Source organism: Pedobacter arcticus A12, assembly GCF_000302595.1.
GTDB lineage: Bacteria > Bacteroidota > Bacteroidia > Sphingobacteriales > Sphingobacteriaceae > Pseudopedobacter > Pseudopedobacter arcticus.
In genome coordinates, this window is sequence record NZ_JH947125.1 from 461,373 (window position 1) to 513,674 (window position 52,302).

The following is a 52,302-nucleotide window of genomic DNA, read 5'->3' on the forward strand; positions in this document are numbered from 1 at the left end:
GTCTTTTCAACTTAACTTTTCTCTTGCATTTTCTTTAACCTCGATAATGCTTCGATGTAGTAATAGTCTGCGTAAATTAATGCTACATCTATTTCTTTACCTAAAGATTTTGCCCCGGTTGAATGCAATAGAAAAGAATCGGCTTTGCCAACACCAGAATATTGCTCAGATCCTAAAGATTTTAACATTTTTATAGCGGCGTTATAATATCTTTTTTGGTCTTCTTTGTTTTCAACCATTGTACTTAAATCTAACAATGCGGATGCAACTATAGCTGCAGCGGACGCGTCCTTTTCTTCTTTAGGATTATCAGCAACATCAAAATCCCAACAAGGCACCATATCTTCTGGTAATAACGAAAGATATTTATCGGTGATTTTTTGAGCAAAGTCTAAAAACTTTTTGTCTTTAGTTTCTTTGTAAACCATGGTGTAGCCATAAACGCCCCACGCTTGCCCTCTTGACCATCTACTGTCGTCAGCATAGCCTTGTTTGGTATGTCTGTTCAAAATTGCTCCCGAGAGGGTGTCGTACTCTAAAACATGCCAAGAGGTTAAATCGTCCCTGAAATGGTTTTTCATTGTAGTTTCAGCATGTGTAACAGCGATATCGTAGAATCTTTTATCGCCACCATGTTTTGCTGCCCAGAACAATAGTTCTAAGTTGAGCATATTATCTATAATCGTAATGTGCTGTTGCCAGCGTGGATGCATTTGATTTGACCAAGAACGTATAGTGCCCACTTTTGGGTTAAATCTGGATGCTAGCGAATTTGCTGAGGTTAAAAGGATATCCTTATATTCTTTTTTGCCACCAATTTCATAACCGAGGCCATAAGCTGGGAACATCATAAAGCCGATGTCATGATGCTCTGTAATGTTTTTAAAATCCTCAAAAACCTCGGTACGTTTGATGGCTTCCTGCTTCCATTTGTTTTTCCCCGTAACATCATAAGCGTACCATAATATTCCAGGATAAAAACCAGATGTCCATACTAGTTTTCCGTTGTTCACTTCTACCCATTCTGTGCCGTTAGTTTCTATTAAACGGGGGTGTTTAGTTAAATCAGTTAATTTTGGTACAGCAATTTCTAGTTGTTGATCAGTGTCATCAATTTGTTTTTGCAAGTCGATAGTAGGCGTGTTTGCTGACTCAGCAACTTTCTTGGTGTTTTCGCAACCGGCTGTAAAAGCAAGAAGACCTGCGAATAAAAAACTTTTTGCAACCGTATACAGGCCGCGAGATTGGTTAAAACAAGTTGTCATTTTGTGATAATTATAGAATTAATATTTAAATAATCTTGAAAAGGCAATCATCTATCTCACTCCAGAGTTTGCTGTCTAAATAGTAGCTTTATTTAGCTCAATCTATTTGATTTTTAATGATGTTTATATAATCTGGTACGTTTTAATTGGTTGCCAAACTTAACCACAAAAATGTGGTATTGCAACTTTTTAAAGCAATGTGTTCGTTAACATTGTTGTTTGTAAGTAAAAATTGCGGTAGAAGATAGCTGACAACAGCAACGCAATGTAGCTTGGTAAACTATAGTAAGGTTATAAGATTTGCTTTTTTATAACTAATGCTTTTAACGATTTTTTATCACTAAAAAAAATCCCCACAATTAAAAACGCGGGGATTCAAAGATTGTAGATTATGAATTTAATACTTATAGATTATCGTTTCCTAGCCAATGCTTGATGATCTTGTATGTTTTTTCATCTTCTGCTAATTCTAAAAGCTTGATGTTTACGGCATGAGAAAGCTTAGTGTCTAGTGGGAAAGCGAATCCGTAACCTTGTTTATAGTACTCGGCTTTAGATACAAATAATTTGCTGTCCTTATTGTTCTTCAAATAGTACAGCAATTGGGGCCTATCGTAAATTACCGCATCAACTTCTTTGTTTTTTAGCTTATCAAAAGCTTCTTTTAGGTTGTCGGATGAGGTTTCTTTTACATTATGTTCTTCTAAGAACTCTTCGGTAGGAGAGCCACTAATAGTTGTTGCAGATTTTCCTTCCAGTTGTTCAACGTTGTTGATGGTGTCGTCTCCAAACCCAGATAGGGTAAGTGTACTGGCAATACCAGCAACCATCGAAGTGGCAAAAATAATAGAAACTACCATCCATGTTCCTGCAATAATGCGTCCCCATACTGTAATTGGTGCTTTGTCTCCGTAACCTGTGGTTGACATGGTTACTATTGCTAACCACATTCCGTTTGCAATTCCACTTGTTGGCTCACTCGGAAACTGATCTGGTGATTCTTTACGTTCAGCAAGCCACAACAGCGTACCCACCAAGCTTAGTATAAAAAGAAAAATTACTACGGCTATTAATAGTTTGAAGCTAAAAAATGGTTTTACCCTATCCCAAAGGGATGGCTTATCAACTCTGGATACCAGTCCTAAACTGGATTGATAATAAGGTTGAGAAAACCGAATATGCGAAACCCTCTCTGCGGTGATACTTAGCGGACCTACGACCATATCAATTTGGTGGTTATCTAATGCGGCAATTGCGTCTCTTACAGATTGGAATTCTGTGTATTTATACTTCCATTTATTCTTATTTGCGATATCCTCCCAAATTTCGACAGCAATTCCAGCAGTTTTCTTTCCTTGTTCTACCACTACAAATGGTGCTCCGCCCGCTAAACCAACACTAATCTCTTTACCCTTAGTTATAGAGTCCGTCTGTGCCTTCGCCTTAAGCGAAAGAAGATTAACAATAAAAAGGATCAGTAAAGTAAAGGAAATGGGACTTATGCGTTTGTTCATAAATTTATTTTTTGGCAGAAGATAGCAGCTAATAGCGATATCCTGTTTTTTGGAGTTTATTGCTACGCTAATTTAAGAATAGCGAGAAAGAATCTTTTCTTCAATTAAAAGCAAGTAAAATGCCAATTATATTGAAGATGGGTGAAAAGTTTGATAAATGGGGAGCAATATAAGCCCTGTTATCCGAATAAGGTTGTTACAATTACGATTGAACCTATAAGCTAAGACTATGAATTTTTAAGTCCCAATATTCTGCAATAAGTGGAGCCATTTGGCGAAAACCTAGGTAACCACCTTTTAATAGGCTACCAAATTTTTGTCCATCGTCTGCATAAGTCAAAACCAGCAAATCGTTAATATAAAAAGTGATTGTAGCTTTAGATTTTACAATTTTCATTTCCATCGGATATAAGATATCGGAAACAGAAGGAATTGGATCGGCGCCTTGCGCTACTATATTTGCTCCGTAGCTTTTTCGCAGATTGCAAAGATGGAACGCTCGTTCTGTGTCGTAGCGTCGTCTAAAATAGGCTAAGTGAAACGCATTCATATCACCGTGGTGGTATTGATTGTATTCACCTTTACGGATAGCTAAGCGTTTATCAAAAAGATCTTGACCGTCTTTTCCGTTTGCTGCGAAAAACATCATAGCTAAACCGGGCTCGCTCAACGGACGAAATTTCCATCGGATAACTATATCAGCAGGAAACTTTTTTGGACACCAAAGCACAAAATTACTTTTCTGCCCTAAGGCTGGGTCTAGCTTGTTTTGCATTCTTAATTTCCCGTTTTCAAAACTAAGTGCTGCTTCGCCCTCTAAATGAAAATTCTTTAGATCTTCGGTTGAAGCCAAAGGGTTTTCATAGATTAAGGTCTCTTTTAAAGGTATATGGTTATGTAGGCTAGATTTAGCTTGCCAATTGGGTGTCTGCAACAGTAAAGCTCCTGCCGGAAACAGTTTTAAAAATGCTAATCTATCTAACATACCAATTTGTTATCTGCTTGCCAAGCGTTTGTTCTCCTCTATTATTTGTTTGATAACTGTTTTTTGTGCCCAAAGCTTTTTAAATAACTGAAACTGTGAGCGGGTTCTTACCAAGTTATGGGTTGGGTATGCAATTTTGTAATAAGTATCTCCCTGTATATAATCCGTTAGAAAACGGATAGCCTGCATATAAGGGAAAAGAAAAACTGCGAGGTACAAAGATTCTACTTCGGCTGGGGTTAAAAAGTTCATTGCTTCTTTTAAATAGCCTTTTGTATAAGAGTTGAACAAAGGCATATTTACGTCAATCTTACTAATGTCTGGTTCATCTTCTTCGCCTGTATTTACCAAAGAACGTATAGCATCACCAAAATCGTAAGCAATATAACCGGGCATTACAGTGTCTAAATCAATGATACAGATTACGTTGTCATCTTTGTCGAATAAAATATTGTTAAATTTGGTGTCGTTATGTGTGATACGTTTAGGCAATAAACCATCTTCACCCATTTGGTAAAGACTGCACATAAAATCTTCATGTTCTCTAATTAGTGCAATTTCTTCTTCAACTTCTTTTGCTCTTCCCAATTTATCTTCAGCAAGCGCAGTGTTAAATTGAGTAAGTCTGAACTTAATATTATGGAAATCAACCAAAGTTTCTGTTAATAAACTTGGATCCATATCTGCCAGCATCAGTTGGAAGCGACCAAATGCCTCGCCACCTTCGTAAGCCTGTTTTGTTGAGGATACCAAATCATAACTGACGGAGTCTTTTATAAACTGGTACATCCGCCAGAAGTTGCCGTTTTCATCTTTCAAAAATAAACTGCCTTCTATAGTTGGAATCAAGGTAAGGACTTGTTCAACCGATTTTTCTGATTTGAACTCGCTTTGAAGCTTTGTGCTCAAATGGTTCGAAACTCGAGCAATATTTACAACAACACCTTCCACATCTTTAAAAATATGATGATTAATACGCTGTAACAGATAATCTGGACAAGTAACGTCAGTATTACTGATTAAAAAAGTGTCGTTTATGTGCCCCGAACCGAATGGTTTTGTTGCTTTAATAGCTCCTTCAATTGCAAAATTAGCTACAATATGTTTGATGGTTTCGGTTGATAAATTAGAAGTGCTCATGGCTAAAAAATAACTATTGTTATAAAAATGATTTTATATCGGCAATAATCTGCTTAGCCAATTTGTTTGCTTTTTGTTCGTTTTCTGACTCAGAATAAATTCTGATGATTGGTTCTGTATTTGACTTTCTTAGGTGCACCCATTCTTTTCCAAATTCTATTTTTAAACCATCAATAGTACTCAAGGGCTGTAGTCTGTATTTAGCTTCTACTTTTTTCAAAATCCCGTCAACATCCATTCCTTCTTCTAAAGTAATTTTGTTTTTTGAGATATGATAAGTAGGATAACTTGCTTTTAGCTGAGAAATTGTTTTTCCGCTTTTTGCTAAATGAGTCAAAAACAGCGCAACGCCAACTAGAGCATCACGCCCGTAGTGCAGTTCTGGATAAATAATTCCTCCATTACCTTCACCGCCAATTACGGCATCGCAAGATTTCATCAAGTTTACCACATTTACTTCGCCAACGGCAGATGCTTGGTATTTTTGTCCTGCATTTTCGGTAACATCTCTTAATGCTCTGGTTGAAGAAAGATTGGATACCGTACTGCCAGGAGTATGTTGCAAAACATAATCGGCTACAGCTACCAAAGTGTACTCTTCGCCAAACATGCTTCCGTCTTCATTTACAAAACAAAGTCTGTCAACATCTGGGTCAACCACAATACCTAAATCGGCTTTATTTTTAACAACCATTGCAGAAATTTCTGTTAAATGCTCGGGCAAAGGTTCGGGGTTGTGCGGGAAATGGCCGTTTGGCTCGCAAAATAATTCGTAAATTGTTTCTACACCTAAAGCTCTTAGCAGGGCAGGAATAAAAATTCCTCCAGAAGAGTTTACACAATCAATTGCAATTTTAAAATTGGCGTTTTTGATTGCTTCAACATCTACCAAAGGAAGTGCTAAAACCTGATCTATATGCTTTTGAAGATATGTATCATCATAAGTTACTTTTCCTAAGTCATCAACTCCAGAAAATGAAATCTCAAAGTTATCTGCTATTTCTAACAGCTCTTTACCATCAGAATCGCTAATAAATTCGCCTTTCTCATTTAGAAGCTTTAGGGCGTTCCACTCTTTAGGGTTATGGCTTGCAGTTAAAATAATACCACCACCAGCTTTTTCTTGGGGAACGGCAATTTCTACGGTCGGTGTGGTTGATAAACCTAAATCAATAACATTTAAACCAATACTTTGCAAAGTGCCAACTACTAAATTACGTACCATTTCGCCCGAAATTCTGGCATCTCTACCTAAAACAATTTTATTGTTCCCAGTTTTTGCGAAAATCCATTTGCCGTAGGCTGCTGTGAATTTCACAATATCTGCAGGGGTTAAGCCATAGCCAGCTTTTCCACCAATAGTTCCTCTTATTCCAGAGATTGATTTAATAAGTGTCATTTTTATAGGGTTATAAAATGCCGATTCTTTTTTAGTAATTGGTGCGTTGATATGCTTTTTGTTGGTACGGTACCTGGCGATGTCGAAAATCCGGTGTCCGCTTATCCAAAGAATGCTTTTGGAATAATCGTTAACGCAAAATAAAAAGCAATTTTGCGTTAACGATCTAATATGGGTTGTTAACTAAGCAACTAAAATTTCCATCTAACAAAAGCTTCGATAGCTTCGTACTCTGCCAAACCTAAATCATTGTAGGCTTTTGCTGTTTCTGTAGTACGGTCTTCTGCTCGTACCCAAAATTCGCGGGCGTCGTCTCCAGGGAAAACTGGGATATCTTTTTGTGATTGGTGTTTGAAAATTGCCTGTCTTTTACGCAATACTTCTTGTGGGGATAGCGGAACAGCCATTTCAATTTCGTCAATTTCAAATTCATGCCATGCGCCACGGTATAACCACAACCAGCAATCTTCTGTCCATGATTCTGTTTTTCTTAAGCGGGTTAATGCATCTAAAATAATATTGAAACATACTTTATGTGTTCCGTGTGGATCTGCAAAATCTCCCGCTGCAAAAATTTGCTGTGGTTTTATTTTTTGCAAAAGCGCCATAGTTTGTTGAATATCATCTTCATAGTCAACTTTTTTGGAAACTTTTCCTCTATCATAGAAAGGTAAATCCATAAAGTGGATGTTCGCATCTGGTAAGCCAGCAAATCTTGCGCCTGCAATAGCTTCTCCTTTTCTTATCAGACCTTTTACTGTTCGCAATTCTAAAGTATCTGGTTGATTAGGTAGTTTTTCTCCTAAAAAGGTTCTGGTATTGTTATAAACCTCTTCAAGTTTTTCAGCCGGTTGGTTTTGTGATTTGGCAAAATCAATGTTGAATTCCATAAAACGCAATGCGTCCTCGTCCCAAACTGCAGTGTTTCCAGAAGTTTGGTAAGCTACATGCACTTCATGTCCTTGGTCTGCCAAACGGATGAAAGTACCTCCCATAGATATTACATCATCATCTGGGTGCGGAGAAAACACGATTGAACGTTTTTTAGCTGGTTCTGCTCGCTCCGGACGTTGAGAATCGTCTGAGTTTGGCTTGCCACCTGGCCAACCTGTAATGGTGTGCTGTATTTTATTGAAAATATCGATGTTGATATTGTAAACTGGCCCTTTTTCGGTAGCCAATTGTGCCATACCGTTATTGTTGTAATCTTCTTCAGTAAGCTTCAACACAGGTTTTTTAAGTGTTTTAGCTAACCAAATTACTGCTTTTTTAATTTGTTGTGGTGTCCAATCACAATCTTGTACTAACCAAGGGGTAGCAAAACGAGTAAGATCTGATGCTGCATCTTGGTCTAATATAAACTCAACATTATCAGAAAGTTGTAGGTAAGTAGCTGGTACATCTGAAGAGATTTCTCCTTCAACTGCTCTTTTTATAATGGAAGCTTTCTTTTGGTTCCAAGCCATCAAAATAATTTGATCAGCTTTAAAAATTGTACCAACACCCATTGTTATTGCTTTGGTAGGTACGTTCTCTTTCCCTCCAAAATCGCGAGAAGCATCTCGACGTGTAAGGTCATCAAGCGTTACCAAGCGTGTACCAGAGTTTGGTGCAGAACCGGGTTCGTTAAAACCGATGTGTCCTGTACGTCCAATACCTAAAATCTGAATATCTAAACCTCCGTAAGCAGTGATTTTCTTTTCGTATTCTGTACAATAAGCAACAATCTCGTTTTCTGCTAAAGTACCGTCTGGAATATGCACATTGTTCATGTTGATATCCACATGGTCAAAAAGTTTAGCTTTCATAAAGCCAACATAGCTTTGTTCTGCGGTAGGTTTCATTGGATAATACTCATCCAAGTTAAAAGTTACAACGTTTTTAAAGCTTAATCCTTCTTCTTTATGTAAACGGATTAGTTCAGCATAAACCTTTACTGGAGTAGCACCTGTGGCTAAGCCCAATACTGTTTTTTCTCCTGCGGCGTCTTTTTTAATAATTAAATCTGCTATTCTTTTAGCAACATTTTTTGATGCTATGGTGTCATCTGCATAAATACTTACAGGTAACTTCTCAAATCGGGTTTCTTCTAGAAGATTTAGTCTTGTGGTTGTCATAATCTGTTTTAAGCTTTGTTGGTTTATAACTCTGAGATTGAACTATAAGCAAATGTATAAAAAAATATTGTGTGCGAACACATTTTTGCAAAATAGTTGTAATAAATTGATTGTTAAGTTATTAAATTTTATCAAATAGTAGGGTATTGTTATCTAGTAATTTATAGTAAAAATGTTAATAGCTAATAAATCTTAAAAATAGTTCAAATACCCCACAATAGCAATATTTCTTTGGTAAACTGTAATAGTCGTAGTATTAAGCAAGTTTGGAAAGCAGTTTTTTAAAACGAGTGCCTTTTGCTTTTAATCATCAAGAGTTGATTGCATTTGGACCTTGTGATTTTAGACTGAGTTCCACACGCTTTTAGCACATGTTTTAAAGGGAGAAAGCAAAATAAATGTCACCGTTTAATGTAAGTGCAAAATAATAGGATGTTATTTTGCACTTAGCGTTAGGGCTTACATCTATGCTGTTTGTTTTATCGTAAGTTAGGCTGTTAAGTTTAATTTGAGATTTTTAGCTCATCACAGAATCAATAAATATTATATTTGCTCAATTATTGCAACACTTGTTGTGTGGTGATCTAATCAATTACATTAAATAAAAATGAAAAGTAAATCTGTGATTCCTGTTTTTTTCTGTATTCCAGATATTACCGGCTTTACAAAATTTATTACCTCCACAGATGATACCGAATTTGCACACCGTGTAATTAGCAAGGCTCTTAACAAGGTGGCAAGTGCAAATATTTTGGAAATGAGCATTGCAGAGATTGAAGGCGATGCCGTTTTCTTTTATAAAACAGGAAGGTTGCCCGCTGTAAAAAAAGTAGCTAAACAATGCCAATTAATTTATAGCACATTTCAAGAGGCAATAAGTAGTTTCGAACAGTCAGACCCTGAGCTCTACGCAAAATATCTTTCAAAAAATCAATTAGGGATTAAACTCATTGTTCACCACGGACATGTTAGTCTGATGAAAATTAACGGTAGAACCAAGTTAATGGGCGAGGATGTAATATTGGTTCATAAATTACTGAAGAACTCTATTTTGGATCCCTGTTATATTTTGCTAACTAACCAATACTTAGCTAAATTAAAGGATAAAAAGGTTGTTAAAAGTTGGTTTCACTGGGAAAGTCTTAAAAAAGGAAAAGATAGATACGAGCATTTTGGTATTACAAACTACTCGTATATTTCTTTAATTGATTGCAAAACAATTAGTAAGAGTAAATAATTATACCTACAAAGCCTACCGCACAAAGAATTAATCCAACCATAAAAATATTGTACGACCAAGTTAAAAGTTTGTATTTCTTTAACAGCACACCACCTAAGTGGTAAATATCTACCGACATACTATCGTACAATTCATTTTTTTCTCCTTTTAAAGATTTAATCTGTTCCACAAAATCTTGCAATTTCAATTGGGTAAAATTTCCAAAGAACAAAATACTGCTTCCCTTATTTTCTAGCTGGTACTTTTCTTTAGAGGTTACGTTGGGCCTTGCCGATAAAATGGCAAACGTAACTGAAACTAAACTGCTGATAACCAATAAAAGCATCGGGAAAACAAAACGCATATGTTTAAAATCTTCCGAATCTGCAAAGGTATATCCCGAACCAAAAAGCGTTATAATTACCGAAACCACAATGGTGTTTATACTGATCATAATATTAGCTTTTTGATCGGCCATTGAACTCAGATTCATGTGGTAGCCATAAACAGAACGGAATAGCGTTTCAATTCCCCGCCCTTCTTTACTCACTTTTGCATCTGTGCTATCTTTTTTTAGTTGTACTTTATATTGGTCGCTTTTATGTTTTTCAATAGCCTTACGTTGTTTTTCGATGTTTTTTTCACGTTCTTCTCCAAATTTATGTGTGGCAACGCTGGTTTTAAACTTTTTGGATATCAAAAACTCTAGTTGTAACTCCGCCCACTCTAAATCATCGTAGGTTTTATTATTCAGCTTTTCCCACTCGCAACGTAATAGCTCTGCTCGTTTGCTGAAAGATTTTTTTCCGATACTTACATAGTCGGCATCGTGAATGATTTCTTCATTTAAGTTAGCGGGTTCATGACCAAATTTGGTGCTTAAAATAAGTTCTTCAATTTCTTTAAATCTCGGTTCACTAAGTCGTTTGCCAAAATATTCTTTCATTATTTTAACACTTTCTTCTTCGTGGTTCTCATAATCACGAGCATAACCTGTGTCGTGAAACCAGGAAGCGATAGCAAGATTTTCGATTTCTTTTTCGGGCAATTTATAGTCTACAGCAATCTCTTCTGCCGTTTTAACAACCTTGTTGGTATGGGCAAAATTGTGATATAAAAAGTGGTTGGAAAGCTCTTTTTTAAAAAGCTCAAAAATAAACTGTTCTATTTCTTTTTCAACGTATAGCTTACTCATTGGTTCTTTGATCATTTGTGAAAATATTTAATGGTATAGGATTTGATTAAATATCCGTCTAACAATCTTTATCAAATTTAAATCCAAAATGAATAAAACTTTACTAGCCTTGCTTGTAGTTTCATTGATGTCGTGTGGCAATAATAAAAAAAAACCGCACAATAAGCCTGCGCTTGATTCTACCGTCAATATAATTGAGGTTCCTAAAAAACTAAAAGAAATATCTGCGATATCTTTTATTAACGACAGCTTAGTAGCTATTGTGGAGGATGAAAAAGGTGTATTGTATTTTTTTGATTTGAATAAACAGAAAATAGTTAGGGAATTCCCGTTCGCAGAAGACGGCGATTATGAGGATTTAGCCCGAAATGGCGATGATATATATGTAGTAAGAGCGGACGGTGTTATTTACGAAATAGCAAATTTTGTAAGCGAAAACCCGCAGGTAACTTATTATAAAACTGCACTAAAATCTAAGCATGATATCGAAGGTTTAGCTTACGATGTGGTAAATAATAGACTGTTATTATCTGTAAAAGAAAAAAACCTTAACAAAGCGGAGAATGAAAATGAGGTTAAAAATATTTATCAGTTTACACTGAAGGATAAAAAATTTCATAATGAACCTGCGATGCGTATTTTTCTAAAAGACATTGGGGAACAATTTAAAGGCGATGAATTAATGGAAGCATCTAAGCATTTTTTAAAGGCGGCAGGCAATAAAAACTTAAATGATGTGATGAAACCTTCTGCAATGACTTATCACCCTACAAACGGGAAGCTTTATGTGCTTTCTGCGATTAATAACTTTGTTTTAGAGCTTAACGCTGATGGTAGTTTTTCAAAAATCATCCGCTTTAGTGGAAAAGAATTTATACAACCAGAAGGGCTTGATTTTAACTCTAAAGGGGAGATGTTTATATCAAACGAAGGAAAAAACAAAAAAGGAAACATCGTAAAACTTAAGCCATAAATGAGAAATACCTACCTCCCAATTCTAACATGCCTAATTGCCTGTTTGGGTTATACATCTTGCACAACTTATAAACCGTTTTATGCAAAAAGTCAGAAAGACTGGCAAAAAGCAAATAATCCGGATTCCTTAACTTTAGATTATACTGTTTTTCTAATCGGAGATGTAGGGAAACCATCTTTAGATGTGCAGGAACCTACGTTAAAGCTGATGGAAAGTCAGATGTATAAGATAGACACCATTATTAAAAACTTACAGGACACGGTGATCAATAAAACATCGAGCAATAAGGACGCAGTGATTTTTATGGGTGATAATATTTACGAACACGGCATGCCAGAAGCGGACGCTGTTGACCGTAAAGAAAAGGAGCAACTTATTACAGAGCAGTTAAAAGTAGTAAAGGATTTTAAAGGTAAACGGATTTTTATACCTGGTAATCATGACTGGAATAGAAGCGCTTATGGAGGCTTAGAAGCTGTAAAAAGGCAAGAAGCATTTGTAGAAAATTACCTAGATAGCACAGATGTCTTTTTACCTAGTAACGGATGTGCTGGGCCAGTAGAGGTGCAGATGAATGGTAACCTGGTTATTATTGCTATTGATAGCGAATGGTGGTTAACTACAAATGCCCGATCGGATCGGTACCAACAAGGATGTACGGTTACAACCGAAGACCAGTTGATTGTTCAAATCAAAGATATTATTTTAAGAAATAAGGGTAAAAACATTGTTTTTACAATGCATCATCCGTTATTTTCAAACGGAAAGCATGGTGGCTATTTTACTTTATTAGATTATATTTTTCCACTAACCCTAGTTCGACCTAATGCTTACATTCCTTTACCCGTAATTGGTTCAATTTATCCGTTAATGAGGCAGTACGGTCTTTCTCGTCAAGATATATCGAACAAGAAATACCAAGATTTACGTAACAAGTTATTGGCACTTATTGAGGATAAACCGAATATCGTTATGGCATCTGGGCATGAGCATGCTTTAATGCTCACCAAATACAAAAGCCAGAATTTTGTAACCAGCGGTGCAGGAAGTAAAAATAGTGCACTTTTTAAAGGCAACGGTGCGCTTTTCGGTCATGGTACTAAAGGTTTTGCAAGGCTAAACTATTATAAAAACGGACAATGTTGGATAGAATTTTGGGAACCAATAGACGATGGAAGCAAGGGTAAGTTGGTTTACCGTTCACCGCTGTATGCGTTACCTTCAACCAAACAAAAAGTAAAAATTGAAGCCCTTACCAATTACAGCGATTCAACAAAAACAATGGCTGTAGGGGAGCAGTACAAAGCTTCCAAATTTAAACAATGGCTTTTTGGAGAACATTACCGCTCTGTTTGGGCAACCCCGATAGAGATACCTTACCTTGATTTAACAAAATTTGCTGGTGGTTTAACGCCTTTGCAATTAGGTGGTGGAAAACAGACTACATCTTTAAGATTAGAAGGAAAAGACAAAATTCAATATCAGTTTAGAACGATAGATAAAAATCCAGCAGAATTGTTGCCAGAAGGATTTAGACCAACCTTCGCGGGTGATTTTGTTCAGGATCAGATATCTTCAGCTCATCCGTATGGCGCTTTAGTAGTGCCTGGCTTAGCGGATGCCATTGGTGTTTTTCATGCAAATCCAAAAGTGGTTTACATGCCATATTCAAATCTTTTAGGTCCGTACATTCAGGAAGTTGGCGGTAGAGTAGGTATTATTGAGGTTCGCCCAGATGAAGATTTGTCGAAATTTAAAGACTTTGGCTATACCAAAAATGCAGTAAGTACCCGTACAATGTACGAGAAGATTAGAGAGGATAATGACAATGAGGTTGATCAACAAGGATTTTTAAAAGCTCGCTTATTTGATATCTTAATTGGCGATTGGGACCGACATGAGGATCAATGGCGTTGGGCAGAATTTAAAAAGAAAGGTAAAGGCGATATTTACAAACCAATACCACGGGATAGAGATCAGGTTTTTACCAAGTTTGATGGTGTTCTACCTCGGATAGCCAGTAAAGCAATTCCAGATGTACAGTCTTTTGAAATGAAAATTGAAGACCCTGCGAAATTATCTATTGCGGCCCGGAATTTAGACAGAAATCTGCTTACCAAATTAACGTATTCAGATTGGATGGAAACTGCCACGTTTATGAAGAATAGACTTACCGATGCAGTGATAGAAAAATCAGTGCGCCAGATGCCGGCGCCCGCATTTGCACTAACCGGAGAAGAGCTGATTGCCAAGTTGAAATCTCGTAGAAATCAATTGGAAGAAGTAGCTGCAAAATATTATAAAATATTAAATGAAGAAGTAACCATTACAGGTTCAGAAAAGTACGAATACGTGGTGATTAACCGCGAAAAAGATAGTACTGGAGTTACCATGTACAAAACAAAAAAAGACGGTAAAATCGATAAAACAATTTACGCTCGCGTTTTTGATAATAACCTAACCCGCCAAATAAATTTTTACCTGTTAGATGAAAAAGACAGCCTAGTTGTTAAAGGAAAATCAGACCGACCAATAAAATTGAAAGTGGTTGGTGGCTCACAAAACGATTTTTTGGCTGACAGTGCCGAGAATGGTAGAACGGTTTTTTACGACACGCAAAAAAATAAATTTGTAAAGGGAAACAACACAAGAGTTTATAAGTCTGATGGTGCTTGGGTTAACGAATTTTTGCCAGATAATTTTAGTTATGACAAAGGATCGTTTTTGCCCAATGCCGATTATAAAAATGCAAAAGACGGTATTTTCTTAGGTATTGTTTACCAAACAAAACATTATGGTTTCAGAAAATCGCCATACAGTTTTGAACAGAAAATATCTTTACTACATTCTATTCAAACCAAAGCGCTTGTAGGGAAATATAGGTCTACTTTCTATTCATTATTTGCACATAAGTATGATTTGGTTGCCAATGCAAATTACGCAGGACCAGCTTATTCATTTAATTTTTATGGCATAGGAAATGGCACAGTAAATTTGGATGACAAGTCAGATTATTACAGAGTACGTTCTGAATCTTATGACGTACAATTTTATTTACAACGCAGAATGTCTGAAAAGGTGAAGTTTGGAGTTGGACCGGGTTTCCAATTTGTAAAAATCAACCAACCAAGCGGAATAAATTTTTTAGCAACACAACCTAATGCTTATAAAAACCCAGGGAGATTTCTAACGCTTAAATCCTACTTTGACATTTCTTTGGTGGATACCAAATTAAAACCACAGACAGGTTTAAAATGGCATAACGCTATCGACTACTTTAACGAAGTTGGAGGTGATAAAGATAAGTTTGTAAGGTTAAGTACAGATTTGTCTGCTTTCGGCACACCAAATATTGGCTTACCTTTAACTTTGGCCTTGCGTTTAGGCGCCCAAACCAATATTGGAGATTATAAGTTTTATCAGGCAAACTCCATCGGTAACAACGAAAATCTAAGAGGATTCAGAAACGAAAGATTCTCCGGAAAGTCTGCTTATTATGCCAATTCCGAAGTTAGATTTCCGGTTACTTCTTTTAGAAACTACATTTTAACCGGAGATTTTGGGGTTTATGGTTTTTATGATGTGGCCAAGGTGGGCAATAGCTTTGCCGACTCTAAGAAATGGCATCAAGGTTACGGGCCAGGTGTTTGGATAAACCTATATAACAAGTTTTTAGTTACAGCAGGTTATGGTTTCTCTAAAGAAAGTAGGTTAATTTCTTTCGACGTTGGTTATAGATTTTAATTGATTAAACCAAAAAAGCATTTTTAATTTATGTTGAAGACTTTTGAACAAGACGTAATAGTAGGATTAACATCGGCAGAGAAATTTTTACCTTCCAAATATTTTTATAATGATGAAGGTAGTCGGATTTTTAAGGAGATTATGGAGATGCCATCCTATTACCTGAGCAATTGCGAATATGAGATTTTAGCTTTACAGGCTGCCGGTATTCATGATAAACTGGGCTTTGATGAGCCATTTAACATTATTGAGCTGGGTGCTGGCGACGGAACAAAAACGTTTAAACTGTTGCAATATCTGTTAACACAAAAAGTGAGTTTTGATTATATCCCGATAGATATCTCGCAAGAAGCGATGAATATGTTGAGCGAAACCTTACATTTAAAATTGCCAGAGCTAAGCATTAAACCCGCAATTGGTGATTATTTTGAAGTTTTGGATCAGCTTAAGCATACCAATAAACAACAAAGTCTACTTTTGTTTTTGGGCAGTAACATTGGTAATTATCCTAATAAGGAAGCTATTGAGCTCATGCAACTGTTAAACAAGTGCATGAAAAAGGGAGATAAATTATTGATGGGGATTGATTTACAGAAAAACCCAAAGGTTATTTATGATGCTTATTCTGATAGTGGAGGAATTACCAAGCGCTTTAACCTCAATTTGCTGAAAAGAATAAATAGGGAATTGGGTGCTAACTTTGATATTGACCAGTTTGATTTTTACTGCTATTATAATCCCAGAAATGGCGAATTATTTAGTTATTTGGTAAGTTTAGCAGAACAGGAAGTATTTTTGCCCAATACAAACACAAAACTTTTTTTTAGAAAAGATGAAATCATTTGGACAGAGCAATCGAAGAAATATAATTTTAAAGAAATTGAATTATTAGCCGAACAATCTGGTTTTTCGGTTGTAAATTGTTTTATAGATAGTAAGCGATATTTTACAGATAGCTTACTTAGCAAATAGGAAGTATTGAGATGGAAAATAATTTAGAAGTTGTAACATTAGGTGGTGGCTGTTTTTGGTGTACAGAAGCGGTACTGCAAAGATTAAAGGGAGTAGTGAAAATTGAATCGGGGTATGCAAACGGCTTAACGCCAAACCCAAGCTATGAAATGGTTTGTAGTGGAATTTCTGGCTATGTTGAAGTTGTACAAGTTACTTTTGATAGTTCTATTTTAAGTTATAAAGATTTGTTGAATGTTTTTATGACCAGCCATGATCCAACAAGTTTGAACCGCCAAGGTGCAGATGCGGGAACACAATACCGTTCAGGGATTTATTACCACAATCTAGAGCAAAAGCATGCTACAGAAGAGGTTCTGGCAGCATTAGCTTCGGTTTATAGTAAGCCTATTGTAACGGAACTTAAACCTTTAAGTAATTATTTCCCGGCAGAAGTTTCTCATCAGAATTACTATAATCAGAATCAGTATGCTGGTTATTGCATGGCAGTTATTGAGCCTAAAGTATCTAAATTGAGAGCTCAGTACGCAACTATGCTTAGTAAGGAAGCTTTGGAGGAGTGAGCAAGTCCGCTGTTTTAAAGTCCGCAGTCGGCAATCAGAAATTGCTGTTTATGTCTCCTGCTGATGGCGATATAATCCGAAATTAATAAGCGCAATTGTGGTTAAAACCCGCGTAAAGCCAAATACTCGTTTTCTTTGGCAGTCATAGTGGTTTTATCTTTGGTGGTTTTGTCTTTATAACCTAGCAAATGCAAAGTGCTGTGTATCATTACACGGTGCAGTTCGTCTTTTACGGAAGTTTTAAAAGTTTTTGCATTTTCGCGAATCCGATCTATACTGATAAAGATGTCTCCTAAAATATCGTTTTCAGTTTCCGAATTATCAAAAGTTACTGTATCGGTATAAGTGTCGTGGTTTAAATATTCTCTGTTGATGTTCAGCAGGTAATCATCAGAACAAAAAATAAAATTAAGTTCCAACAGTTCGTAGCCTTCGGTTTTAATATTAATTAAAAGCCAATTACGTAATAACGTAACCTGTGTAGGCTTAAAAGTAGTTTCTTCAGAAAAAAAGTTGATCGCAATTGTGCTCATTAATACCTAAAGTGCAGTTCTACCTCGTTACCTCTGCTGTTAAAAATGCACTGATCTGCCAAGCGTTTCATGATAAATACACCACGGCCAGTCAATTTTTCCAAATTATCTAAGTCGGTAGGGTCTGGTATGTTGTTGAAATCAAAACCTTCGCCTTCATCTGCAACGGTAAAAACCAAGCGCTTGTTTAAAATAACATCAAGGTTAACATAAACTTTTTTGTCAGGGTTCTGCTTATTACCATGATAAATTGCGTTTGTAATAGCTTCGTTTAAACAAGTCATTAGATTAGCATAAACATCTTCGCCAATTTCTAATTTTTGTACAAGGTCATCAATAAAGTTTTCCAGTACTGCAACGCTCTCGCTATTTGATGGTAATTGAAGAGAATATAACTCGTTTTCCATAATAGTGTCTGTGAAGTTGTCCATATTTACTCTCCCAAATTTAATATTTTAAAGTATTCTGTTATTTTATTCTTGTAAAAATAGTTTAAAGATGGAGGCACAGTTTTAATTTGCTGCGTCTCTTTAAGTTTTAGCTTTTGGTATTCTTCCAAAATTAGGTTATAATTCGGGTAAAATTCCTTTGGTGCTTTACTTTCTCTTTTATTATCCTGCTCCCGCTCGCGGTCTGCTTTTTCGGCTTCCAGCAATCTTGTTTGTATTTCCTGCTGTCTGGTTAGCGCTTCTTGTGTAATACGTCTGTTTACGAGATCGGCTTCGGTTTGTTCCATTTGTTTTATAATTTTTTCCAAATTGCCCAGTTTTCCCTGTCCGTCTTTGTTTAAGCTATTGTTGACTTCTTGTAGCGCTTGCCTTATCATTTGCTGTTGTTGCGCCATTTTAGCCAGACTTTCCGAAATTTCTTTACCACCTTTTTGTCCTGGCATAATGCCCTGTTGTTGCATGGCATCTTTTGCTTTCTGCATGTTTTTGTTCAGTTGTTGCTGCATTTTGCTTAGTTCAGATAAGCCTGGCTTATGCTTTCCACCTTTGCCACCCGATTTTGCGTTTTTCATGGCATTCTGCAATTGTTGCAACGCTTCACTCAACATTAAAGCCAAATTATTAATACCGGTTAAAGCAAACTGCTGATTTCTGTTGGCTTCGCTTATTTTTTGCTCGGTAATTTGTTCTATGGCAAGGTTTATCTGTTGGTTAATATTTGTAATTTCTTTATTTACAGTAGATTGTATTTGCGGAACCAATTTGCTGAGGCTGTACAGACTGTCGGCAACTGTTTTTAGGTTTTCTTTAATTTCCAGTTGTTTTTGCCCGAGTTTTACAAAGTTTGGATCATCTTGGTTACTATTTTTGAAATCAAGCATCAGCTTTTCCTGGTCAAATGACGTTTTAAGGAGGTTCTTCAAAATCATTCGCAGTTGCTGTTCATTAACCTTGTTTTCCGCTTCTTGTCCGCCCTGCATGCTGTCTTTTAGCTTCTGTGCTAAATCCTGCATTTTTCCAGAAGCACCTTTTTGTGCTTCTGTCGCATCCTGTTTTTTGTTATTCTCTAAATTTTTGTCTGCGTTGTCCAAATCCTTGTCAATGTTCTGTTGGTCTTGCTTTTCGATATTGAAATCCTCAGGTTTTTCTAGCAGTTCATTTTTTTCCTGTACATCTTTTAAGTCTTTTTTAATCCCATCAAAATCCTTTTTTAGTTGTTCTTGTTGCTTTTTAATTTCCGTTGTAGGTTTTGATTTAACATCGTTACTTAGCTGTTCTTGTTTTTTTGCGAGCTCTTCTAATTTGTCAATGGTATTATTTAGTTTTTGTTCAACAGCCAGTTTTTTATAGAGCTCTAAAATTCTGTCGAGTTCTTTTTGTAAAGATTTATTGTCTAATTGCATCTTCTGCAATTCGTCCTGACTCCTATCTTTCTGGTTTTTGTCGATCAGCTTTTGTAAATTTTCTAACAAATCCTTCGTTTTTTTATCAAGTACATTTTCAAACAAATCCTGGATCTGCTTTTGTTTTTCTAACAGATCTTTATTTTGCTTTTCTAAATCTTTGGATTGCTCTAAATTTTGTTTTCCATCTTTTTGTATGTCGTCAATTAGTTTTTCAAGGCTTTTTTTCTCTGCCACTAAATTCTCAATCCGTTTTTTCTGTTCGTAATCAAGATTTTTTTGGTCCATTAGATCTTGCGTTAGCTTTTTGGTTTCCTGCTGTATTTTATCGGCCTTTTTAATAGCCTGTTGCATTTTTTGCTGAATACTTTCAGTGCTTTCTGCTAATTTTTCAACCTGTTCTATAGTGCTCGCTAATTTATAAATCCGTTTAATAGATTGCGTATGTTTTGATCCGTTTACGCCATCGTTATCTGCAACATCAAAATAGTAAGAAATTTCTTCGCCGGGTTTAATTCCCAGTTGCTTTAACGGCCATACATAAAAGAAATTACTTTGTAAAAGCCCTTTGTTAAAGTTTACCGGTATAGTAAACAACTTTCCTTGTCTGTTTTTGTCGGTCGCTTTTAACAGCTGATAATGGAAATTTAGGGAGCTTAACCCATAATCGTCGCTGGTGTTGCCTATAAAATAAAGCACATTTACATTTGCAGAATCAATACGCTCTTGCACTTCAATTTTGGGGTATTCGTCGGTAATCACTGTTAAACTGTAAGCTACAGAATCACTAACTACAGATTCGTTATTTTTAAAATTGATACTGTATTTTCCACTTTTTAATAGCCGGATTTGGGTGTTGAACTGAACGTTATTGTTCTTTTTTGTGGCTGTTGTTTGGTTATTGATTGATAGCGAAACATCATCAACATATTCGGTGCTAAAATTCCATTTAGCTATTGTCCCCGCCGGAATAGTTAGGTCTCCGGGATTGCTGAGCGTTTCATTTTTCTTTTTAAGATAAGCTGGATAAGTAAGTTCAACCTGAGAGCTCAAAAGTGAAGGTTTCTTTTTAACCTTAATCTCAATCTCATCAGAGAAAAATTCGCCTGCCTGAAATCTTATTTTTTTATCTTTTTGCAGGTTTTTAAAATCGTAACTAAAATTAATAATATCTTTTTTGTTGAGCTTAAAGGTGTTAAGGCCATCTACCAAATAAACTTCTTCGGGCACTTGGTTGCCAGTCATTTTTAAGTTTAATGTTAAATCATCGCCTTGGCGCACAACCAAATTTTTGTTTAAAACATTAAACTCAAAAGGTGCTTGCTTTTTATAAAAAACTTGGTGATTAATGATCCGCTCGGTACCATCTTTTAAAACAGACGGTGCTGCAAAAGCAAGTAGAACAACTATGGCAATAGGAATTAAAGCATAGCTGATGTACTTTTTATTTTCGGAAAGATTTACCGCCGCTACAAACGGAATAGGTTTAAAGTTGGCAATCCGTTGGTTAATACTGGCTTCAATCAGTTCTTTTTGCTCGGGATTTTCAATTGCAAGCTGTTTAAGGTCTAAGGTGTTAATCAGTTTGTCTTGAATATCAGGAAAATGATTTCCGATAATAACCGAAGCCTGTTGGCGGTTAATGGTTTTTCCCAACTTAAAATAAGAAACCAGGTGTTTTCCTATCAAAAACCAGAATAAAACCGCCTGTACAGTTATAAATCCATAAAAAATAATGCTTCTTACGGTAATGTTGAAATAGCCATAATACTCAGCAACAATAAAAACCAAATAGCTGATCAAAAAACCGGCAATCCACCAAATTAAACCACGTACAATTTTGTTCAGATAATATTTTCTGATAAAACCGTCTATTTTATGGATTAGCTGTTGGTAGTTTTGGCTCATTTTTATAGGCTTTAAACTTAGTAAAAGTTTGGCATTGAACAATATAAATAAGAAGATGTTTAAATAAATACCTTCTTATTAACGTAGGCTAAAAAGGACGGAATCAGTGTGTTAACAACCAATATGTTGCTTATAATGCTATTGCACAGTAATTGTAACACTAGCGAAAATAGTTTTAACATAAATAGATTATTATGAAAATTAAAGCGGTATTGGCAGTTGCAGGGGTTGCATTGATTATGGCGTCCTGTTCTGCACCAAGAAAATTAAGAGAGGCACAAGCCCAAAATAAAACACTTGATAGCCTTTACAGAGATTTACAAAATCAACTATTAGCCTGCGAGAATGCGAAAAAAAGTAGCAGTGCAGATTATCAAATGCGGATAAAAAACCTTAACGAACAGCTGTCAAATGTGAAAGGTAGCAATAGCCAAATGGTTAATCAGCTAAAAGACCTGTCTGTAATTACCGGAACACAGGCGGAAAGCATCAATAAATCTTTAGAAAATATAGGCGCAAAAGACAGTTACATTAGAGATTTACAATCAGCCATACAAAGAAAAGATTCTTTGAATATGGCTTTGGTAATGAATTTAAAAGGAGCCATTGGCAATATGGATGATAAAGACATCAATATTAAGGTAGATAAAGGTGTGGTTTATATCGATATTTCTGATAAACTTTTGTTTAAAAGCGGAAGTTACCAAGTTAACGAAGGTGCTAAAAATGTGTTAGGCAAAGTAGCGAAAGTGCTGTTGAACCAACCTGATATTGAGTTTATGGTTGAAGGACATACCGATAATGTTCCATACAAATCTACCGGGGTAATTTTAGATAATTGGGATTTAAGTGTTAAACGAGCTACTTCTGTAGTGCGGATTCTCCAAGACCAATATAACATTCCACCGGCTAAAATGACCGCCGCCGGCAGAAGTGAATATGTACCGGTTAGTACTAACGATACTGCGGATGGTAAGGCTGCAAACAGAAGAACGCGTATTGTAATTCTTCCACAGTTAGATCAATTCTTTAAATTATTGGAAACACCACAACGGAAATAATTCAGATATATTTAAATGTAAAAGACCGGTTTTTCACCGGTCTTTTTTTGTTTCTACATTATACCGTTTGTCTTTATTCCTAAGCTACTTAACCAATCTAATCCCGCTGTACATCCACCGTAAATTAGCGTGGAAGAAATTGCGATAAGTAAACCGTTGATGCCCTGGCGAAGTGGCCACAGAAGCACCACGTAAAACTTTTTGGTTTACCATAAATTTACCATTGTACTCGCCAATTGCGCCAGGAGCTTTTACAAAATTTGGATAGGGTAGGTAAGCACTTTCTGTCCATTCCCAAAGTTTTCCCCAATCCAATTCAGCCGAAGCAACTTCCCATTCAAATTCTGTAGGTAAACGCATGTTTTTAAATGCTGCAAATGCCCAAGCTTCGTAAAAACTAATATGGCAAACCGGTTCATCCATATTAATCGGGTTTAAACCTTGTAAATCATACCTAAACCATTGTTCATCAACTAGGTGCCAGTATAAAGGTGCGTTAATGTCGTTGTTACGTACCCAATCCCAAGCTTCTGAATGCCAAAACTTGAAATTCTGATAACCGCCTTGGGTTATGAATTCTAAATATTCAGCATTGCTAACCAAGCTTTTCGAAATCTCGAAACTGTTGATGTAAACTTTATGTCTTCCCAGCTCATTGTCAAAGCAGAAATCTTTCCCAGCATAACCAATTTCATAAACCCCTTCGTTTATAGCTGCAAATCCGCTTCCCCCGGCAGTCAAATTGCATTCAATATTTTCAGTTGCATAAGCCGGAAATAAAGGGTTATGCCCCAAAATATATTTGATATCGTAACATAATAGTTCCTGGTGCTGTTGCTCATGGTTTAGCCCTAACGTTATTAACGCCTTAACCTCGTCACTTACCTCACAAGCTAAAAACCGAACCATAGCTTCGTCCACATAGGCTCGGTACCGGTAAACATCCTGCACAGTTGGCCTACTCAAATTCCCACGATCGGTACGGATCACCCTTGCCCCAACAGTTTCGTAATAACTGTTAAAAACAAAGTTGTAATTTTCATCAAATACCTCATATTTAACAGCGTTTAGCTTCAAAATAAAAGTCTCAAAAAACCAAGTGGTATGTCCTAAGTGCCATTTCGGCGGACTAACATCAACCACAGGTTGCACCACATAATCTTCGGTTTGCAATGGTTCGCAAATTGTTGCTGTATGTTGTCTTATGTTAAGGTAGGTTTCTGCTAAATTCATTGGTTTGTCTTTAAGTTTTGATTTCAATTCCTATTAAAGAATCTGTTTTCCTGCAATAGGAGCCTTATGCTTTTGCCTTTAGTTTTTTTAAGGGCGTTCCCTAAAGGTCGGCGTATGTCGCACTCCGCTCCGCTACGGTTTTTTTATGATAAAAAATCATAAAAAGAACAGGCTTTTACAGCGCACATTCCCATTCCTAAAAGCCTTGCTTTATCCGCCTAACGCAACCAATATTAAGCCAAAAAAATAAAGGTTTCTAACTATCTCAGAACTTCGGTCGATAGTTTGTTTTTCCATTTCAATATAATGAGCTCATCTAAAATTGGCTATAATTGGATTTTAAACCTCTTTGAAAAAGAAAAAGCCGTGTAAAGCTATTTTAGGTTTAGCGATACACGGCCGAAATTTCGGTCTAAAAAAAGACGCTAAATGTATTTGTTCTGTTTCTTGCTCACTTTTCTAACGCCCGTATCGCCTTTAGAAGCTTCTTCAGTTTTACTGGATCTAGAAACTAAACCCATAATTTCTGATACCTCTTCACGGGTAAGATTTCTAAATGTGCCTACCGGTATATTTTTGGTTGTAATATTCATCACCCTAGTACGCTTTAAACGCGTAACATCGTAACCTAAGTATTCGCACATTTTACGGATCTGGCGGTTTAAGCCTTGGGTAAGTATAATGTTGAAAGTAGATTCTCCTTCTTTCCTTACCAAGCATTTTTGAGTTACGGTATCCATTATAGGCACACCATTTCCCATTTTTCGTAAAAAATCAATGGTTATGGGTTTGTTTACCGTAACCACATATTCTTTTTCGTGGTTATTGCCCGCTCTTAAAACTTTGTTCACAATGTCGCCATCGCTGGTCAAAAAAATCAATCCTTCAGATAGTTTATCCAACCTCCCGATAGGGAAAATACGTCTGGGATGACCTATATAATCAATAATATTTCCTTCAACGTGTCTTTCTGTAGTGCAGGTAATTCCTTTGGGTTTATTAAACGCAATATAAATCGAGTCGCTTTCATCCTTAAATCTCACCCGTCTATCGTCTACCCTAACATCGTCGCTATCACTTACTTTATCGCCTAAAATAGCTTCTCTGCCATTAATAGTTACTCGCCTTTCCAAAATTGCTTTGTCAGCATCTCTTCTGGAGCAGAAACCAGTATCACTAATGGCTTTGTTTAATCTTAAAGTTTTTTGGTTTAAAGCCATAATTTTAAATTTAAAAAGGACTGTTGATGGTAGAAAATGCCGGTAAAACCGCATCTTTTGGTGAAACCACCGTGTCCTCAAAATTAATTCCCCAATCTATACGCAAATCTTTGTCATTCCAGATTACGCCTATCTCCGCATCTTTATGGAAAAGTCCAGTGCACTTATAGTTGAAAATGGTTTTATCTTCTAAAGTTAAAAAGCCATGTAAAAATCCTGGAGGTACGTAAAACATTTTGTTGTTTTCTCCGCTGAGTTCCACACTAAAATGCTGACCATAAGTAGGAGAGTCTTTTCTGATATCTACTGCAACATCCAATACTTTTCCTTGCACTACCCGTACCAGTTTCCCTTGCGCATAAGGTGTAGCTTGTGCATGTAAACCACGTAAAGCATTTTTATGCGAGTAAGATTGATTGTCTTGAACAAATTCTGCGTTTAAACCTAATTTTTCAAAAAGAGCCTTGTTGTAACTTTCAAAAAAGTAGCCTCTATCATCTTTCCAAATTTTGGGTTCAATAATAACTAAATCTTTAATAGGGGTTTCAATAATATTCATCTATACTTTTTCTAATACGCTCCTAAAAGAAACAAACTGCTCAGGAAACTTTTTTAAAATATCTTCTTGCAACTTTGGCGAGTAATCTTTCCGATAATCTTCTAAATGCTCTGCATCATTGGTAACATATTGTGCGCAGTAGGTTATGCCTTCATTTATGGGCTCTGTTAACCTTAAAAGATGACAATCAATAAATTTACCGCTCGCCATTACCGCAGGCATATGCACATTTTGCATGTATTGGATATACTCTTCGTGGATAGTATCCTCAATAATAGTAGTTACGTTATAAATAATCATGGCGCTAAGTTAATCAACGGCTTTTTATTACAGCGCATCTCCCCTTAAATTTCTAAATCTTTTGCGGGCCTCTATCAAATATAAACTCCCAGGGTATTGATTCATCAATTGCTGGTAATACTTTTTAGCAGCATTTAAATCCTGTAAATTCTCTTCTTCTAACACCGCAAGTTTAAAAAGCGCATCGTCTGCCCAAATGCTGTTGGGATAATTTTTTACAATGGTACTAAGGTTATTTTGTGCAGTTTGATATTGTTGTTGTTTAATGTAAATGTTTGATTTTAGCATCAGCACATCATCAAACAAGCTAGATTGCGGGTATAACGCAGTTAAACTATCCAATGTTTTAATAGCTTCGCTAGGTTTGTTTTTTAGCTGTAACAAATCGGCTTTTGCATACATTTTTAAAGCATTCCCGGTACTGTCAACAGCTAAATCATCCTGAATGAGTAGGCTTAGATCAAGCGCATCGTTAGCAATCAATTGCGATGTGGAAGCTTTTAGCACATCTAACTGCGCTTTTGCCCAGCTAAAATCTCCGTTGTAAAAAGAAAGTTTAGCATTTTTAAACTTCGCTTCCTGCCCAATTGGGTGGTCTTTAAAATTTTTTTCTACCTGGCCGTATAAAAGCGCAGCATCCCAAGGTTGGTTATTTAAAATATAAATAGTTGCCAAATCTAGCTTAAGCTGCGCAGCAATATCCGGATTTATATTGGGTAGGCTTATTGCTTTTTCCAGTAATAAGGTAGCCTCTTGTGTTTTAGTGCCGTAAAAAGCTTTTAAATTAGCTAAGGCTCTAATTGCAAAAATGGTTTGTGGGTTTTCGCCGTATTCTTTCAAAAGTAGTTCGTAATCGGTACTTAACTGCTCTATTTGTTGTTGCGAATAGGTGCCGTCAATTACCTGTTGGTTTTTAAGCTGTAACATCGCCACTTTAGATGCGATATAATAAGGCGTGTTTTGGCCTTTTGTTAAAATATATTGGTAAGCTTTTTCGGCAGTAGCATAAGCGTTGTTTTCTATCAAAATATTTGCAAAGTTATAAAGGGAAGCCCCATCATCCTGCGTTCTTTTATCTAAGGCAATCAGCTGTACAAGAGCTAAATCATATTGTTTTTGCTGTAGATAAGCCCAAGCCAGCAAGTTTATAAAAGTGGTGTTCTGGGGGTCCTTTTGTATCTTTTTCAGCAATAAAGACTTTAATGTTGCGTAATCTTCATCACGTTCGTAGGTTCTGGCCAGGTTGTTTTTTGCATTCGCCAAAAAGCTTGGTTGATAAACTAAGGTGTTTAAAACCTCATCGGTAAGTTCTGCTTTTTGTTTTTTAAACCGATATAAATTAATAAGCTCGAAGCTAAAAGCATACTCATCTTTTAATAATTTTCTGCCCGTTAAAAAACATTTAATAGCATAATCGTAATTTCCGGTGCTGTAAAAGGAATTGGCAATGCCGCTTATTGCAAATTCATCTTTGGGCATTTTATTTAAAACATCATCAAAAGTTTTGTCGGCCTTGTCAACTTCGCCTTTTTCTAAATACAATTGCCCCAAATTAATGCCGTATTTGGAGTTGATTTTTAACCTTTTAGTAACTATTTTTTCGGCCTCGCTGTAGTTTTTGAGTTTTAGAAGTGTGTTAAAGTAAGCTTCAAAATAAAAGTCATTTTCGGTATTGTGCTGATAAAATTTTTGATAGATGGCTAAAGATTTATCATATTCGCCATTGTTATAAAATTGACGAGCCAACTCCATATCATTTACCGAATTTTGGCTTTTTGCATAATTAAAGCATGCAAGCAAAAGAAGTACAGTGCTTAAAATCTTAAAAGGTTTACACATCAATGCTAAAATAGAAATTTCTTGTGGCTATTGTTAAAATCAGGTTTATAAATAGTGTATTCTAAATGTTACTGCCGTTATAAACCTTACTCGTGTTTTAATACCTAATTTGGTTTTGTGTTAAACTCACGTTTGCAAACTTTTTTCTGGATGTTGTATAAATAAAGTAACAAAAAGATTTAATGCCCTATTGGATTAAAAAATATTACCTTATAACTGTTCTATTGATAGCTGGATGTTCTACACATCCAGTGGTAGAGGTGTTGCCGGTAGATGCCTTTTTTAAAAACGCCCAACAATTTAATTATCGTATTTCGCCTAACGGTAAAGCCCTTGCTTTTTTACAGACTTATAAAGGTAAAATGAATGTTTTTGTACGTTCAATTGATGATACCACTAGATTACAGTTAACAAAGTTCGAGGATTCATCTATCCGAGATTTTAGCTGGGTGGGTAATAATAGGTTGTTTTGTGAAAAAGAAAGAGACACTAACAATAGGTGTGGTGCTTTCCTGATCAATAAAGATGGAACAAATTATACTTCGATTAAGAGTAGAGCTGGTACAAAACTAAGTATCCTTGATAATAGCGTTCACGCTAGCCAGGTATTAATTACTAGTAACGAGCGGGACGAATCGTTTTTTGATGTTTACCACTTAAATATAGAAAATGGTTCGAAAAAGCTGTTCGTAGAGAATCCCGGCAATATTTTACTTTGGTTTGCAGATGAAAAGGGAGATGTTAATTTAGGTGCCGGTAGTGATGGAGTAAACGAAACGATTTATTACAGGGAAAACATCGAAGAAAAATTCAAAGCTATATTCAGTAATAATTTTAAGAGTACCTTAAAACCTTTAGGGTTTACAAAAAACAAGCGATACATTTACGCATTGTCGGATCTTAATCGCGATAAGCTTGCATTGGTTGAGTTTGACTGTTTAGAAGGTAAAGAGTCGAAGCTGATCTATCAGCATCCAGATGCGGATATCCTCGAAGTTTTGACTTCGGGGTTAAATAAAGAACCAGCTCTGGTAGCTTATGATTTAGACCGAAGACAAAGGCATTTCCTAAACCAAACGTATAAAGAAATATATGAGGATATCTCGGATAAACTCCCAAATCAAGAAATAAAAATAATAGATATTTCTGAGCGTAATCTCATTATTAAAGTCTACACGGATAGAAATCCCGGGGCTTTCTATAGCTATAACATTGAAAAACGAAGTCTTAAAAAATTATCTGAAGTTAATCCTGAAATTGAGCCTGCCAATATGTGTAGCATGCAGGCAATTAGCTATCAAACAAAAGATGGCTTAACGATTCATGGGTATTTAACTTTGCCCTTAGGTAAAAAGAAAGAAAATTTGCCTTGCGTAATATTACCGCATCAAGGTCCAAGTCAACGGAATGTCTTTGGTTTTTTACCAGAGGTGCAGTTTTTGGCCAATAGGGGTTATGCCGTTCTGCAGATGAATTATAGAGGTTCCACCGGTTATGGTAAAAAATTTGAGAATGCCGGGTTTAAGCAATGGGGTGCTAAAATGCAGGATGATATTTTTGATGGAGTTGCCTGGCTTATAAAAGAGGGTATTGCAAATCCCTCGCAAATAGGAGTTTTTGGTTATGGTTTTGGGGGTTACGCAGCATTAAACCAAGTTATTAATCATCCTGACACTTATAAGTGTGCTGCTTCTTATTCGGGCTACATTAATTTATTTACATACATTAAAGGCTATCCAGCACATTTTAAGCCTTACAAGTTAATGTTGAACGAGATGATTGGGGATCCAGAAACAGATGTTGATTATCTTAAAAGTGCGTCGCCGGTTTTTCAGATCGAAAAAATAAAAACACCCATTTTGATTGCACAAGGCGGAAAAGACGCTAAAGTAAACGTTAATGAAACAAATCAATTTGTAAAAGAACTTCGTAAAAAAAATATTCCTATTAAGTACATCTTAAATGAGAATGAGACACAGTTATTTAAAAATGTAGACAATAAAATCAGATTTTATACGGAGCTTGTAGACTTTTTAGACCAACATCTTAAACCACATTAACGTTAAATGAAAACTAGAATCTTAAGCTATCGTAAAAACTTTACGCTAATTGCTTCTTTTGTAGTTTTGATTTCTAGCCTGTTAATTATTGCATTATACGTAAGTTATAAATTAACAAAAAAGGTAGTAGAAAACGAATTCTCGGCCGCTAAGGTTGATGTGTTGGAGAAAACAGTATTGCCTTACAATGTTTTTTTTCAAAATAAGGTTTCGGAAATATCTTTTTACCAAGGTTTTTTAGATTCTACATCGGCAACACAATACGCAAATTCTGTACTTAATAAATACCCTTTTGTAGAACGGATCCTTTTTTACGATGCGCAGATTAGCAATAGAGACGTGGAAGATGGTTTGCGTACATTAAATTTTTCATTGGGTATAAAAGGGCTTTATCAGTACGGTTTAAACGTTAATAAAGACTCGACAGTTCTTTTTTCTGCAGATAAACCAGGGTCACTTTCTTTATCAAATGGCGATGAATTTAATAAGATCGGATTAAAATTAGCCAGTTACTTATCTAACGTTGACACCACTAAACTGCTTTCTAACGATCAGATATTTAATATTTTTTATAACATCTCCCACAATAAGATAACCTACATGAACGTGTTGAGAAGGGAAGACATTAAAGTGTACAAGGACCTGATGTTTAAAAAAATGCCTCCTTCTCCGTTTTATGAACAGGATATTTTTTCTTTTGAGCTCAACCCATATAAATTAGTTGTTAAAAATACTTATCCTCAGCTATATCAAAATGTAGTTATCAAGCCATTATCTTTCGAAACCATTTCAGATAAACCTAATCTAGTTACTACGGAAATAGCTTTACCATTAGCGTTTTCAAACTTCAAACTTTATTTAAGTAGCGATAGAAAATTTCTGGATAAGGAAATACGACGCAGGTTTTTGCCCGTGGGTTTAGGTATATTTGCTGTTTATGGCATTTTATTAATACTTATTTTTTTGATCAGCAGAAACTTAAAAGTTAATCAGAAGCTTTTTAGCCTACAGTATGATTTTATAAATAACTTTACTCATGAGTTTAAAACACCCGTAGCGGTTATAAAAATTGCCGGTAACAATATTTTAAATGCGAAAGATTTATCTGATCTAGAACGAAAGCGGTACGGTAAAATCTTAGATGAAGAAGCCGATAAACTGAACGATTTGATGAACAAACTTTTGTCGTTTACACAAATTGAAAACAGATCCATAAAAGTAAAAAACGAAGAAATAAACGTAGAAGTTTTTTCGCAGAATATTATCGACGCTTTTCAGTTAAAACACCCCGAGTACGATATACAATTAAACATTAAGGGATTAACTGTTTTTCAGAGTGACCCAGTTTTACTGAGTAGTATTTTTTATAATTTGATAGAGAATGCCTATAAATATGCAAATGCCGATAATAAATTTCTTAAAATATCGATAGTAAAGGATAAAAAAAATATTGTTTTTTCTTTTGAGGATAAGGGCATTGGTATTGATGCAAGCGAGTTAGTACACATCTTTAAGAAATTTTATAGGATACAAAGCCGTTACAACCAGCAAGGTAGTGTTGGATTAGGTTTGGCTTTTTGTAAGGAACTTGTTACTTTTATGAACGGAGAAATCCACGTAAAAAGCAAACCCGGTAAAGGATCAGTGTTTGTAGTCACTTTGCCCCTTGATAAATAATATATGCAAAAAGATATAAAAGTAGCAATTATAGAAGACGACGAAAATCTGCGGTTTTTGGTAAGTCACCGTTTAGAAAAAGAGGGTTACGAAGTTGTACAAACAGCAAATGGTGGCGAAGCCGTTGAACTAATACTCGCTGAACAACCAGAGATTGTGCTTTTAGACTGGATGTTGCCCGAAAAAGAAGGTTCGGAAATATGTACAAGCTTAAGGTCAAAAGGTTTTGAAAACGTAATTATTATGATGTCTGCAAAATCTCAGGATATCGATAAAATAGACGCTTTTCAATTTGGCGTTTCCGACTATGTAAGCAAGCCTTTTAATATGGATGTATTGGTTGCAATGATTGATAGCAAGGTAAAGTACGTTTTACAAGGCAAAACTGATAATAACAGGTTTGGCGATATGGAACACCACCCGAACACCCATTCCCTGTTGAAAAATCATAGAAAAATTGAATTAACCATATTAGAAAACCGGATTTTACTCTATTTCTTAAACCACAGAAACGCCGTAATTAGCAGAGATGATCTGATGATGGAAGTTTGGGGTTACAACTCAGATGTAAATACGCGTACTTTAGATATGCATATTGTAAGGTTGCGTAAAAAAATAGAAACCAACCCAGATCGTCCGGATTTTTTACAAACGGTTAGGGGAGTGGGATACCGCTTCAATGATCAGTAAAGCCTAATTTGAGTTCATCTTTTAATTAATTTACTTTTTTAAAATTATTCTCTTACATTTGCAACCCCAACAGAATTTTAAAGAGGGATAGAAAGGTGGTATTTAACAAATGATTATTATCAATGTAAAAGATGGCGAATCAATTGACAGAGCGTTAAAACGTTTCAAAAAGAAATTCGAGAAAACTGGTGTTCTAAGAGAACTTCGTAGTCGTCAAGCTTACGAGAAAAAATCCGTAGCATCTAGAATGGAGAGAAGACACGCCATTTATATTCAAGCAATGAACCAAGAAGCTTAATCTTTTTTAGGTTTAAGCCGATTATATATTAACTATTTATGCGTTCACTTTCGGGTGATTGTATAAATAGTTTTTTCTTTTTATAGCTCTTCCTGAGTAAACTCTTTCAAAATTTCGGTTATCATTTCTTCTGATAATGGTTCCGCATCCACAATCAAAATATCGCTTTCATTAGGTTTTGGTAATTCTAAGGTGTTTAACTGATTGTACGTTAGGCATAAAAGATGATGGTTATTTTGATTAGTTTTTACCTTGATTTTTACTGCGCTAGAATAGCGGCAGACCTATACGTTACAGCAGTCCGCTCTGTTTTAAAGAAGATTTAGTTAGTTTAACTTAAATCTTTTGGTATTAGTTTAAACATTGGACAAACATTTTGTATATTCACTTTTTAAGCTAGGTCTAAATTTTTCTATGGTTTTAGAGGATTTCTTAAAATATCTACAGTACGAGAAACGGTATTCTAAACATACACTAATCGCCTATGAAAATGATATTCTTCAGTTTCAAGACTTTATTCAACAAATAGATAAAACTTTCGCAACTGCAAGTCATAAAGATATCCGCTTATGGATAATAGCTTTAATGGATAAGCAGATCGAGCCTCGGTCAGTTAATCGAAAAGTTTCAAGTATTCGGTCATTTTACAAATTCGCTTTGAAAGAAGGTATTATCAACGAAAATCCTGTTGTTAAGGTGGTAAGTCCAAAAGTTGCAAAAAAGCTTCCCGTGTTTATTACTGAGCAAAAAATGGATATACTGTTAGATAGCGAGGCATTTGAGGATAGTTTTGAAGGTGTAAGAGACAGGCTGGTTATTGAATTGCTTTTTGCAACCGGTATAAGATTAAACGAATTAATTACCTTAAAGCAAACTGACTTCTTGCCGGCAGAAAAAACAATTAAGGTTTTGGGTAAGCGAAATAAAGAACGTATTATTCCGTTGAATTTATCAGTACTGAATCAGTTGATTGCATATGTAGGGATTAAAAAAGAACAAGGGTTCGGTTTAGCAGATGGTGTATTAATCGTTACCGCTAAAGGAAAGCCAGCTTACCCTAAATTAGTGTATCGCATCGTCAACAGATATTTACAATTGATATCAACACAAACTAAAAAGAGTCCGCATATTTTGCGACATTCTTTTGCAACAAGCCTGCTTAACAATGGGGCCGACATTAATGCAATTAAAGACTTATTGGGGCATGCAAGCTTGGCTGCAACGCAAGTTTATACCCATAACTCAATTGAAAGGTTAAAAACAATTTATAAACAAGCTCATCCAAAGGCTTAAAAAAGGAGGAAACATGAAAATCGGAATTCAATCTATCCATTTCAGCGCTGATCAGAAGCTATTAGCGTTCATTCAAAAAAAAGTAGACAAGCTAGATCAGTTCTACGATCAAATTATTAGCGGAGAAGTGTATCTGAAGCTCAATAATGTGGCTGAAGACACTAATAAAACGTCCGAGATTAAAATCATGATACCTGGAGTTACATTGTTTGCGAAAGAAACTTGTAAAACATTTGAGGAAGCTACGGATTTGGCTATTGAGTCTTTAAGGAAGCAACTTACCAAACAGAAAGACAAAGTTAAATCGCATGAGAGTAATCATAAAGATTTAGTAAAAGAAGTTTAAAACATAACTAGTTGGCTGTTAAGGCTATTTTACACAAAAATCAATGATCCTAAAAAATCATTGATTTTTTTTTTCAAATAAATTTTGTTCGAATATTAATTTTCGTAGTTTTGCAGTCCCTTAAGCAAACGACTTGTAAACGGGTTAAAGAAACGAGTTCTTTAAAACATTGAAAAGCCTCCTTAGCTCAGCTGGTAGAGCAACTGACTTGTAATCAGTAGGTCATTGGTTCGATCCCGATAGGAGGCTCTTTAGTTCTAGATTTTGACATACTAGGACTAAAAGATGGGGGGGTTCCAGAGCGGTCAAATGGGACGGACTGTAAATCCGTTACTTCGGTTTCGAAGGTTCGAATCCTTCTCCCCCCACTGGAATAATGATTGAAAGTTTGAATTTATTAATGTACTCATTAATAAATTCACTCCTTCAAAGTTAAAAATGCGAAAGTAGCTCAGTTGGTAGAGCGATAGCCTTCCAAGCTATAGGTCGCGAGTTCGAACCTCGTCTTTCGCTCATAAAATTCATTGGTAGAGGAGTTTATTAATGATGCAAAACAGTTCATTTAGTTCAATATTTTGTGCTATGAGCTTTTTTGTTGTTTGAGTTTAACGAACTAAAGAATAAGCCGAAGTAGCTCAGCGGTAGAGCACTTCCTTGGTAAGGAAGAGGTCGTGGGTTCAAGTCCCATCTTTGGCTCGCAAGAGGATATTTTAGAATATTTAAATAAAAATTAACCTAGTAATAAGTATAAAATCATGGCAAAAGAAAAATTTGACCGTAGTAAACCACACCTTAACATCGGTACAATCGGTCACGTTGACCACGGTAAAACTACATTAACTGCAGCAATCTCTAAAGTATTATCTGACGCTGGCTTCTCTGAAGCTCGTTCATTTGCTTCTATTGACTCTGCTCCAGAGGAAAAAGAAAGAGGTATTACAATTAACACATCTCACGTTGAGTATTCAACTGCTAACCGTCACTACGCTCACGTTGACTGTCCAGGTCACGCGGATTACGTAAAGAACATGGTTACTGGTGCGGCTCAAATGGATGGTGCTATTATCGTTGTAGCTTCTACAGACGGTCCAATGCCACAAACTCGTGAGCACATTTTATTGGCTCGTCAGGTTGGTGTTCCTTCATTAGTTGTATTCATGAATAAAGTGGATATGGTTGATGATCCAGAATTATTAGAATTAGTTGAAATGGAAATCCGCGAATTATTATCATTCTACGATTTCCCAGGTGACGATATTCCAGTTATCCAAGGATCTGCTTTAGGTGGATTGAACGGAGATCCAAAATGGGTTGGAAAAATTTTAGAATTAATGGAAGCAGTAGATAACTACATTCCAATTCCTCCACGTTTGACTGAGCTTCCTTTCTTAATGCCAGTTGAAGATGTTTTCTCAATTACAGGTCGTGGTACTGTTGCTACAGGACGTATTGAGAGAGGTATCATTAACTCAGGTGAAGGTGTTGATATCTTAGGTATGGGTGCTGAAAACTTAAAGTCTACAGTAACTGGAGTTGAGATGTTCCGTAAGATCCTTGATAGAGGTGAAGCTGGTGACAACGTAGGTTTATTATTACGTGGTATTGAGAAAACTGATATCCGTCGTGGTATGGTTATCTGTAAGCCAGGTTCAGTAACTCCTCACACAGATTTCAAAGCTGAGGTTTACGTACTTTCAAAAGCAGAAGGTGGACGTCATACTCCATTCTTTAATAAATACCGTCCACAATTCTATTTCAGAACTACAGATGTAACAGGAGAAATCTCGTTGCCAGAAGGTGTTGAAATGGTTATGCCAGGTGATAACGTTACAATTAACGTAGTGTTGATTAACGCAATTGCAATGGAAAAAGGCTTACGTTTCGCTATCCGTGAAGGTGGTAGAACAGTAGGTGCTGGTCAGGTAACTGAAATTGTAAAATAATAATCATTTTCCTTAACTAAGGATTTGAAATATAAAAAGTACTTGGGAAGTATTTCCTGAGTACTTTTTATCTAAAAGCAAATTGAAACCTGCTAGCAGGTTTCTTATACACACGGGAATAGTTCAACGGTAGAATAGAGGTCTCCAAAACCTTTGATCAGGGTTCGAATCCTTGTTCCCGTGCTAACGCAAAAAAAAAGTAAAAATGGCTGGTTTTGCAGAATACATAAAAGAATCATATATCGAGCTAAGTGAAAAAGTTACCTGGCCAACTTGGAGTGAATTACAGAATAGTGCTGTAATTACTTTAGTAGCATCACTTATTATTGCTTTAATTATTTTGGCAATGGATGAGTCAGCAGGAAACTTACTTAAGTTAATGTATAAATCATTTGCATAAAAATAAGGCATGAGCGATCAATTGAAATGGTATGTTGTTAGGGCGGTAAGCGGAAAAGAGAAGAAGGTAAAGCAATATATAGATGCAGAGATAAGCCGTTTAGGTCTTACACATTTGGTTCCACAGGTTTTAATACCGATGGAAAAATATTACCAAATGAAAGATGGTAAGAAAATAGCAAAAGAAAGAAACTACTACCCAGGATATGTTTTAGTTGAAACTGCTTTAAACGCAGAATTAGAACAAATAATCAAAGCAATCAATAGTGTAATAGGTTTTTTAGGAGATAAAGCTGGTAATGCAGTTCCTTTAAGACCCGCAGAAGTTAACCGTATTTTAGGTAAGGTTGATGAGATGGCAGAGCAGGGAGAGATGATGAGTGTGCCGTATTACGTTGGCGAAAATGTCAAAGTAATGGACGGACCTTTCAACGGTTTCTCTGGAGTTATTGAAGAGGTAAACGAAGAAAAGAAAAAACTGAAAGTTATGGTTAAGATTTTTGGACGTAAAACGCCATTGGAACTTAACTATATGCAAGTTGAAAAAGAATAAATAGAGTAGCAAGATTTATGAAGTAGCAAGATTTTAGTATCAAGTAGCAAGACATATAAGTTCTTGATACTTGGTACTTCCTACTTGATACTCCTTACTTGATACTAACAAGATCTTAAATGTTACAAATGCTTCCACATTATTAACGTTGAGAAATAAATAAATAAAAAATGGCAAAAGAAGTCAGTGCGTTAATCAAATTACAAATCAAGGGAGGGGCAGCAAATCCGTCTCCACCAGTTGGTCCTGCATTAGGAGCAAAAGGTGTGAACATTATGGAATTCTGTAAGCAATTTAATGCTCGTACCCAGGATAAAGCAGGCAAAGTACTTCCTGTTGTAATCACTGTTTATGCAGACAAGTCTTTCGAATTTATCATCAAAAATCCACCGGTTGCAATCCAGTTAATGGAAGTTGCTAATTTAAAAAGTGGATCAGCAGAGCCAAACCGTAAAAAAGTTGCCAAGGTTTCTTGGGAGCAGGTAGAAGTTATCGCTAAAGATAAAATGTCTGATTTGAACGCATTCACAATCGATTCAGCAATGAAGATGGTTGCAGGCACAGCCCGCAGTATGGGAATAAATGTTACAGGTGATGCACCCTGGACTAATTAATTAACACATTAAGTAAAAGACAAGTGGCAAGATTAACAAAAAATCAAAAGACGGCACTTTCCAAACTTGAAGACGGTAAAGCTTATTCTTTAAAAGATGCAGCTGCCTTGGTAAAAGACATTACCACTACCAAATTCGATTCATCAGTAGATATTGATGTTCGTTTAGGTGTGGATCCACGTAAAGCCAATCAAATGGTTCGTGGCATTGCAACTTTACCTCATGGTACCGGAAAAACAGTTCGCGTTTTAGCTTTAGTAACTCCTGATAAGGAAGAAGAAGCAAAAGCTGCAGGAGCTGATTTTGTAGGTTTGGATGAGTATATAGCTAAGATTGAGGGTGGTTGGACAGATGTCGACATTATTATTACTACACCTAGCTGTATGGCTAAGGTTGGTAAGTTAGGTCGTATTTTAGGTCCGCGTAACTTGATGCCAAATCCTAAATCAGGAACTGTAACCATGAATGTGGGACAAGCAGTAACTGACGTTAAGGGTGGTAAGATCGACTTTAAAGTTGATAAAACCGGTATCATACACTGTTCAATAGGTAAAGTATCTTTCCCTTCTGATAAGATTTATGAAAATGCTTTGGAGGTTCTTCAAGTAATTTCTAAGTTGAAACCATCAGCGGCAAAAGGAACATATTTTAAGAGTATTAATATCTCTTCTACCATGTCTCCTGGAATAAATATTGAAACTAAATCAGTAGCGGGAATTTAAGATTATGAGAAGAGAAGAAAAACACGAAGTTGTTTCTGCTTTAGCTGAGAGAATGAAAGAGTCTGGTAATTTTTACATTACTGACACTTCTAGTCTATCGGTGGCAAAGATCAATATTATTCGCCGTAAATGTTTCGAGAACGAAATCGGAATGCAAGTTGTTAAGAACACCTTAATCAAAAAAGCTCTAGAGCAATTAGATGGTGATGTAACTCCTTTGTTCGATGTTCTTAAAGGTTCTTCATCTGTAATGTTCTCAACGAATGCAAACGCTCCGGCTAAGCTAATTAAATCGTTAAGAAAAGGAAAAGAAGAGAAACCAGTTTTAAAAGCAGCGTATGTAGATTCGACTGTTTTCATAGGCGATTACCAATTAGATACCTTAGTTAATCTTAAATCAAGAGAAGAACTTATCGGTGAAATCATTGGATTATTACAGTCTCCAGCTAAAAATGTTATTTCAGCATTACAGTCTGGCGGAAACAAATTGGCAGGAATTGTCAAAACTTTACAAGAAAGAGAAGGTTAATTCAAACACCTTGAGTTTGATATAAATTATTAAATAGTAAAATTTTAAAATTAAATATAATGGCGGATTTAAAATCGTTTGCTGAACAATTAGTAAACTTAACTGTTAAAGAAGTTAATGAATTAGCTCAAATCTTAAAAGACGAGTATGGTATCGAGCCAGCTGCTGCTGCAGTTGCTGTTGCTGGTCCTGCCGCTGCTGGTGAAGCTGCTGCTGAAGAGAAAACATCTTTTGATGTAATCTTGAAAGAAGCTGGTGGAGCTAAATTAGCTGTAGTAAAATTAGTTAAAGACTTAACTGGTCTTGGATTAAAAGAAGCTAAAGATTTAGTTGATGGTGCACCAAAAGAATTGAAAGCTGGTGTTACTAAAGACGAAGCAGAAGCATTAAAAAAGCAGCTTGAAGAAGCTGGAGCTGTTGTTGAGATTAAGTAATTTACTTAACTCAAATAACAAAATAGCCTTAAACTCCATCTGCTAATCGGCGGACGGAGTTTACGGCTTTTGGTGTATATCACCAAATTTATACTGAACATAGGTTCAGTTTTTAATCGAATTTTCGGTTTAACTAAAATTTAAGACCCTTGGCAAACAAAAGCAATCAAAGGATAAACTTTGCTCAAAGTAAGCATGTGTTAGATTATCCTGATTTTCTGGATGTACAAATCCAATCGTTCAAGGAATTCTTTCAGCTAGAAACAACTTCAGATAACCGACACACAGAAGGCTTATTTAAAGTATTTGCTGAAAACTTTCCGATCTCTGATTCAAGAAACATCTTTGTTCTCGAATTTCTGGATTACTTTATTGATCCACCGCGTTACGACCTCACGGAGTGTATAGAGCGTGGACTAACTTACAGCGTTCCTCTTAAAGCAAAACTTCGTTTATCTTGTAACGACGAAGAGCATGAAGATTTCGAAACCATCGTACAGGATGTTTATTTGGGAACTATCCCTTATATGACACCTAAAGGTACTTTCGTGATCAACGGTGCAGAACGTGTTATTGTATCTCAATTGCACCGTTCTCCGGGAGTATTCTTCGGCGTAAGCCGCCATACAAACGGAAGTAAACTTTACTCGGCTCGTGTTATCCCTTTCAAAGGTTCATGGATTGAGTTTGCAACGGATGTGAACAACGTGATGTATGCTTACATTGATCGTAAGAAAAAATTCCCAGTAACTACGCTTTTAAGAGCAATAGGTTATGATTCTGATAAAGACATTCTAGAATTATTTGATCTTGCTGATGAGGTTAAGGTTAGTAAGTCTGGCTTGAAAAAATATGTAGGTCGTAAACTTGCTGCCAGAGTTCTAAAAAAATGGGTTGAAGATTTTGTTGATGAAGATACTGGTGAAGTAGTTTCTATCAATAGAAACGAAATTATTCTTGAAAGAGAAACCATTTTGGAAGACGACCATATAGATATGATTGTTGATGCTGGAGTTAAAACATTGATCCTTTCTAAGGAAGATGCAAACTCTGGAGATTATACAATTATCTACAATACGTTGCAAAAAGATACTTCCAATTCTGAAAAAGAAGCGGTAGAACATATATATAGACAATTACGTAACGCAGATCCACCTGATGAGGAAACTGCTCGTGGTATCATTGATCGTTTGTTCTTTTCAGACAAACGTTATGATTTAGGAGACGTAGGTCGTTACAGAATCAATCGTAAATTAAAAATGGATACACCAGTTGAAACTAAGGTTTTAACTAAGTTAGACATTATCGCGATTGTGAAATATTTGATCAAACTAATCAACTCTAAAGAAGATGTAGATGATATTGATCACTTATCAAACAGAAGGGTTAGAACTGTAGGTGAGCAACTTTATGCTCAGTTTGGTGTTGGTTTGGCTCGTATGGCTAGAACAATCCGTGAGCGTATGAACATCCGTGATAACGAGGTGTTTACTCCAACAGATTTAATTAATGCCCGTACATTATCATCTGTAATTAACTCTTTCTTCGGAACTAATCAGTTATCTCAGTTCATGGATCAAACCAATCCATTAGCAGAGATTACACACAAACGCCGTCTTTCGGCTTTAGGTCCAGGTGGTTTATCACGTGAAAGAGCTGGTTTCGAGGTTCGTGACGTTCACTATACTCACTACGGGAGGTTGTGTACGATTGAAACTCCAGAGGGACCAAACATTGGTTTGATTTCTTCACTTTGTGTGCATGCTAAAATAAATAATTTAGGATTTATCGAAACGCCTTACCGTAAAGTTAATGACGGTGTGGTGGTAATGGATAAGCCGGTTACTTATTTAAGTGCTGAGGATGAAGACGGAATGACTATTGCACAAGCGAGTGCTCAATATAGTGATGGTGGCGTTTTTGAAGAAGATAAGGTAAAAGCAAGATATGAAGGTGACTTCCCGGTAATCGACCCTGAAAAGTTAGATTACATTGATATTGCTCCAAACCAAATTACTTCAATTGCAGCTTCATTGATTCCTTTCTTAGAGCATGATGATGCGAACAGAGCCCTGATGGGATCTAACATGCAACGTCAAGCTGTGCCTTTATTACGTCCACAAGCTCCAATTGTTGGAACAGGATTAGAAGGTAGAGTTGCTCGTGATTCAAGAACATTGATCAACGCAGAAGGAAACGGTGTTGTTGAGTATGTTGATGCAAATAAAATCACCATCAAGTACGAAAGAAACGATGATGATAGGTTAGTATCATTTGATGGCGAATCAAAATCATACAACTTAATTAAATTTAAGAAAACCAACCAGAGCACTTGTATCAACTTAAAGCCAATTGTTAAAAAAGGTCAAAAAGTTGAAAGAGGACAAGTTCTTTGCGAAGGATATGCTACACAAGACGGAGAATTAGCATTAGGTATCAACTTAAAAGTAGCATTCATGCCTTGGCAAGGATACAACTTCGAGGATGCGATTGTAATCTCTGAAAGAGTAGTTTCACAAGATATATTTACTTCTCTTCATATTGAAGAATTCGAACTTGAAGTTCGTGATACCAAACGTGGAGAAGAAGAATTGACACCGGATATTCCAAACGTTTCTGAAGAGGCTACAAAAGACTTAGATGAGCATGGAATTATTAGAGTTGGTGCTGATGTACAAGAAGGCGATATTTTAATAGGTAAGATTACTCCAAAAGGAGAGTCTGACCCATCTCCAGAAGAAAAATTACTGAGAGCAATCTTTGGTGATAAAGCTGGTGACGTTAAAGATGCATCTTTGAAAACTCCACCATCTATTAAAGGTGTAGTTATCGATACTAAATTATTCTCTAGAGCTAAGAAAACTTCTAAAGCTGAAGAGAAAGCATTGATCGAAAAGTTAGATGCTAAACATGAAAAAGCTGTAAGAGAGCTTCGCGAAAGTTTAGTTGATAAATTATTTACCATTGTGAATGGTAAAACATCACAAGGAGTTTATAATGTGTACAAAGAACTGTTGATAGCAAAAGGTGTTAAATTCACTCAAAAGCTGTTAATGGAATTAGATTATAACCACATCAACCCAACAAAATGGACAACTGATGATGATAAGAATGATCTAATCAAAATCTTGCTACACAACTTCGGTATCAAAACTAACGAAGAGTTAGGTGCTTACAGAAGAGATAAATTTGCTATCAGTGTTGGAGATGAACTTCCATCAGGAATTGTACAAATGGCTAAGGTTTATGTTGCTAAAAAACGTAAACTAAAAGTTGGTGATAAAATGGCTGGTCGTCATGGTAACAAAGGTATCGTTGCTCGTATCGTAAGAGATGAGGATATGCCTTTCTTAGCAGATGGAACACCAGTTGATATTATCCTTAACCCACTGGGTGTACCTTCTCGTATGAACCTTGGACAGATTTACGAAACTGTGTTAGGTTGGGCAGGTAAAGAACTTGGTGTTAAGTTTGCAACTCCTATTTTCGATGGTGCTTCTCAAGAAGAAGTAGCAGGTTATGTAGAAAAAGCAGGAATACCAGAATCTGGAAGAACTTATCTATATAACGGCTTAACCGGAGATCGTTTTGACCAACAAACTACAGTAGGTATTATGTACATGCTGAAATTAGGTCACATGGTTGATGATAAAATGCATGCTCGTTCTATCGGACCGTACTCATTAATTACACAACAGCCACTGGGTGGTAAAGCACAATTTGGTGGTCAGCGTTTTGGTGAGATGGAGGTTTGGGCTTTAGAAGCATTTGGTGCATCAAACATTCTTCAAGAGATCTTAACCGTAAAATCTGATGATGTGGTAGGTAGAGCTAAAACTTACGAGGCTATCGTAAAAGGCGAAAACTTACCAACTCCAGGAGTTCCAGAATCATTCAACGTATTGGTTCACGAATTAAGAGGATTAGGATTAGATATTACATTAGACTAATAAGTTAAAAGTTTAGAGTTGAAAGTTTAAAGTGGCGACACTGGACTTTCAACTTTTAACTTATGACTTTCAACTTAAGAAAGAATATGTCTTACAAAAAGGATAGTAAAATAAAAAGTAATTTCACTTCAATTACCATCAGCTTATCATCTCCAGAAGCAATTTTGGAAAGGTCAAGCGGTGAAGTGTTAAAGCCGGAAACCATCAACTACAGAACTTATAAGCCTGAGCGTGATGGTTTGTTCTGTGAAAGAATTTTTGGTCCGGTTAAAGATTACGAATGCCATTGCGGTAAATACAAAAGAATCCGTTATAAAGGAATCGTTTGTGACCGTTGCGGTGTTGAGGTTACTGAGAAAAAAGTACGTCGTGAGCGTATGGGACACATCAACTTGGTGGTTCCTGTTGCGCACATTTGGTATTTTAGATCGTTACCTAACAAAATTGGTTACTTATTAGGATTGCCTACAAAACGTTTAGATTTAATTATCTATTACGAAAGGTACGCGGTAATCCAAGCAGGTATGATGGCTGACGAGGGAATCAATTACATGGATTTCTTAACGGAAGAAGAATACCTTGATATCTTAGATAAATTACCTAAAGAAAATCAATATTTGGATGATAAAGATCCTAATAAATTCATCGCCAAAATGGGTGCTGATGCATTAGAGGATTTATTGAAAAGATTAGATTTAGATCAGTTGTCTTATGATTTACGTCACCAAGCAGCAAACGAGACTTCTCAACAACGTAAAAATGAGGCTTTAAAACGTCTTCAAGTTGTAGAAGCTTTCCGTGGAGCAAGAACACGTATTGAGAATAACCCAGAGTGGATGATTGTTAAAATTGTTCCGGTTATACCTCCAGAATTACGTCCGTTAGTGCCTTTAGAAGGTGGTCGTTTTGCAACTTCAGATTTAAATGATTTGTACAGAAGAGTAATCATCCGTAACAATCGTTTAAAAAGATTGATGGAGATTAAAGCTCCAGAAGTAATCTTACGTAACGAAAAACGTATGTTACAGGAAGCTGTAGATTCATTATTTGACAACTCACGTAAAGTGAATGCTGTTAAAACTGAAGGTAACAGAGCTTTGAAATCTTTATCAGATATCTTAAAAGGTAAACAAGGTCGTTTCCGTCAAAACTTATTAGGTAAGCGTGTGGATTATTCCGGACGTTCTGTAATTGTTGTAGGACCAACTTTGAAACTACACGAATGTGGATTGCCTAAAGATATGGCTGCTGAATTATTCAAACCGTTTATCATTCGTAAAATGATTGAGCGTGGAGTAGTTAAAACGGTAAAATCTGCAAAGAAAATTGTTGACAGAAAAGATCCATTAGTTTGGGATATTTTGGAGAATGTATTAAAAGGACACCCAGTTCTTTTAAACAGAGCGCCAACGTTGCACAGGTTAGGTATCCAATCTTTCCAACCAAAATTAGTAGAAGGTAAAGCTATTCAATTACACCCATTAGTGTGTACTGCGTTTAACGCGGATTTTGACGGTGACCAGATGGCAGTTCACGTACCACTAGGTAACGCTGCAGTTTTGGAGGCCCAAATCTTGATGTTAGCTTCTCACAATATTTTAAATCCGGCTAACGGAACTCCAGTTACAGTACCATCTCAGGATATGGTTTTAGGTCTTTATTACATGACCAAAGGCCGTAAAACTGAAGAAGGACATATTGTAAAAGGAGAAGGACAAACGTTTTACTCATCAGAAGAAGTAAATATTGCTTACAATGAGGGGAAAGTTGATGTTCACGCTTTTATAAAAGTTAAAACAAACGTAAGAGAGAAATCAGGCGAACTTGTTTCTAAAATAATTGATACCACCGTTGGTAGAGTATTATTTAATGAGGTTGTGCCTAAAGAAGTTGGTTTTATCAACGAATTATTAACTAAGAAATCTTTAAGAGATATTATTGGTGAAGTAGTGAAGATAACCGGTATGGCTGGCGCAGCTGATTTCTTAGATGAGATTAAAACTTTAGGTTTCCAGTCGGCATTTAAAGGTGGTTTATCGTTTAACTTGAAGGATTTAAATATCCCTACAGAAAAACATACCTTATTAGAGCAAGCTAGAGCAGAAGTTGACGATGTTATGGGTAACTATAACATGGGTTTCATTACTAATAACGAACGTTATAATCAGATTATTGATATCTGGACTCGTATCAACAACAGGTTAACTACTCACGTAATGACCCAGTTGACTAACGATAATCAAGGATTCAACTCTGTTTACATGATGCTTGATTCTGGAGCCCGTGGTTCTAAGGAGCAGATTCGTCAGTTATGTGGTATGAGGGGATTGATGGCGAAACCACAGAAATCAGGTTCTGGAGGTGAGATTATCGAAAACCCAATTCTTTCAAACTTTAAAGAAGGTTTATCTGTATTAGAGTACTTTATTTCTACTCACGGTGCTCGTAAAGGTTTGGCCGATACGGCTTTGAAAACTGCCGATGCGGGTTACTTAACTCGTCGTTTACATGATGTGGCGCAGGATATGGTAATTAAACACCACGATTGCGGTACGTTAAGAGGTATGTTTACTACAGCTTTAAAAGACAACGAGGATATTGTAGAGCCATTATACGATAGGATATTAGGACGTACTTCATTACATGATGTTTACGACCCAATTACTAACGAATTATATGTAAAAGCAGATCAAGATATTACTGAAGAAATTGCAAGAGCAATCGAAGAATCTCCAGTAGAGGGTGTTGAAATACGTTCGGTATTAACATGTGAAGCTCCACGTGGAGTTTGCGCATTATGTTACGGACGTAACTTAGCTTCTGGTAAGCCAGTTCAAATGGGTGAGGCAGTTGGTGTAATTGCAGCACAATCAATTGGAGAGCCTGGAACACAGTTAACTTTACGTACTTTCCACGTGGGTGGTACTGCATCTAACATTGCAGCAGAATCTCAGATTAATGCAAAGTTTGATGGTGTTATTGAGTTTGAAAACTTAAGAACGGTTACTAGATCAAACGATGATGGAGATACTGAAGTTGTTTTAGGTCGTTCAGGTGAATTCAAGATTACTGATCCAAATTCTGGAAGAGTAATTATGACAAACAACATCCCTTACGGATCATTCCTTTATGTAAAAGAAGGTGATAACGTAACTAAAGGAGATAGAATTTGTTCATGGGATCCATATAACGCGGTAATTATCTCTGAATTTACTGGTAAGGTTGAATTTGAAGCAGTAATTGAAGGTGTTACTTTCCGTGAGGAATCTGATGAGCAAACTGGTCACAGAGAAAAAGTAATTATCGATACTAGAGATAAAACTAAGAACCCTGTTGTTAAAATCGTTGATAAAAAAGGTGGTTCTATCAGAGAATATAACGTTCCGGTAGGTGCTCACATTTCCGTTGATGAAGGTGACGAGATTAAAATGGGAGAGATCTTAGTTAAGATTCCTCGTACAAGCGGTAAAACACGAGATATTACAGGTGGTTTACCACGTGTAACGGAATTGTTTGAAGCTAGAAACCCATCAAATCCAGCCGTAGTGACTGAAATTGACGGTGTTGTAACTTTAGGAGGTGTTAAACGTGGTAACCGTGAGGTAACTATCGAATCTAGAGACGGGCAGATTAAGAAATACTTGGTTCCGCTTTCTAAGCACATCTTGGTACAAGAAAACGACTTTATCAAAGCAGGTATGCCATTGTCTGATGGTGCTATCTCTCCTGGAGATATCTTATCTATTAAAGGTCCGGCAGCGGTTCAGGAATATTTAGTAAATGGTATTCAAGAAGTTTACCGTTTGCAGGGTGTTAAAATCAACGATAAACACTTTGAAACCATCGTTCACCAAATGATGCAGAAAGTGCTGATCGAAGATGCTGGAGATACCATGTTCTTAGAGAAGCAGGCAGTTGATAGATTTGATTTCGCAATAGAGAACGATGAAATCTACGACAAAATGGTTGTAGAAGAAACCGGAGATTCTAACGTGTTAAAATCAGGTCAAATCGTTTCTGTACGTAAATTACGTGATGAAAACTCACAGTTAAAACGTAAGGATATGAAGTTGGTTACTGCTCGTGAAGCAAGAGCCGCTACAGCAAGCCCAATGTTGCAAGGTATTACCAGAGCATCGTTAGGTACTAAGTCATTCATCTCTGCGGCGTCTTTCCAAGAGACTACTAAGGTGTTAAACGAAGCAGCAATTGCTGGTAAGCGTGACCATTTATTAGGCTTGAAAGAAAACGTTATCGTTGGACACTTAATTCCTTCGGGTACAGGTTTACGTGATTACGAAAGAATCATTGTTGGTTCTCAAGAAGAATACGATAAACTGATGGCTTCTAAGAAAGAAGAAGAGGAAGAAGAAGTTGAGGCTTAGTTCTTCGATTTGAGATAATAGATGTGAGATTTGAGAACTCATAATCTGAATAGAAGGTCTGCAAGAAATTGCAGACCTTTTTTTATTTGGGTCTGCGCCCTAAAATATGACCTAAACTTAAAGTGGGGTAGTAAAATCTATATTTAGCGTAATCCTCTCCAAACACATATAATTGAGTTATTCCTATCCTAAACGTATTTGGACTTTTAAGTGCTTGATACCGGTACATAATGTAAGTAACTGGAACTATTTAGTTTTCATCAAAAAAATTAAAGCTCTTATATTTAAAATAAACTGTACCGCCTGCTCCTAATTCCAAAAAACTTCTTTTATTACTATTTCCGATAAGATAATTTATAGATACGGGAAGAGCAGCACCAAATAGAATACCTACCCCGGCTCTTAAACCCAAGCCTTTATTGCTGGTTTTAAATCGGGTATCGTAGTTTATACTAAAAAATAGTCCATCACCTAAAATTTGACCGTCAATCAGTTGCAAAGGTTTTATTGTTTTGAAGTGAGTTGTGGAATCTGTTACTTCCTTGTTAGTTACTTCTTGGGCTTTCGCCGAAAAAAAACTAAAACAGAGTATAGTTAGGAGGACGGTTATGTGTTTCATACTTGGCGATTTAGGTTATACCAAGTTAGATAATTTAATTCTAATCGTGACTGAACTTAATCAGTTTAAGGGTTTAATTCCCCGACGCTTGCGTCGATAAAAAAAACCTATTTAATACCTCGTACTCTTGGATCGAGATAGCTTATTTTATCATAGAAATTTTCATCTCCAGATTTTAGAAGAGGATGAATTATGTTTCCTTTTCAGTATTCACAAGAAAAACTTCCGAAATCGGGCTAAACAAATAAACCAAACCCGACTTTATTTCTATACAACGATACCGTTTTCTGATCTTTGAAAGCTTTTTAAAAGTCCGTCCGTTTTTTAGACAAAAGATTTGATTTTCCTTTATTTGCTCAACTGTAGACGAACCTGCTGGTTTTACATCAAAAGCTTTTAAAGCTTTAAATAGATTGATATCGGAACAACTCGATGCTGCCGGATTTGTTAAATAGTTTTGGATGGCAATTTTGACTTCATTAGGGAAAACTTCTAGCTCAAAGAAGGGTTGCATCATTCTCTTGAAATTTAGCTTCCACTCAGTACCATGCGGTTTTGCTTGCTGCTGAAACTCTTTCCAAGTTACCAAATGAGCAAACTCATGTACGGTAGTTACTAAAAAAGCATAAGGATTTAGGTTATAGTTTATAGATATTTTGTGACCTTCTCCCCTTTGAGGCGGTCTGTAATCACCAAACTTACTACTCCTACTTTTCGAAATCTTAAAGTCACAATGATAAAAATCAATCCATTTTGCAAGTAATGGAGCTGCTGGCAAGGGGACGTACTTAGAAAGAATTTCGACTTTTTTGTCCATTAAAAATTATAAATACTTATTTAATACTTTGGTTTTCTTTTTTCCATTTCGCACTAAAAGATTGGTCGGCCACTTTAGGTAATTGTCTTTTTTCTCCCCAATATTTGCTGAAGAAATTTTTCAAGATTGTGTTTTTGAATTTCCCCCCAAAAGCATCCATTAAACCTCTTTTTAACATTCCTTTTTTCCATAAAAACCAGCCAATACTTTCACTTTTGGTATTCAGGTTGGCTTTAACGGCATCTCTTCGGTTTAACAAAAGCATTTTATGGATATCAATTTTAACTGGACAAACTTCGGTGCACTTTCCGCATAAACTTGAGGCATAGCTGAGGTGCTTAAATTCTTTCATCCCCTTTAAATGTGGGGTAATAAGTGAGCCTATTGGTCCGCTGTAGGTAGTGTCATAAGTGTGGCCACCAATGTTTTTATAAACAGGGCAAGCATTTAAACATGCTCCGCATCTAATGCAATATAAACCTTGTCTTTGTTCTTTTTGTGCTAAAAGTTCTGTACGTCCATTGTCAAGTAATATAACATACATTTCCTCAGGCCCGTCGGTTTCATTCTCTTGTCTCGGACCACTTAATATCGTGTTGTAAACCGTTAAATTTTGCCCAGTTCCGTGGGTTGATAGCATTGGCCAAAATAAATCCAAATCCGCAATAGAAGGAATCATTTTTTCTATCCCAACAATAGCAATATGGATTTTTGGGAAGGTAGTCGTTAGCCTGGCATTGCCTTCATTCTCTGTAATAGCAATGCTTCCTGTGTCAGCAATTAAAAAGTTAGCACCCGTAATGCCGACGTCTGCAGTTAAATATTTATCTCTTAGTAATTCTCTTGCTTTTAAAGTTAGTTGTTGAGGTGTTGCATCTGGAGGTGTTCCAAATTTATCGTGAAACAGTTTTGCGATGTCTTCTTTGCTTAAATGCATCGCAGGAGTGACAATATGATAAGGTTTTTGACCCAGTAGCTGCACAATATATTCGCCTAAATCAGACTCTAAAGATTCAATTCCGTTCGATTCTAGGAACTCATTTAAATGAATCTCCTCGGTAACCATTGATTTGGACTTGATAACTGTTTTAGCGTTAACTCTTTTTAAAATGTTTAAAATTTCTTTGTTAGCCTCGTCAATTGTATTTGCCCATAAAACTTTACCACCTTTTTTCTGGAAATTACTTTCAAACTCAGGCAAAAGTTTGTCTAAATTCTCCATTACTTTCCATTTGATCTGGTGGCCTTTGCGCTTTGCATGTTCCATATTGACTAAACGAGAAAGGCCTCTTTCAACAGCAGTATTGTACCTTCCGATATTGGTATTTATAATCCCTCTATGGGGAATATCGAAAGATTTTTGGGAAGAAATTTCTACAAATTTTTCTGCTGTTTTAGTCATACTCCAAATTTAACATTTCTTTCCTTTAAAAGGGATTCCTGTTATTTCGGTAATGTGTGAAAAAACTACAACTTAAAAATGCAAACAGTCGTATAATTGGGTGTCAAAGAAAATAATAGTTTTAAAGTGCCGTAAACTGAAGTTTCCATGGAAACTTAATAGCAGGGTAATAGATATAACTGATACATGTCAGTTTTAAAGATGAGATGCTGTGTGGAAAACTTTTAAAGTTATTAACATTTTTGCAAGAGTTAAGGAGGAAAGTCTAAGAACTGATAAATGAGTATATTTTTGCCCGTAAATCTCTTTTTGGGAAGTTTTTTTCGCAAAATCATGTAATTGGTTTTCTGGGATTAATTTATCTAGCTGCTGAAATTGAAAATAGTCGACAGGTATTCAAGGGGTTGAACGTCGTATTAATAGACCCTCAAAACAGTATTAAGGAAGCTTTTGTAAATTCTAACAGATGAATTTTAATATAAAAAAACGAGCAGGGTTGAGTTTTAAACTTTATTGATTCTTGCGGCTCAAATCTTGATTTAAACAATAGGTTAAACAAAAATAAATGAAAAAAAATCTACTCTTCGTCCTAGGTCTACTGCTTTTCTTAACAAGCGCAACTTTTGCACAAGACGGCATGAATGGTTTCCAATACCAAGCAGTGGTAAGGAAAGCAGACGGTAAAGAACTCACAAACCAGAAAATTAATGCTCGATTTACAGTATTAAGTGGTTCGTCTAATGGTGTTGAGGTTTATACCGAAACCCAGAAGATGACAACCAACCAGTTTGGTTTATTCAACCATATCGTGGGTAGAGGAACTCCAACATCCTCAATTAAACTGACTGATGTGGATTTTTCTGTCTCTAATTACTTTTTAAAAGTAGAGCTCGATTTAACAGGAGGTAATAACTTTCAGCCTTTTGGAAGTTCGGAGCTATTGGCGGTGCCGTTTGCTCTTTATGCAAAGTCCAGCGGGAGAGGTAACGCTCAGGCTGGAGGGAGTGTTGGGCCAACAGGAGATAAAGGATTGGTTGGCGACAAAGGGCCGCAAGGAGATAAGGGTTTGCCAGGCGATAAGGGATTGATTGGGGATAAAGGACCACAGGGTGATAAAGGTTTACAGGGTGAAAGAGGTATTCAAGGCGAAGTGGGATTGAAAGGTGTTGTTGGTGAAAAAGGTACTAAAGGAGATGCAGGTCTAGTTGGAGAAAGAGGTCCAGCTGGTGTAACAGGTTTGACTGGTGCAACTGGAGCAAAAGGACCTATTGGTGACAAAGGATTAATTGGAGATAAAGGTCCTGATGGGAATCCTGGGAAAGATGGAGGTGATGGTGCAGTGGGTCCTCAAGGAATTCAAGGTCCGATAGGTCCAGCAGGAACGACCGGTCCGAAAGGTGAAGCAGGTCCAGCCGGTCCGAAAGGAACAGACGGAATAAGCGGAAACGACGGCGCAACCGGTCCAGCCGGTCCAAAAGGAGCAGATGGAATCAACGGGAATGATGGAGCAACAGGTCCAGCAGGAACGACCGGTCCGAAAGGGGATAAAGGTGAAGCTGGTCCAGCAGGTTCAAAAGGAATAGACGGAATCAACGGAAACGACGGAGCAATCGGTCCAGCAGGTCCAAAAGGAACAGACGGAATCAACGGGAATGACGGAGCAACCGGTCCAGCCGGCGCAAAAGGAGCGGATGGAATAAACGGAAATGACGGAGCAACCGGTCCAGCGGGTCCGAAAGGAACAGACGGAATCAACGGGAATGATGGCGCAACCGGTCCAGCAGGTCCAAAAGGAACAGACGGAATCAACGGGAATGACGGCGCAACAGGTCCAGCAGGTCCAAAAGGAACAGACGGAATCAACGGAAACGACGGAGCAACCGGTCCAGCCGGCGCAAAAGGAACGGATGGAATCAACGGGAATGATGGCGCAACCGGTCCAGCAGGTCCAAAAGGAACAGACGGAATCAACGGGAA

Annotated in this window: 39 protein-coding genes, 5 tRNA genes and 1 pseudogene; 27 read left to right on the forward strand and 18 right to left on the reverse strand. The window is 36.5% G+C overall.

All coding sequences use genetic code 11. The annotated features are described in order from the left end of the window. Positions 1-11: 11 nt before the first annotated feature. The 6 genes from B176_RS0103220 to nagB all read right to left on the reverse strand — a co-directional run bounded on the left by B176_RS0103220 (position 12) and on the right by nagB (position 8,420). On the reverse strand, positions 12-1,265 hold the full coding sequence (locus B176_RS0103220) for a glycoside hydrolase family 88 protein (protein ID WP_017257340.1): 1,254 nt from the start codon (positions 1,263-1,265) through the stop codon (positions 12-14). 404 nt (positions 1,266-1,669) lie between these two features. Next, positions 1,670-2,779: a transporter substrate-binding domain-containing protein gene (locus B176_RS0103225; RefSeq protein WP_017257341.1), complete on the reverse strand. Its 1,110-nt coding sequence runs from the start codon at positions 2,777-2,779 to the stop codon at positions 1,670-1,672. A 214-nt stretch (positions 2,780-2,993) separates the two neighbouring features. Continuing rightward, complete coding sequence (locus tag B176_RS0103230) at positions 2,994-3,764, reverse strand: DUF1961 family protein (RefSeq protein ID WP_017257342.1); 771 nt, start codon at positions 3,762-3,764, stop codon at positions 2,994-2,996. Positions 3,765-3,773: 9 nt separating this feature from the next. Beyond that, positions 3,774-4,904, reverse strand: a complete 1,131-nt coding sequence (locus B176_RS0103235; protein WP_017257343.1) for a phosphotransferase enzyme family protein — start codon at positions 4,902-4,904, stop codon at positions 3,774-3,776. 19 nt (positions 4,905-4,923) lie between these two features. Next, positions 4,924-6,303 (reverse strand): phosphoglucosamine mutase, encoded by a 1,380-nt coding sequence (gene glmM, locus B176_RS0103240; RefSeq protein ID WP_017257344.1) that lies wholly within the window; start codon positions 6,301-6,303, stop codon positions 4,924-4,926. A gap of 191 nt (positions 6,304-6,494) precedes the next feature. Then, complete coding sequence (gene nagB, locus B176_RS0103250) at positions 6,495-8,420, reverse strand: glucosamine-6-phosphate deaminase (protein WP_017257346.1); 1,926 nt, start codon at positions 8,418-8,420, stop codon at positions 6,495-6,497. Between the two features lie 607 nt (positions 8,421-9,027). On the opposite strand from nagB, the gene B176_RS0103255 reads away from it, so the two are divergent. Beyond that, positions 9,028-9,657, forward strand: coding sequence for a DUF2652 domain-containing protein (locus B176_RS0103255; RefSeq protein ID WP_017257347.1), 630 nt, complete (start codon positions 9,028-9,030; stop codon positions 9,655-9,657). Here the strand turns inward: B176_RS0103255 and B176_RS0103260 are convergent. Further along, positions 9,641-10,849 carry a Pycsar system effector family protein gene (locus B176_RS0103260; protein ID WP_017257348.1) on the reverse strand — a complete coding sequence of 403 codons (1,209 nt, stop codon included), beginning with the start codon at positions 10,847-10,849 and terminating at the stop codon, positions 9,641-9,643. The two genes, B176_RS0103255 and B176_RS0103260, sit on opposite strands and share 17 nt — an antisense overlap. A 73-nt stretch (positions 10,850-10,922) precedes the next feature. On the opposite strand from B176_RS0103260, the gene B176_RS0103265 reads away from it, so the two are divergent. The 4 genes from B176_RS0103265 to msrA are packed head-to-tail and all read left to right on the forward strand — an operon-like array spanning position 10,923 to position 17,089. After that, a complete protein-coding gene (locus tag B176_RS0103265) occupies positions 10,923-11,807 on the forward strand; it encodes an SdiA-regulated domain-containing protein (RefSeq protein ID WP_017257349.1) in 885 nt (294 codons plus the stop codon). Next, the gene (locus B176_RS18900; RefSeq protein WP_017257350.1) at positions 11,808-15,554 is read left to right on the forward strand and encodes a metallophosphoesterase; all 3,747 of its coding nucleotides are present in this window, start codon (positions 11,808-11,810) and stop codon (positions 15,552-15,554) included. It begins immediately after the preceding gene. Positions 15,555-15,584: 30 nt separating this feature from the next. Beyond that, on the forward strand, positions 15,585-16,526 hold the full coding sequence (locus tag B176_RS0103275) for an L-histidine N(alpha)-methyltransferase (protein WP_017257351.1): 942 nt from the start codon (positions 15,585-15,587) through the stop codon (positions 16,524-16,526). Positions 16,527-16,537: 11 nt separating this feature from the next. Further along, positions 16,538-17,089: a peptide-methionine (S)-S-oxide reductase MsrA gene (gene msrA / locus B176_RS0103280; protein WP_017257352.1), complete on the forward strand. Its 552-nt coding sequence runs from the start codon at positions 16,538-16,540 to the stop codon at positions 17,087-17,089. A gap of 101 nt (positions 17,090-17,190) precedes the next feature. Here the strand turns inward: msrA and ybeY are convergent, their stop codons facing one another. From ybeY to B176_RS0103295, 3 genes are read right to left on the reverse strand one after another with little or no spacing between them, the layout of a single operon-like run. After that, entirely contained in the window at positions 17,191-17,622 is a 432-nt protein-coding gene (gene ybeY / locus B176_RS0103285; RefSeq protein ID WP_017257353.1) for an rRNA maturation RNase YbeY, read from the reverse strand. Then, positions 17,622-18,053 (reverse strand): ATP-binding protein, encoded by a 432-nt coding sequence (locus tag B176_RS0103290; RefSeq protein WP_051129991.1) that lies wholly within the window; start codon positions 18,051-18,053, stop codon positions 17,622-17,624. The genes ybeY and B176_RS0103290 overlap by 1 nt, the downstream gene beginning before the upstream one ends. Positions 18,054-18,055: 2 nt before the next feature. Then, positions 18,056-21,382 carry a DUF4175 family protein gene (locus tag B176_RS0103295; RefSeq protein WP_017257355.1) on the reverse strand — a complete coding sequence of 1,109 codons (3,327 nt, stop codon included), beginning with the start codon at positions 21,380-21,382 and terminating at the stop codon, positions 18,056-18,058. A 194-nt stretch (positions 21,383-21,576) separates the two neighbouring features. Between B176_RS0103295 and B176_RS0103300 the strand changes: the two genes are divergently transcribed. Further along, on the forward strand, positions 21,577-22,443 hold the full coding sequence (locus B176_RS0103300) for an OmpA/MotB family protein (RefSeq protein WP_017257356.1): 867 nt from the start codon (positions 21,577-21,579) through the stop codon (positions 22,441-22,443). Positions 22,444-22,527: 84 nt separating this feature from the next. Here the strand turns inward: B176_RS0103300 and egtB are convergent, their stop codons facing one another. The 5 genes from egtB to B176_RS0103325 form a co-directional block, all read right to left on the reverse strand. After that, on the reverse strand, positions 22,528-23,676 hold the full coding sequence (gene egtB, locus B176_RS0103305) for an ergothioneine biosynthesis protein EgtB (protein WP_017257357.1): 1,149 nt from the start codon (positions 23,674-23,676) through the stop codon (positions 22,528-22,530). A gap of 425 nt (positions 23,677-24,101) precedes the next feature. After that, positions 24,102-24,896, reverse strand: coding sequence for a 23S rRNA pseudouridine(2604) synthase RluF (gene rluF / locus B176_RS0103310; RefSeq protein WP_017257358.1), 795 nt, complete (start codon positions 24,894-24,896; stop codon positions 24,102-24,104). A gap of 10 nt (positions 24,897-24,906) precedes the next feature. Next, on the reverse strand, positions 24,907-25,455 hold the full coding sequence (rfbC, locus tag B176_RS0103315) for a dTDP-4-dehydrorhamnose 3,5-epimerase (RefSeq protein WP_017257359.1): 549 nt from the start codon (positions 25,453-25,455) through the stop codon (positions 24,907-24,909). Further along, complete coding sequence (locus tag B176_RS0103320; protein WP_017257360.1) at positions 25,456-25,755, reverse strand: DUF4286 family protein; 300 nt, start codon at positions 25,753-25,755, stop codon at positions 25,456-25,458. Between the two features lie 27 nt (positions 25,756-25,782). Next, complete coding sequence (locus tag B176_RS0103325; RefSeq protein WP_017257361.1) at positions 25,783-27,594, reverse strand: tetratricopeptide repeat protein; 1,812 nt, start codon at positions 27,592-27,594, stop codon at positions 25,783-25,785. 182 nt (positions 27,595-27,776) lie between these two features. On the opposite strand from B176_RS0103325, the gene B176_RS0103330 reads away from it, so the two are divergent. The 20 genes from B176_RS0103330 (at position 27,777) to rpoC (ending at position 47,487) form a co-directional block, all read left to right on the forward strand. Next, positions 27,777-29,654 (forward strand): S9 family peptidase, encoded by a 1,878-nt coding sequence (locus tag B176_RS0103330; protein ID WP_017257362.1) that lies wholly within the window; start codon positions 27,777-27,779, stop codon positions 29,652-29,654. Between the two features lie 6 nt (positions 29,655-29,660). Next, entirely contained in the window at positions 29,661-31,331 is a 1,671-nt protein-coding gene (locus B176_RS0103335; RefSeq protein ID WP_017257363.1) for a sensor histidine kinase, read from the forward strand. A 3-nt stretch (positions 31,332-31,334) separates the two neighbouring features. Further along, on the forward strand, positions 31,335-32,021 hold the full coding sequence (locus tag B176_RS0103340) for a response regulator transcription factor (RefSeq protein ID WP_017257364.1): 687 nt from the start codon (positions 31,335-31,337) through the stop codon (positions 32,019-32,021). A gap of 109 nt (positions 32,022-32,130) precedes the next feature. Then, a complete protein-coding gene (gene rpsU, locus B176_RS0103345; protein ID WP_017257365.1) occupies positions 32,131-32,319 on the forward strand; it encodes a 30S ribosomal protein S21 in 189 nt (62 codons plus the stop codon). A gap of 414 nt (positions 32,320-32,733) precedes the next feature. Next, a complete protein-coding gene (locus B176_RS0103350; RefSeq protein WP_017257366.1) occupies positions 32,734-33,612 on the forward strand; it encodes a tyrosine-type recombinase/integrase in 879 nt (292 codons plus the stop codon). 13 nt (positions 33,613-33,625) lie between these two features. Further along, a complete protein-coding gene (gene hpf, locus B176_RS0103355; RefSeq protein WP_017257367.1) occupies positions 33,626-33,958 on the forward strand; it encodes a ribosome hibernation-promoting factor, HPF/YfiA family in 333 nt (110 codons plus the stop codon). A gap of 176 nt (positions 33,959-34,134) precedes the next feature. Then, positions 34,135-34,207: transfer RNA gene (locus B176_RS0103360), tRNA-Thr, on the forward strand. Between the two features lie 38 nt (positions 34,208-34,245). Then, positions 34,246-34,326: transfer RNA gene (locus B176_RS0103365), tRNA-Tyr, on the forward strand. 72 nt (positions 34,327-34,398) lie between these two features. Continuing rightward, positions 34,399-34,471, forward strand: a tRNA-Gly gene (locus B176_RS0103370). Between the two features lie 111 nt (positions 34,472-34,582). Then, positions 34,583-34,654 (forward strand) — tRNA-Thr (locus B176_RS0103375). 59 nt (positions 34,655-34,713) lie between these two features. Next, a complete protein-coding gene (tuf, locus tag B176_RS0103380) occupies positions 34,714-35,901 on the forward strand; it encodes an elongation factor Tu (RefSeq protein WP_017257368.1) in 1,188 nt (395 codons plus the stop codon). Positions 35,902-36,013: 112 nt separating this feature from the next. Continuing rightward, positions 36,014-36,084: transfer RNA gene (locus tag B176_RS0103385), tRNA-Trp, on the forward strand. A 22-nt stretch (positions 36,085-36,106) separates the two neighbouring features. Further along, positions 36,107-36,301 (forward strand): preprotein translocase subunit SecE, encoded by a 195-nt coding sequence (secE, locus tag B176_RS0103390; protein ID WP_017257369.1) that lies wholly within the window; start codon positions 36,107-36,109, stop codon positions 36,299-36,301. A gap of 9 nt (positions 36,302-36,310) precedes the next feature. Next, positions 36,311-36,853, forward strand: coding sequence for a transcription termination/antitermination protein NusG (nusG, locus tag B176_RS0103395; RefSeq protein ID WP_017257370.1), 543 nt, complete (start codon positions 36,311-36,313; stop codon positions 36,851-36,853). Positions 36,854-37,023: 170 nt separating this feature from the next. After that, a complete protein-coding gene (gene rplK, locus B176_RS0103400) occupies positions 37,024-37,467 on the forward strand; it encodes a 50S ribosomal protein L11 (protein WP_017257371.1) in 444 nt (147 codons plus the stop codon). Positions 37,468-37,490: 23 nt separating this feature from the next. Continuing rightward, complete coding sequence (rplA, locus tag B176_RS0103405) at positions 37,491-38,189, forward strand: 50S ribosomal protein L1 (RefSeq protein WP_017257372.1); 699 nt, start codon at positions 37,491-37,493, stop codon at positions 38,187-38,189. 4 nt (positions 38,190-38,193) lie between these two features. Further along, a complete protein-coding gene (rplJ, locus tag B176_RS0103410; protein ID WP_017257373.1) occupies positions 38,194-38,718 on the forward strand; it encodes a 50S ribosomal protein L10 in 525 nt (174 codons plus the stop codon). Positions 38,719-38,777: 59 nt separating this feature from the next. Next, a complete protein-coding gene (gene rplL / locus B176_RS0103415) occupies positions 38,778-39,152 on the forward strand; it encodes a 50S ribosomal protein L7/L12 (RefSeq protein WP_017257374.1) in 375 nt (124 codons plus the stop codon). Positions 39,153-39,301: 149 nt separating this feature from the next. After that, the gene (rpoB, locus tag B176_RS0103420; RefSeq protein ID WP_017257375.1) at positions 39,302-43,102 is read left to right on the forward strand and encodes a DNA-directed RNA polymerase subunit beta; all 3,801 of its coding nucleotides are present in this window, start codon (positions 39,302-39,304) and stop codon (positions 43,100-43,102) included. Between the two features lie 86 nt (positions 43,103-43,188). Then, positions 43,189-47,487, forward strand: coding sequence for a DNA-directed RNA polymerase subunit beta' (gene rpoC / locus B176_RS0103425; protein WP_017257376.1), 4,299 nt, complete (start codon positions 43,189-43,191; stop codon positions 47,485-47,487). 250 nt (positions 47,488-47,737) lie between these two features. Here the strand turns inward: rpoC and B176_RS0103430 are convergent, their stop codons facing one another. From B176_RS0103430 to B176_RS0103440, 3 genes are all read right to left on the reverse strand, one after another. Then, positions 47,738-48,106, reverse strand: coding sequence for a hypothetical protein (locus B176_RS0103430; protein WP_017257377.1), 369 nt, complete (start codon positions 48,104-48,106; stop codon positions 47,738-47,740). A 190-nt stretch (positions 48,107-48,296) separates the two neighbouring features. Continuing rightward, a complete protein-coding gene (locus B176_RS0103435) occupies positions 48,297-48,923 on the reverse strand; it encodes a SprT-like domain-containing protein (RefSeq protein ID WP_017257378.1) in 627 nt (208 codons plus the stop codon). Between the two features lie 16 nt (positions 48,924-48,939). Next, positions 48,940-50,325 carry a LutB/LldF family L-lactate oxidation iron-sulfur protein gene (locus tag B176_RS0103440; RefSeq protein WP_017257379.1) on the reverse strand — a complete coding sequence of 462 codons (1,386 nt, stop codon included), beginning with the start codon at positions 50,323-50,325 and terminating at the stop codon, positions 48,940-48,942. Positions 50,326-50,890: 565 nt separating this feature from the next. Between B176_RS0103440 and B176_RS21110 the strand changes: the two are divergent. Continuing rightward, positions 50,891-52,302: pseudogene (locus tag B176_RS21110) on the forward strand (hypothetical protein); the annotation flags it as partial.

What these genes read in the sequence shown, in the direction of transcription:
- nusG (WP_017257370.1), top strand. Translation starts at nt 36,311, where the DNA reads ATGAGCGATCAATTGAAATGGTATGTTGTTAGGGCGGTAAGCGGAAAA.
- B176_RS0103275 (WP_017257351.1), top strand. Translation starts at nt 15,585, where the DNA reads ATGTTGAAGACTTTTGAACAAGACGTAATAGTAGGATTAACATCGGCA.
- B176_RS0103440 (WP_017257379.1), bottom strand. Translation starts at nt 50,325, where the DNA reads ATGACTAAAACAGCAGAAAAATTTGTAGAAATTTCTTCCCAAAAATCT.
- rpsU (WP_017257365.1), top strand. Translation starts at nt 32,131, where the DNA reads ATGATTATTATCAATGTAAAAGATGGCGAATCAATTGACAGAGCGTTA.
- B176_RS0103330 (WP_017257362.1), top strand. Translation starts at nt 27,777, where the DNA reads ATGCCCTATTGGATTAAAAAATATTACCTTATAACTGTTCTATTGATA.
- secE (WP_017257369.1), top strand. Translation starts at nt 36,107, where the DNA reads ATGGCTGGTTTTGCAGAATACATAAAAGAATCATATATCGAGCTAAGT.
- rplL (WP_017257374.1), top strand. Translation starts at nt 38,778, where the DNA reads ATGGCGGATTTAAAATCGTTTGCTGAACAATTAGTAAACTTAACTGTT.
- B176_RS0103430 (WP_017257377.1), bottom strand. Translation starts at nt 48,106, where the DNA reads ATGAAACACATAACCGTCCTCCTAACTATACTCTGTTTTAGTTTTTTT.
- hpf (WP_017257367.1), top strand. Translation starts at nt 33,626, where the DNA reads ATGAAAATCGGAATTCAATCTATCCATTTCAGCGCTGATCAGAAGCTA.
- egtB (WP_017257357.1), bottom strand. Translation starts at nt 23,676, where the DNA reads ATGAATTTAGCAGAAACCTACCTTAACATAAGACAACATACAGCAACA.
- B176_RS0103230 (WP_017257342.1), bottom strand. Translation starts at nt 3,764, where the DNA reads ATGTTAGATAGATTAGCATTTTTAAAACTGTTTCCGGCAGGAGCTTTA.
- B176_RS0103335 (WP_017257363.1), top strand. Translation starts at nt 29,661, where the DNA reads ATGAAAACTAGAATCTTAAGCTATCGTAAAAACTTTACGCTAATTGCT.
- msrA (WP_017257352.1), top strand. Translation starts at nt 16,538, where the DNA reads ATGGAAAATAATTTAGAAGTTGTAACATTAGGTGGTGGCTGTTTTTGG.
- B176_RS0103340 (WP_017257364.1), top strand. Translation starts at nt 31,335, where the DNA reads ATGCAAAAAGATATAAAAGTAGCAATTATAGAAGACGACGAAAATCTG.
- B176_RS0103255 (WP_017257347.1), top strand. Translation starts at nt 9,028, where the DNA reads ATGAAAAGTAAATCTGTGATTCCTGTTTTTTTCTGTATTCCAGATATT.
- ybeY (WP_017257353.1), bottom strand. Translation starts at nt 17,622, where the DNA reads ATGAGCACAATTGCGATCAACTTTTTTTCTGAAGAAACTACTTTTAAG.
- B176_RS0103325 (WP_017257361.1), bottom strand. Translation starts at nt 27,594, where the DNA reads ATGTGTAAACCTTTTAAGATTTTAAGCACTGTACTTCTTTTGCTTGCA.
- B176_RS0103235 (WP_017257343.1), bottom strand. Translation starts at nt 4,904, where the DNA reads ATGAGCACTTCTAATTTATCAACCGAAACCATCAAACATATTGTAGCT.
- rpoC (WP_017257376.1), top strand. Translation starts at nt 43,189, where the DNA reads ATGTCTTACAAAAAGGATAGTAAAATAAAAAGTAATTTCACTTCAATT.
- B176_RS18900 (WP_017257350.1), top strand. Translation starts at nt 11,808, where the DNA reads ATGAGAAATACCTACCTCCCAATTCTAACATGCCTAATTGCCTGTTTG.
- B176_RS0103435 (WP_017257378.1), bottom strand. Translation starts at nt 48,923, where the DNA reads ATGGACAAAAAAGTCGAAATTCTTTCTAAGTACGTCCCCTTGCCAGCA.
- glmM (WP_017257344.1), bottom strand. Translation starts at nt 6,303, where the DNA reads ATGACACTTATTAAATCAATCTCTGGAATAAGAGGAACTATTGGTGGA.
- tuf (WP_017257368.1), top strand. Translation starts at nt 34,714, where the DNA reads ATGGCAAAAGAAAAATTTGACCGTAGTAAACCACACCTTAACATCGGT.
- B176_RS0103260 (WP_017257348.1), bottom strand. Translation starts at nt 10,849, where the DNA reads ATGATCAAAGAACCAATGAGTAAGCTATACGTTGAAAAAGAAATAGAA.
- rluF (WP_017257358.1), bottom strand. Translation starts at nt 24,896, where the DNA reads ATGGCTTTAAACCAAAAAACTTTAAGATTAAACAAAGCCATTAGTGAT.
- B176_RS0103300 (WP_017257356.1), top strand. Translation starts at nt 21,577, where the DNA reads ATGAAAATTAAAGCGGTATTGGCAGTTGCAGGGGTTGCATTGATTATG.
- rfbC (WP_017257359.1), bottom strand. Translation starts at nt 25,455, where the DNA reads ATGAATATTATTGAAACCCCTATTAAAGATTTAGTTATTATTGAACCC.
- B176_RS0103290 (WP_051129991.1), bottom strand. Translation starts at nt 18,053, where the DNA reads ATGGACAACTTCACAGACACTATTATGGAAAACGAGTTATATTCTCTT.
- B176_RS0103320 (WP_017257360.1), bottom strand. Translation starts at nt 25,755, where the DNA reads ATGATTATTTATAACGTAACTACTATTATTGAGGATACTATCCACGAA.
- B176_RS0103350 (WP_017257366.1), top strand. Translation starts at nt 32,734, where the DNA reads ATGGTTTTAGAGGATTTCTTAAAATATCTACAGTACGAGAAACGGTAT.
- B176_RS0103225 (WP_017257341.1), bottom strand. Translation starts at nt 2,779, where the DNA reads ATGAACAAACGCATAAGTCCCATTTCCTTTACTTTACTGATCCTTTTT.
- rplJ (WP_017257373.1), top strand. Translation starts at nt 38,194, where the DNA reads ATGAGAAGAGAAGAAAAACACGAAGTTGTTTCTGCTTTAGCTGAGAGA.
- rplK (WP_017257371.1), top strand. Translation starts at nt 37,024, where the DNA reads ATGGCAAAAGAAGTCAGTGCGTTAATCAAATTACAAATCAAGGGAGGG.
- B176_RS0103220 (WP_017257340.1), bottom strand. Translation starts at nt 1,265, where the DNA reads ATGACAACTTGTTTTAACCAATCTCGCGGCCTGTATACGGTTGCAAAA.
- B176_RS0103295 (WP_017257355.1), bottom strand. Translation starts at nt 21,382, where the DNA reads ATGAGCCAAAACTACCAACAGCTAATCCATAAAATAGACGGTTTTATC.
- B176_RS0103265 (WP_017257349.1), top strand. Translation starts at nt 10,923, where the DNA reads ATGAATAAAACTTTACTAGCCTTGCTTGTAGTTTCATTGATGTCGTGT.
- nagB (WP_017257346.1), bottom strand. Translation starts at nt 8,420, where the DNA reads ATGACAACCACAAGACTAAATCTTCTAGAAGAAACCCGATTTGAGAAG.